The organism is Gordonia aichiensis, from assembly GCF_039946255.1.
Taxonomy (GTDB): Bacteria; Actinomycetota; Actinomycetes; order Mycobacteriales; family Mycobacteriaceae; genus Gordonia; species Gordonia aichiensis_A.
The window spans coordinates 2,204-59,874 of record NZ_JBCDWL010000024.1 but is presented as its reverse complement, the minus strand read 5'-3'; the positions used below and the strand labels follow the sequence as shown (position 1 = coordinate 59,874).

Annotated in this window: 50 protein-coding genes (1 of these 50 cut by a window edge); 31 read left to right on the top strand and 19 right to left on the bottom strand. The window is 69.6% G+C overall.

What is annotated here, in order from left to right; genetic code table 11:
• The 5 genes from AAFO60_RS19565 to AAFO60_RS19545 form a co-directional block, all read left to right on the top strand.
• On the top strand, positions 1–420 hold the 3' portion of the coding sequence (locus AAFO60_RS19565; protein WP_347957921.1) for a 2-keto-4-pentenoate hydratase. 396 nt of this gene lie to the left of the window's left edge; 420 of the gene's 816 nt are visible here — the last part of the coding sequence; its start codon lies off the left edge, out of view; it ends in the stop codon at positions 418–420.
• A complete protein-coding gene (locus AAFO60_RS19560; protein ID WP_347957920.1) occupies positions 417–863 on the top strand; it encodes a RidA family protein in 447 nt (148 codons plus the stop codon). The genes AAFO60_RS19565 and AAFO60_RS19560 overlap by 4 nt, the downstream gene beginning before the upstream one ends.
• 30 nt (positions 864–893) lie before the next feature.
• Positions 894–1,415 (top strand): 3-hydroxyanthranilate 3,4-dioxygenase, encoded by a 522-nt coding sequence (locus AAFO60_RS19555; RefSeq protein WP_347957919.1) that lies wholly within the window; start codon positions 894–896, stop codon positions 1,413–1,415.
• 1 nt (position 1,416) lies between these two features.
• Positions 1,417–2,409, top strand: coding sequence for an amidohydrolase family protein (locus AAFO60_RS19550; protein ID WP_347957918.1), 993 nt, complete (start codon positions 1,417–1,419; stop codon positions 2,407–2,409).
• Between the two features lie 157 nt (positions 2,410–2,566).
• A complete protein-coding gene (locus tag AAFO60_RS19545; protein WP_347957917.1) occupies positions 2,567–3,637 on the top strand; it encodes an MFS transporter in 1,071 nt (356 codons plus the stop codon).
• 73 nt (positions 3,638–3,710) lie between these two features.
• Here the strand turns inward: AAFO60_RS19545 and AAFO60_RS19540 are convergent, their stop codons facing one another.
• On the bottom strand, positions 3,711–4,355 hold the full coding sequence (locus AAFO60_RS19540) for a PadR family transcriptional regulator (protein ID WP_347957916.1): 645 nt from the start codon (positions 4,353–4,355) through the stop codon (positions 3,711–3,713).
• A 149-nt stretch (positions 4,356–4,504) separates the two neighbouring features.
• Positions 4,505–5,308 carry an IclR family transcriptional regulator gene (locus tag AAFO60_RS19535; RefSeq protein ID WP_347957915.1) on the bottom strand — a complete coding sequence of 268 codons (804 nt, stop codon included), beginning with the start codon at positions 5,306–5,308 and terminating at the stop codon, positions 4,505–4,507.
• Between the two features lie 81 nt (positions 5,309–5,389).
• Here AAFO60_RS19535 and AAFO60_RS19530 point away from each other — a divergent pair, with 81 nt between their 5' ends.
• Genes AAFO60_RS19530 through dmpG form a run of 3 tightly spaced genes read left to right on the top strand, consistent with a single transcriptional unit; the run spans position 5,390 to position 8,185 of the window.
• Complete coding sequence (locus tag AAFO60_RS19530; protein WP_347957914.1) at positions 5,390–6,205, top strand: 2-keto-4-pentenoate hydratase; 816 nt, start codon at positions 5,390–5,392, stop codon at positions 6,203–6,205.
• Positions 6,198–7,160 (top strand): acetaldehyde dehydrogenase (acetylating), encoded by a 963-nt coding sequence (locus AAFO60_RS19525; RefSeq protein ID WP_347957913.1) that lies wholly within the window; start codon positions 6,198–6,200, stop codon positions 7,158–7,160. The genes AAFO60_RS19530 and AAFO60_RS19525 overlap by 8 nt, the downstream gene beginning before the upstream one ends.
• Positions 7,157–8,185, top strand: coding sequence for a 4-hydroxy-2-oxovalerate aldolase (gene dmpG / locus AAFO60_RS19520; RefSeq protein WP_347957912.1), 1,029 nt, complete (start codon positions 7,157–7,159; stop codon positions 8,183–8,185). The genes AAFO60_RS19525 and dmpG overlap by 4 nt, the downstream gene beginning before the upstream one ends.
• An 89-nt stretch (positions 8,186–8,274) precedes the next feature.
• Here the strand turns inward: dmpG and coaE are convergent, their stop codons facing one another.
• The 3 genes from coaE to AAFO60_RS19505 all read right to left on the bottom strand — a co-directional run bounded on the left by coaE (position 8,275) and on the right by AAFO60_RS19505 (position 11,836).
• Positions 8,275–9,210 carry a dephospho-CoA kinase gene (gene coaE, locus AAFO60_RS19515; protein WP_347957911.1) on the bottom strand — a complete coding sequence of 312 codons (936 nt, stop codon included), beginning with the start codon at positions 9,208–9,210 and terminating at the stop codon, positions 8,275–8,277.
• Between the two features lie 332 nt (positions 9,211–9,542).
• Positions 9,543–10,091, bottom strand: a complete 549-nt coding sequence (locus AAFO60_RS19510; RefSeq protein WP_347957910.1) for a hypothetical protein — start codon at positions 10,089–10,091, stop codon at positions 9,543–9,545.
• A complete protein-coding gene (locus AAFO60_RS19505; RefSeq protein ID WP_424327115.1) occupies positions 10,088–11,836 on the bottom strand; it encodes a DEAD/DEAH box helicase in 1,749 nt (582 codons plus the stop codon). Before AAFO60_RS19505 ends, AAFO60_RS19510 begins: the two co-directional genes overlap by 4 nt.
• A 143-nt stretch (positions 11,837–11,979) precedes the next feature.
• Between AAFO60_RS19505 and AAFO60_RS19500 the strand changes: the two genes are divergently transcribed.
• Positions 11,980–12,759, top strand: coding sequence for a TetR/AcrR family transcriptional regulator (locus AAFO60_RS19500; protein WP_347957908.1), 780 nt, complete (start codon positions 11,980–11,982; stop codon positions 12,757–12,759).
• A gap of 36 nt (positions 12,760–12,795) precedes the next feature.
• On the opposite strand, the gene AAFO60_RS19495 is transcribed toward AAFO60_RS19500, so the two are convergent.
• The 7 genes from AAFO60_RS19495 to AAFO60_RS19465 all read right to left on the bottom strand — a co-directional run bounded on the left by AAFO60_RS19495 (position 12,796) and on the right by AAFO60_RS19465 (position 20,883).
• Entirely contained in the window at positions 12,796–13,320 is a 525-nt protein-coding gene (locus AAFO60_RS19495) for a DUF402 domain-containing protein (RefSeq protein WP_347957907.1), read from the bottom strand.
• A 295-nt stretch (positions 13,321–13,615) separates the two neighbouring features.
• Positions 13,616–14,863, bottom strand: coding sequence for a PucR family transcriptional regulator (locus AAFO60_RS19490; RefSeq protein ID WP_347957906.1), 1,248 nt, complete (start codon positions 14,861–14,863; stop codon positions 13,616–13,618).
• Positions 14,860–16,302, bottom strand: coding sequence for a phytoene desaturase family protein (locus tag AAFO60_RS19485; RefSeq protein WP_347957905.1), 1,443 nt, complete (start codon positions 16,300–16,302; stop codon positions 14,860–14,862). Before AAFO60_RS19485 ends, AAFO60_RS19490 begins: the two co-directional genes overlap by 4 nt.
• A complete protein-coding gene (locus tag AAFO60_RS19480; protein ID WP_347957904.1) occupies positions 16,299–18,158 on the bottom strand; it encodes a DUF3556 domain-containing protein in 1,860 nt (619 codons plus the stop codon). The genes AAFO60_RS19485 and AAFO60_RS19480 overlap by 4 nt, the downstream gene beginning before the upstream one ends.
• A 131-nt stretch (positions 18,159–18,289) precedes the next feature.
• Positions 18,290–19,744, bottom strand: a complete 1,455-nt coding sequence (locus AAFO60_RS19475; RefSeq protein ID WP_347957903.1) for a class I adenylate-forming enzyme family protein — start codon at positions 19,742–19,744, stop codon at positions 18,290–18,292.
• A gap of 124 nt (positions 19,745–19,868) precedes the next feature.
• Positions 19,869–20,339 (bottom strand): Rieske (2Fe-2S) protein, encoded by a 471-nt coding sequence (locus AAFO60_RS19470; RefSeq protein WP_347957902.1) that lies wholly within the window; start codon positions 20,337–20,339, stop codon positions 19,869–19,871.
• A 100-nt stretch (positions 20,340–20,439) separates the two neighbouring features.
• Complete coding sequence (locus tag AAFO60_RS19465; protein ID WP_347957901.1) at positions 20,440–20,883, bottom strand: VOC family protein; 444 nt, start codon at positions 20,881–20,883, stop codon at positions 20,440–20,442.
• Between the two features lie 188 nt (positions 20,884–21,071).
• Between AAFO60_RS19465 and uvrB the strand changes: the two genes are divergently transcribed.
• Positions 21,072–23,225 (top strand): excinuclease ABC subunit UvrB, encoded by a 2,154-nt coding sequence (gene uvrB / locus AAFO60_RS19460; RefSeq protein ID WP_347957900.1) that lies wholly within the window; start codon positions 21,072–21,074, stop codon positions 23,223–23,225.
• A 78-nt stretch (positions 23,226–23,303) separates the two neighbouring features.
• On the top strand, positions 23,304–23,747 hold the full coding sequence (locus tag AAFO60_RS19455; protein ID WP_347957899.1) for a universal stress protein: 444 nt from the start codon (positions 23,304–23,306) through the stop codon (positions 23,745–23,747).
• A gap of 602 nt (positions 23,748–24,349) precedes the next feature.
• On the opposite strand, the gene AAFO60_RS19450 is transcribed toward AAFO60_RS19455, so the two are convergent.
• The 3 genes from AAFO60_RS19450 to AAFO60_RS19440 all read right to left on the bottom strand — a co-directional run bounded on the left by AAFO60_RS19450 (position 24,350) and on the right by AAFO60_RS19440 (position 28,350).
• Positions 24,350–26,701, bottom strand: coding sequence for a HelD family protein (locus tag AAFO60_RS19450; RefSeq protein WP_347957898.1), 2,352 nt, complete (start codon positions 26,699–26,701; stop codon positions 24,350–24,352).
• A gap of 67 nt (positions 26,702–26,768) precedes the next feature.
• Positions 26,769–27,521 carry a DoxX family protein gene (locus tag AAFO60_RS19445; protein ID WP_347957897.1) on the bottom strand — a complete coding sequence of 251 codons (753 nt, stop codon included), beginning with the start codon at positions 27,519–27,521 and terminating at the stop codon, positions 26,769–26,771.
• Positions 27,522–27,651: 130 nt separating this feature from the next.
• Positions 27,652–28,350 (bottom strand): MBL fold metallo-hydrolase, encoded by a 699-nt coding sequence (locus AAFO60_RS19440; protein ID WP_347957896.1) that lies wholly within the window; start codon positions 28,348–28,350, stop codon positions 27,652–27,654.
• Between the two features lie 103 nt (positions 28,351–28,453).
• On the opposite strand from AAFO60_RS19440, the gene uvrA reads away from it, so the two are divergent.
• The 3 genes from uvrA (at position 28,454) to AAFO60_RS19425 (ending at position 32,084) form a co-directional block, all read left to right on the top strand.
• Positions 28,454–31,312 (top strand): excinuclease ABC subunit UvrA, encoded by a 2,859-nt coding sequence (uvrA, locus tag AAFO60_RS19435; RefSeq protein ID WP_347957895.1) that lies wholly within the window; start codon positions 28,454–28,456, stop codon positions 31,310–31,312.
• 230 nt (positions 31,313–31,542) lie between these two features.
• On the top strand, positions 31,543–31,815 hold the full coding sequence (locus tag AAFO60_RS19430) for a type II toxin-antitoxin system Phd/YefM family antitoxin (RefSeq protein ID WP_347957894.1): 273 nt from the start codon (positions 31,543–31,545) through the stop codon (positions 31,813–31,815).
• A gap of 68 nt (positions 31,816–31,883) precedes the next feature.
• Positions 31,884–32,084 (top strand): type II toxin-antitoxin system RelE family toxin, encoded by a 201-nt coding sequence (locus AAFO60_RS19425; RefSeq protein ID WP_432211729.1) that lies wholly within the window; start codon positions 31,884–31,886, stop codon positions 32,082–32,084.
• Positions 32,085–32,133: 49 nt separating this feature from the next.
• On the opposite strand, the gene AAFO60_RS19420 is transcribed toward AAFO60_RS19425, so the two are convergent.
• Positions 32,134–32,460 (bottom strand): hypothetical protein, encoded by a 327-nt coding sequence (locus tag AAFO60_RS19420; protein ID WP_347957892.1) that lies wholly within the window; start codon positions 32,458–32,460, stop codon positions 32,134–32,136.
• A 51-nt stretch (positions 32,461–32,511) separates the two neighbouring features.
• Positions 32,512–32,910 carry a DUF1844 domain-containing protein gene (locus tag AAFO60_RS19415; RefSeq protein ID WP_347957891.1) on the bottom strand — a complete coding sequence of 133 codons (399 nt, stop codon included), beginning with the start codon at positions 32,908–32,910 and terminating at the stop codon, positions 32,512–32,514.
• A gap of 227 nt (positions 32,911–33,137) precedes the next feature.
• Between AAFO60_RS19415 and infC the strand changes: the two genes are divergently transcribed.
• From infC to AAFO60_RS19385, 6 genes are all read left to right on the top strand, one after another.
• Positions 33,138–33,710 (top strand): translation initiation factor IF-3, encoded by a 573-nt coding sequence (gene infC, locus AAFO60_RS19410; protein WP_347957934.1) that lies wholly within the window; start codon positions 33,138–33,140, stop codon positions 33,708–33,710.
• 101 nt (positions 33,711–33,811) lie between these two features.
• Positions 33,812–34,006, top strand: coding sequence for a 50S ribosomal protein L35 (gene rpmI / locus AAFO60_RS19405; protein ID WP_347957890.1), 195 nt, complete (start codon positions 33,812–33,814; stop codon positions 34,004–34,006).
• Positions 34,007–34,043: 37 nt separating this feature from the next.
• On the top strand, positions 34,044–34,424 hold the full coding sequence (gene rplT, locus AAFO60_RS19400; protein ID WP_347957889.1) for a 50S ribosomal protein L20: 381 nt from the start codon (positions 34,044–34,046) through the stop codon (positions 34,422–34,424).
• A 17-nt stretch (positions 34,425–34,441) separates the two neighbouring features.
• Positions 34,442–35,257: a TrmH family RNA methyltransferase gene (locus AAFO60_RS19395; protein ID WP_347957888.1), complete on the top strand. Its 816-nt coding sequence runs from the start codon at positions 34,442–34,444 to the stop codon at positions 35,255–35,257.
• Between the two features lie 25 nt (positions 35,258–35,282).
• Positions 35,283–35,633, top strand: coding sequence for a gamma-glutamylcyclotransferase family protein (locus AAFO60_RS19390; protein ID WP_347957887.1), 351 nt, complete (start codon positions 35,283–35,285; stop codon positions 35,631–35,633).
• A 78-nt stretch (positions 35,634–35,711) separates the two neighbouring features.
• Complete coding sequence (locus AAFO60_RS19385) at positions 35,712–36,563, top strand: ABC transporter ATP-binding protein (RefSeq protein WP_347957886.1); 852 nt, start codon at positions 35,712–35,714, stop codon at positions 36,561–36,563.
• Positions 36,564–36,621: 58 nt separating this feature from the next.
• Here the strand turns inward: AAFO60_RS19385 and AAFO60_RS19380 are convergent, their stop codons facing one another.
• Together AAFO60_RS19380 and AAFO60_RS19375 are read right to left on the bottom strand one after the other, a co-directional pair.
• Positions 36,622–38,922, bottom strand: coding sequence for a protein kinase domain-containing protein (locus AAFO60_RS19380; protein WP_347957885.1), 2,301 nt, complete (start codon positions 38,920–38,922; stop codon positions 36,622–36,624).
• Positions 38,923–38,998: 76 nt separating this feature from the next.
• Positions 38,999–41,353, bottom strand: a complete 2,355-nt coding sequence (locus tag AAFO60_RS19375; protein ID WP_347957884.1) for a protein kinase domain-containing protein — start codon at positions 41,351–41,353, stop codon at positions 38,999–39,001.
• Between the two features lie 235 nt (positions 41,354–41,588).
• Between AAFO60_RS19375 and pheS the strand changes: the two genes are divergently transcribed.
• The 11 genes from pheS to AAFO60_RS19320 all read left to right on the top strand — a co-directional run bounded on the left by pheS (position 41,589) and on the right by AAFO60_RS19320 (position 57,187).
• On the top strand, positions 41,589–42,665 hold the full coding sequence (pheS, locus tag AAFO60_RS19370; protein WP_424309959.1) for a phenylalanine--tRNA ligase subunit alpha: 1,077 nt from the start codon (positions 41,589–41,591) through the stop codon (positions 42,663–42,665).
• Between the two features lie 129 nt (positions 42,666–42,794).
• Positions 42,795–45,272 carry a phenylalanine--tRNA ligase subunit beta gene (gene pheT, locus AAFO60_RS19365; RefSeq protein WP_347957882.1) on the top strand — a complete coding sequence of 826 codons (2,478 nt, stop codon included), beginning with the start codon at positions 42,795–42,797 and terminating at the stop codon, positions 45,270–45,272.
• Positions 45,269–46,420 carry a metallophosphoesterase gene (locus tag AAFO60_RS19360; RefSeq protein WP_347957881.1) on the top strand — a complete coding sequence of 384 codons (1,152 nt, stop codon included), beginning with the start codon at positions 45,269–45,271 and terminating at the stop codon, positions 46,418–46,420. Before pheT ends, AAFO60_RS19360 begins: the two co-directional genes overlap by 4 nt.
• A gap of 75 nt (positions 46,421–46,495) precedes the next feature.
• Positions 46,496–47,533 carry an N-acetyl-gamma-glutamyl-phosphate reductase gene (argC, locus tag AAFO60_RS19355; RefSeq protein ID WP_347957880.1) on the top strand — a complete coding sequence of 346 codons (1,038 nt, stop codon included), beginning with the start codon at positions 46,496–46,498 and terminating at the stop codon, positions 47,531–47,533.
• Positions 47,534–47,693: 160 nt separating this feature from the next.
• Entirely contained in the window at positions 47,694–48,899 is a 1,206-nt protein-coding gene (gene argJ, locus AAFO60_RS19350; protein ID WP_424309978.1) for a bifunctional glutamate N-acetyltransferase/amino-acid acetyltransferase ArgJ, read from the top strand.
• Positions 48,896–49,819, top strand: coding sequence for an acetylglutamate kinase (gene argB / locus AAFO60_RS19345; RefSeq protein WP_347957878.1), 924 nt, complete (start codon positions 48,896–48,898; stop codon positions 49,817–49,819). Before argJ ends, argB begins: the two co-directional genes overlap by 4 nt.
• On the top strand, positions 49,816–51,006 hold the full coding sequence (locus AAFO60_RS19340) for an acetylornithine transaminase (RefSeq protein WP_347957877.1): 1,191 nt from the start codon (positions 49,816–49,818) through the stop codon (positions 51,004–51,006). The genes argB and AAFO60_RS19340 overlap by 4 nt, the downstream gene beginning before the upstream one ends.
• Before the next feature lie 3 nt (positions 51,007–51,009).
• Entirely contained in the window at positions 51,010–51,960 is a 951-nt protein-coding gene (argF, locus tag AAFO60_RS19335) for an ornithine carbamoyltransferase (protein ID WP_347957876.1), read from the top strand.
• Positions 51,957–52,469: an arginine repressor gene (locus tag AAFO60_RS19330; protein WP_347957875.1), complete on the top strand. Its 513-nt coding sequence runs from the start codon at positions 51,957–51,959 to the stop codon at positions 52,467–52,469. The genes argF and AAFO60_RS19330 overlap by 4 nt, the downstream gene beginning before the upstream one ends.
• Before the next feature lie 105 nt (positions 52,470–52,574).
• The gene (argH, locus tag AAFO60_RS19325) at positions 52,575–54,032 is read left to right on the top strand and encodes an argininosuccinate lyase (protein ID WP_347957874.1); all 1,458 of its coding nucleotides are present in this window, start codon (positions 52,575–52,577) and stop codon (positions 54,030–54,032) included.
• A 161-nt stretch (positions 54,033–54,193) separates the two neighbouring features.
• Positions 54,194–57,187: an AMP-binding protein gene (locus AAFO60_RS19320; RefSeq protein ID WP_347957873.1), complete on the top strand. Its 2,994-nt coding sequence runs from the start codon at positions 54,194–54,196 to the stop codon at positions 57,185–57,187.
• Positions 57,188–57,671 lie beyond the last annotated feature (484 nt).

Here is a 57,671-nt window from a genome sequence, read left to right as displayed (position 1 = left end):
GACGAGGACATCGTCGACGCGGTCTCGGCGATCGCGCCGGCCGTGGAGATCATCGACTCGCGCTATCTCGACTTCAAGTTCACCTACGCCGACGTCGTCGCCGACAACACCTCGGCCGCCGGCTACGCGATCGGCGCGTGGTCGCCGATGCGCGATGCGCCCGACGCCGCCGTCACCATGCGGGTCGGCGACGAGGAGGTGACCGGCACCACCGCCGCGATCCTCGGCGATCCGAAGGAGGCGCTGTCGGCGCTGCTCGACATGTGCCGCCGCCGACGCATCCCGCTCAAGGCCGGATACGTCGTGCTGGCCGGCGCGGCGACCGCCGCGCTGCCACTGACCGAGACGACCGTCGTCTGTGACGTCGACGGCCTGGGAACCGTGCGCTTCACCGGCGTGCGAGGAGGAGAAGAATCGTGACCACCACCGGTACCGGCGGCTCGGCCGCCACGGGTTCGACCGTCATCGAGGGCAAGGCCAAGCCTCGCGGCCGATTCCCGCACGTCAAGGTCGTCGGCGACCTGATCTTCGTCTCCGGAACCAGCTCGCGTCGCCCGGACAACAGCTTCGCCGGGGTCGAGGTGGACGAGATGGGGACCACCGACCTCGACATCGAGGCGCAGACCCGCGCGGTCATCGAGAACATCCGCGACATCCTCGCCGAAGTCGGCGCCGGACTCGAGGACGTCTGCCAGGTGACCTCGTACCTGGTGTCGATGAACGACTTCGGCCGCTACAACAAGGTCTACGCCGAGTACTTCGACGAATCGGGCCCCACGCGCACCACCGTCGCGGTGCACCAGCTCCCGCATCCGCACCTGCTCATCGAGATCCAGGCGATCGCGCACCGCCGGCAGGCCTGACCCCCGACCCTTCCATTCCAGGAGCTTCCCATGACGACACTTCCCCCGGTCATCGACTTCCAAGGCTGGATCCGTGAGCACCGGCACCTGCTGAAGCCGCCGGTCAACAACCAGATGATGGCGCTCGGCGACGACTTCATCGTGCAGATCGTCGGCGGCCCCAACGAGCGCTACGACTACCACTACGAGCCGTACGAGGAGTGGTTCTACCAGATCACCGGCGACATCCACGTCAACGTGATGACCGACGAGGGGCCGCGGCGCGTCGACATCCGAGAGGGCGAGACCTGGTTGATGCCGGCGAACATCCCGCACTCGCCGCAGCGGCCCGACCCGAACTCGGTCGGTCTGGTCATCGAGCGCGTCCGTCACGAGGGCACGCTGGAGAAGTTCCAGTGGTACTGCCTCGAATGCGATGCGAAGGTTCACGAGGTGGAGCTGCAGGTCCGCGACCTCGTCGAGGACATGCCGCCGGTGTTCGCCGAGTTCCACGCGAACGAGGAGGCCCGTACCTGCAAGAACTGCGGCGCACTGCATCCCGGGAAGGGCTGAGATGAGCGAGATCATCGACGTCCACACCCACTACGTGCCGAAGGGCTGGCCCGATCTGCAGGATGTGGCCGGCCCGGAGGCGCCCTGGCTGCGGGTGGAGTCCGAGCGCGAGGCGATGATGATGACCGGAACCACCGAGTTCCGGCGCATCCAGTCCGACGCCTGGGATCCCGAGGTCCGGCTGGCCGACATGGACTCCGACGGTGTGCGCACCCAGGTGGTGTCGCCGACCCCGGTCTTCTTCAACTACGCCCGCTCGGGTGAGCAGGCGGCCAAGATCGCCGCGGTGTTCAACGATCTGGCGCTCGACATCGTCGAACCGGCCGGGGACCGGATGATCCCGTTCTGCCAGGTCCCGCTCCAGGACCCCGATCTGGCGTGCGCCGAGCTCGACCGCTGCATCGCCAACGGGCATCGGGGCGTGGAGATCGGCAACCACGTGGGCGACCGCGACCTCGACGACGAGGGAGTGATCACCTTCCTGCAGCACTGCGCCGACAAAGACGTGCCCGTCTTCGTGCACCCGTGGGACATGGCCGGCTCGCCCCGCCTGGACCGCTGGATGGCGCGCTGGCTGGTCGGGATGCCCGCCGAATCGCATCTGTCGATCCTCGCGATGATCCTCGGCGGCACCTTCGACCGCGTCGACGAACGCCTCAAGATCGCCTTCGCCCACGGCGGCGGCTCGTTCGCGTTCTGGCTGGGCCGGATGGAGAACGCCTGGCATCGACGCAACGACATCATCGGCACGTCCGAGTACCCGCCGTCGCACTACCTGGGCCGGTTCTACGTCGACTCGGTCGTCTTCGACGAGCGCGCTCTGCGGCTGCTCGTGGACACGATCGGCCGTGAGCGCGTGCTGGTCGGCAGCGACTACCCGTATCCGCTGGGGGAGCGGCCGGTGGGCGAGGTGGTCCGCAAGAGCGAGTTCCTCGACGCGCAGACGCGCGCGCTCATCACGCACGGCAACGCCGAGCGGTATCTCGGGCTCTGACCCCGGGGCGTCGGCCGAGTGAGCCGGCGCCATCAGACGACAACTGAACACCCACGGGGCGCACTGCCGCGTCCGGAATCCCAGATCGGGTTCCGGACGCGGCAGTGCGTCTTTGTCTGAACTGTCGGAACCCGAGGAGTGATATGTCGGTCCGGGCATGATCGTGTCGTTGCTGATGATGGGCATCGCCTCGACGATCATCGGCCTGATCCCGAACTACGCGACGATCGGCGTGTGGGCTCCGATCCTGCTGGTGCTGCTCCGCGTGGTGCAGGGCTTCGGGCTCGGCGGTGAGGGCGCAGGCGCCACGCTGATGTCGATGGAGCACGCACCCGCAGACAAGCGGAACCTGTATGCGGGCTTCCCGCAGATGGGCACGCCCGCCGGGCTCGTGCTGGCGAACATCGTCTTCCTGACGACCAACGCCTTCATGCCGACCGGGGCGTTCGACGCCTGGGGCTGGCGTATCCCGTTCCTGCTCAGCGCCGTTCTCGTCGCCGTCGGACTGGCGATCCGGCTGCACATCGAGGAGTCGCCGTCGTTCAGCCGCGTCGTCAGCCACAGCAAGGTGGAGTCCTTCCCGCTGCGCGAGGCGATGCGTGTGGGCTTCGGCCGGATGGGCCTGACGCTGGGCCTGATGGTCGCCAACTCGGCCGTCGCCTACGTGTTCATGGTCTTCACCCTCTCGTACGGCACCAAACAGCTCGACTACAACCGTTCGTTCCTGATCACCTGTGTGTCGGTGGCCGCGGTGGTCTGGTTCGCGACCATCCCCTTCTGGACGGGGGTGGCCGATCGCAGCGGCCGGCGCAACATGTTCGTCGGCGGATCCGTCGCACTGCTCATCTGGTGCGTGGTCTTCCTCCCGATGCTCAACACCGGCAACGAGCTCGTCGCCGTGATCGCCTTCGTGGTGATGGGCCTGATCATCCCGATCACGCACAGTGTGCAGGGGGCGATCATCGCCGACACCTTCCCGGCCGCGGTCCGCTACTCGGGCACGTCGGCGGTCCTCCAGGTCGGCGCCATCCTCGGCGGCGGACTGGCCCCGATCATCTCGTCCGCGCTGGTCGGCGAGGCGGGCGGATCGGCCGGCGTCACCGTGTACATGGTCGTGATCTGCGCGATCAGCGTGGTCAGCGCCGTCGCCCTGTTCCGGATGGCGCCCGACCAGGACCCGAGCTCGGTGCCGTCCTCGTCGGCGACGCCGGATGTGGTCGCGGGCTAGTCGCCACGGTTTGAAGAGATGGGGACCCGATGCCGGCCGGCATCGGGTCCCTTCGCTTCCGGCGGCGTCCTCCTCAGTCCTCGAGGTCCGGGCCTGCGTCGAGCGGATAGTCGGCCCGACCCGCGTAGATGGCGTCGGCGCGGTCGATCCGGGTCAGCAGATCCTTCGCCAGGTCGATCTGCGCCTGGAAGTACCGCGACGACCACTCAAGGCTCATCACCGTGTACGCCCACGCGCGGTCGAGCTGGGCCGGACCGCTGCGCGCGATGCTCTTGTCGCGGAGCTTCTCCAGGTCCGCGATGTGCGCGTGCACCAACTGCTTGAGGTGTTCGGGGTCGTTGAGATGCCCCATCCAGAGGCGCAGCATCACGCCGTGCTTGAGTACCGGCTGTTCCACCGGCGCGTCGCGGGACCAGTTGCGCACCGCATGGGTGCCTGCTTCGGTGATCCGGTAGACGCGACGACCCCGCTCGCCCGGTTCCGAGACGATCTCCGAGCTGGCGAAGCCGGCCTTCTCGAGTTTCTTCAGTTCCGCGTAGATCTGGCTCACCGACGGACTCCAGTAGAAGTAGCCGATGCTCCAGTCGGCCCACTTCTTCAGGTCGTAGCCGGTGAGCGCCTCACCGTGGGTGAGCATGCCGAGAACCGCCCAGCTGGTCGCGGGCAGCGACGGATACGTCTCCGCCCCGTCATCGGACTCGACTTCATTGACGGACATGTCCGCAACATTAACAACTCGGCCGGACCGGACCCCGGTGTAACGGGGAGTCGGCGGGCTGGGGATTCGGCGGGCTGGGGATTCGGTGGGCGGGATTCGACGGGCCGGGGGATTCGGCCCGGTGCACGGTCAGCGCAGGGCGCGGTGGGTCAGCGCAGCGCCCGGCGGCGATCGAGCGTCGAGGCGATCCCGGTCGCGGCGGCCCGCACCGCGTCGACGTGGGATTCGGGGCGGTACCGCGTCAGGGGACCGGTCACGCTGATCGCTGCGACCACCGAGTTGTCCCCGACGTCGAGGATCGGGGCGGCGACGCAGCCGATGCCGGGTGCGGACTCCTCGTACTCGAACGCGATCCCGGTCTCCCGGATGGCGTCGAGCTGGCGGGCCAGCAGGCCGGGGGCGACGATCGTGCGCGGCGTCAGGCGCGCAAGGGGCCGGCTCAACACCTCGCGCTGCAGGCGCCGGTCGCTGTGAGCGAGCAGCGCCTTGCCGATCCCGGTGCAGTGCAGCGGCATCCGGCCGCCCGTGCGGGAGGGGGCGGTGGCCTGGCGGTGCCCGCCGATCTTCGCGACGTACACGATCTCGTGACCGTCGACGACCCCGAGATGCACGGTCTCGTGGGTGCGGGCGTAGAGATCCTGCAGGAAGGGCATCGCGATCTCCAGCAGGCTGCGCTCCACCGAGGCGAGCATCCCGAGCTCGAACAGGCCCCCGGACAGCCGGTAGCCCACCTCGGTGCGATCCAGCAGGCGCACGCCCACCAGTTCGCCCGCCAGCCGGTGGACGGTGGCCTTGTGCAGTCCGGTCCGGCGCACCAGCTCGGCCAGGGTGAGCTCGTTGTCGTCGACGGTGAAGGCACGCAGGATCGTGACGACCTTGCCGACCACGGTGTCGCGGTCGACGACCGCGCCGGACTCGTCGTGGCGCGCGCGGGGACGGGCTGAACTGGGCACACGGCCAGTCTAAGCGGCACCGTCTCGCTCAGCGAGACGGTGGGCTTCTCACTTCGCACGGCAGCGGTGAGCATGGTCACCATGACCGAAACCACTGAGCGCGACGTCGCCGAGGACCAGGCGGCCCAGCGGCTTCTCACCGCACTGCAGACCCGCCAGGCGTGCACGCCGGTCCGGGACCTCATCGGCCCCACCGACCTGCCCGCCGCCTACCGCATCCAGGAACGGCTCACCGCCGGTCGAGTGGCCGGCGGCGCCCGCATCGTCGGCCGCAAGATCGGCCTCACCTCGGCCGCCGTGCAGGAACAGATGGGCGTCGACCAGCCCGACTTCGGGGTCCTGTTCGACGACATGGCCTTCAGCGGCGACGAGGTGGTCCCGATGGACCGCCTGCTGCAGCCGAAGGCCGAGGCCGAGGTCGGGTTCGTGCTCAAGAAGGATCTCGCCGACGGCCCGCTCGACGTCGAGCAGATCCGCGACGCGATCGACTACGGCGTCGCCGCCCTCGAGGTCTGCGACAGCCGCATCGCCGGCTGGGACATCGCCTTCGCCGACACGGTCGCCGACAACGCGTCCGCCGGCGTCTACGTGCTCGGCACCGACCGCAAGACCCTCGACGAGTTCTCGCCGGTCGAGGTCGGCATGCGGATGCTCATCAACGGCGAGGAGGTCTCGACCGGCGACGGTGCGGCCTGCCTCGGCGACCCGCTCAACGCGGTCGTCTGGCTGGCCAAGGCGGCCCGCGAGTTCGGCGAGCCGCTCCGCGCGGGACAGGTGATCCTGTCCGGCGCCCTCGGTCCCATGCGGCCGATCGAATCCGGTGACGAGGTGACCGTGGAGATCACCGGTCTCGGCACGGTCGTCGCGAAGTTCAGTGAAGGAAACGCACATGAGTAATAAGACGAAGGTCGCCATCATCGGTTCCGGCAACATCGGCACCGACCTGATGATCAAGGTGTTGCGCACCGCCAAGCACCTCGAGATGGGTGCGATGGTCGGCATCGACCCCGAGTCCGACGGCCTGGCCCGCGCCGAGCGTCTCGGCGTCCCGACCACCGCCGAGGGTGTCGAAGGGCTGGTGAAGATGCCGAACTTCGACGAGATCGAGATCATCTTCGACGCCACCTCGGCCAAGGCCCACGAGTACAACGCGTCGATCCTGCAGCCCCTCGGCAAGCGGCTGATCGACCTCACCCCGGCCGCCATCGGCCCGTACGTCGTCCCGGCGGTCAACATCGACGACCACCTCGACGCCGAGAACGTCAACATGGTCACCTGCGGCGGACAGGCGACCATCCCGATCGTCGCCGCCGTCTCGCGTGTCGCGCCGGTCGCCTACGCCGAGATCGTCGCCTCCATCGCCTCCAAGTCGGCAGGCCCCGGCACCCGCGCCAACATCGACGAGTTCACCGAGACCACCTCGGCGGCGATCGAGCAGGTCGGCGGCGCCCGCAACGGCAAGGCCATCATCATCCTGAACCCGGCCGAGCCGCCGCTGATCATGCGCGACACCGTGTACGCGCTGGTCGACGCCCCCGACCTGGACACCCAGGAACAGATCCGCAACTCGGTCGAGAAGATGGTCGCCGACGTCTCCGCCTACGTGCCCGGCTACCGCCTCAAGCAGAAGGTGCAGATCAACGAGATCGCCGAAGGCTCCCCGGTCAACACCCTGATGAAGCAGGACCCGGAGTCGGCCCCGACCCACCAGGTGTCGGTGTTCCTCGAAGTGGAGGGCGCCGCCCACTACCTGCCGGCCTACGCCGGAAACCTCGACATCATGACCTCCGCCGGGCTGCAGTACGCCGAGCGGATCGCCGCAGTGAAGGCCGACCAAGGAGCGAACGCATGACCGGCACCCCCATCTTCGTCCAGGACGTCACCCTGCGTGACGGCATGCACGCCCTCCGCCACCAGATCAGCACCGACGACGTCAAGCGGATCGTCTCCGCCCTCGACGACGCCGGCGTCGACGCCATCGAGGTCGCACACGGCGACGGTCTGGCCGGCGGCTCGGTCAACTACGGCCCGGGCTCCAACACCGACTGGGAGTGGATCGAAGCCGCCGCGAGCGTTCTGAAGAACGCCCGCCTCACCACGCTGCTGCTGCCCGGCGTCGGCACCGTCGAAGAGCTCAAGCACGCCTGGGACCTGGGCGTCCGCTCGGTCCGCATCGCCACGCACTGCACCGAGGCCGATGTCTCGGCGCAGCACATCGCGGCGGCCCGCGAGATCGGCATGGACGTCTCGGGCTTCCTGATGCTCTCGCACATGTCGACCCCGGAGAAGCTGGCCCAGCAGGCCAAGCTGATGGAGAGCTACGGCGCGCACTGCGTCTACATCACCGACTCGGGCGGCCGCCTGACCATGAACGACGTCGTCGCCCGCGTCAAGGCCTACCGCGAGGTGCTGGATCCGCAGACCCAGATCGGCATCCACGCCCACGAGAACCTGTCGCTGTCGGTGGCGAACTCGGTGGTCGCCGTCGAGAACGGCGTGTACCGCGTCGACGCCTCGCTCGCCGGCCACGGCGCCGGTGCGGGCAACTGCCCGATCGAGCCCTTCGTGGCCGTGGCGAACCTGTCGGGCTTCGAGCACCGCTGCGACCTGAACAAGCTCGAGGACGCCGCCGACGACATCGTCCGCCCGCTGCAGGACCGGCCGGTCCGCGTCGACCGCGAGACCCTGACCCTCGGTTACGCCGGCGTCTACTCGTCGTTCCTGCGTCACGCCGAGACCGCGGCCAAGCGCTACGACCTCGACGTCCGCGACATCCTCACCGTCTGCGGCGAGCGTCGCCTCGTCGGCGGCCAGGAGGACATGATCGTCGACATCGCGCTCACCCTCGTCGCCGAACGGGACGGCGAGGTCGCGTAGCGACGTATCCGCGTAACACAACGGAGCCCGCGTAGTTCAGAACTACGCGGGCTCCGTTGTGTTACGCGGATGGTCGTGTGGAGGAATCGTCAGGCGGGGCGCACGTGCACGCGCACGGCGCGGCCCGGGTCGGCGCTGCCGTGCAACCGCTCGCCGGTGCGGCGCTCGGCGAGCGGGAAGCCGCCCGCCGCGAGCGTGCCCGCGAGGGCGTCGGCCGCGTCGAGGTCGGCGACCCGGACGTCGATGTCGATGACGCCGTCGGCACTCTGACCGGGCACGGAGGTCGGGCCGACGTGGCTGATCGCCGACGCGTTCGCCCCGGCCAGCGCCCACAGGCGGCCGACGAGCCGACGGCCCAGCACCTCCCACTGCGGGTCGTAGTCGCGGACCTGCGTCGGCAGGCTCACGCAGGTCCCGGCGGCCACGTTGTCCCGCAGCGGAATCAGGCGTTCGTTCCACACCCGCAGCGCCTGCGCGGCGAGTTCGTCCGGCGTTCCGGAATTGTCGAGCCAGATGTCGGCGACCTCGCGACGCTGCTCGTCGGTGGCCTGCGCGGCGATCCGGGCGCGGGCGTCGTCGGCGTCCATGCCGCGCAGCCGGACCAGTCGGTCGAGCCGCACGTCGGCGTCGGTGTGCACCACCGCGACCAGGTGATAGAAGGGTGCCATGTGGCCCTCCACCAGCAGCGGAACGTCGTGCAGGATGATCGCGTCGGCCGGGGCGGCGTCGGTGAGCTCCTGCGTGCGCGCGCCGATCAACGGGTGCGTGATGGAGTTGAGCAGCTTGCGGTGCTCGTCGTCGACGAAGGCGCGGGCCGCCAGCGCGGGTCGGTCGAGCGCGCCGTCGGCGCCGACGATCTCCGGCCCGAACGCCTCGGCGAGCTGCGCCAGCCCCGGCGTGCCCGGCTCGACGACCTCGCGGGCGATCTGGTCGGCGTCCACGTGATAGGCGCCGTGCTCGATGAAAGTCCGGGCCACGGTCGACTTGCCCGCCCCGATGCCTCCGGTCAACCCCAGTCTGATCACCGGTCCAGTCTGTCAGACACCGGCCGTGCCGCCGTCGCCCGACCGGGCGCGTCGCAAGGTCCCGATTCGGGGGCGCCCCGCCCGACCACGCCCGCGACCGTTGCCGACAGTGCTTGGATGGAGACATGCGTGAGACGAATTACTTTCCGGCCGTGGCGTGGGTGCTGATCATTCTGATGCTGGCCGCCGGGGTGGTCGTGCTCTGGCCGGGCGCCTCCTGACCGGCCGAGCAGACCGAGGTGCCGAGGGCGGCACGGCCTTCACCCCCGTGATCGGCACGCCACACGGGTGAGGTCGAGGACGGCCGCTGCGGCCGAGCCCGGTGTCGCCGGCTACGCGTCGTAGAACGACTGCGGGTCCAACGCCGTGAGCGGCGTCCAGCGCTCGATGACGTCGCCGTCGTCTGCCGGACCGTCGAGAGCATCGTGGAAGCCGCGCAGAGTCAGCGCCGTGCGCGGATCCTCGTCGACGCGGCGCACCGTCTCGTACAGCAGCGCCAGCACGTGAACGCAGCGAGGGGTGCGTGCCCGGCAGGAGCAGTCGACGACGGCGAGTTCGGGCGACGAGTCGGCGACACGGGAGTGGACGTCGTCGGTCAAGGCGGCCGGACCGGGGGCGGATCCGACGACGTCGGCGACGGCCCGCGCCGACTGCCTGCTCATCGGCGCGAATTCCAGGTAGGCCACCGACGCCTCGCCGCCGCGCACCACGGTGCCGCGGATCAGGCGGCCGTCGACCTGCACGTCGGTCATCGCGTTGCGGGCCAGCGAGCGGGCGCGGGGGAGCAGCGGTTCGGGGCGGGTGACGTCGGTGGGTTCGGCGATGCGCAGGAAGTCGCGCCCCCAGCGGGTGTACCCGAACTCGGCGGTCGGATCGGTCATGCGGTCTCCATTCCCGAGGCGGACTCGGATCGGCTGCGGCGCAGAACCGCGAGCAATCGTTCGTCGGACAGTTCGGTCAGCACCGCGAGGGCGCCGGCGTCGGCGTCGAGGTCGAGCGCCGACTTGCGTGCGTGCATGGCCGCGATGTGCTCTTCGAGCGTCCCGGCGGAGGTCAGGGTGGTCACCGTCACGACGCGGTCCTGCCCGATCCGGTGCACGCGGTCGGTGGCCTGCGACTCCACCGCCGGATTCCACCAGCGGTCGAAATGGATCACGTCGGCCGCGCGGGTCAAGGTGAGCCCGGTGCCCGCCGCCTTCAGGCTCGCGATCAGCACGCCGCTGCCGCGGCCGCCCTGATAGTCGTCGACGATGCGGTCGCGTTCGGCGCGCGAGAGCCCGCCGTGCAGGAAGGGCACCGGTTCGCCGATCGTCGCGGCGAAGTGCGCGGCCAGGAGGTCACCGGTCTGTCGGTACTGGGTGAAGACGACGGTGGGACTGCCCGCGGCGAGATTGGTCTCGACCATGTCGGTGCAGACGTCGAGCTTTCCGGACCGGCCCGACAACGTGCCCGCGCCGCGTCGGGCGCCGGCCAGAGCCGGGTGATTGCAGATCTGCTTGAGGCGAGTGAGTGCGGTGAGGATCGCCCCGCGACGGGCCATGCCGGTGCCGAATCCCTCGGCGTCGGCCGCGTCGAGCACCGCGTCATAGAGGCGGGCCTGTTCCTCGGTGAGGTCGCACTCCACGTCGACGGCGATCTTGGGGCCGAGGCCTGCGGCGACGTCGGCCTTGGTCCGCCGCAGCACGTGCCCGGAGATCGCATCGCGCATGCGTGATCTCGCCTCCGCCGAACCGCTCTGCACCGGAGCGGCGTAGCGCCTGCGGAACAGTGCCCGATTGCCGAACGCGGCGGGTGCGACGAGGTTGAGCAGCGCCCACAACTCGTCGAGATTGTTCTCCACCGGGGTGCCGGTGAGGGCGATCCGGGCGTCGGCGGCCAATGCCCGGGCCGCCCGCGAGACCTGTGTCCGACTGTTCTTCAACGCCTGTGCCTCGTCGAAGACGACGGTGGCCCAAGACTTCTCGGTCAGCGCGGCCGTGTGGCCCCGCAACGTCGGGTAGCCGGTGACGACGACGGAGGTGCCATCGGGAAGCTCGGGGAGCGTGCCGCCGCGGTAGTCGACGGCGGGCAGGTTCGGCGCCCATCGGCCGATCTCTCGCAGCCAGTTCGTCACCAGACCGGTCGGGCAGACGACCAGTGCCGGCCCGCGGTCGGCGTGGACGAGGTGGGCGATGGTCTGCAGGGTCTTGCCCAGGCCCATCTCGTCGGCCAGGACGCCGCCGCCCTCGGCGCAGACCTCATCGAGCCAAGTCACCCCGCGCAGCTGGTAGTCGCGCAGCTCGGCGTGCAGCTCGGCCGCCGCGCGGGCCGTGCGGGCGAAGACGTCGAGGGAGTGAGCGCTCGAGACCACCGCGTCGCCCGCCTCGTTCAGCACCGCGTGCGCTGCGGCCGGCAGCGCGACGGCGGCGGTCGGATCGTCGATCAGCGATCGCCACGCTCGCAGCGACGGGGAGTCGCCGGCCGGGAGTTCGGCGGGCGCGACGATCCGGCAGACCACGTCGGCGGCACGCAGTGACTTGCGGCGTCCGTAGCCGGTCGGCAGCGGAATGCGGAGCGTGGGCGACCCGGCGGGTGCAGGGGCGTCGGGTGCAGGGGCGTCGGGCGCGGGGTGGTCGGCTCGCCACAGCGCGAAGGCGTGGCGGTCGGTCAGATAGGTGGCCTGCAAGGCGGTCGGTGAAGTGGTCAGCGGGTCCTTCGAAGGATGAGTCAACTGATACCGTACGATGTACGGAACTAACACCGTACACGTTACGGAGAGGAGTGTCGAGAATGGTGCAGACGCCCGATGACGTTCGGCGGATTGCCCAGCTGCTCTGGCATGGCGGCGGGGACGACGGTGCGTCGCGGCGCGGTCCGCGTCAGCGCACCAGCGTCGCGGCGGTGGTGCAGGCCGCGATCGCGCTGGCCGACGAGCATGGACTGGCCCAGCTCAGCATGCGAACCCTCGCCGCCCAGGTCGGGCTCAAGCCGATGGGCTTGTACACCTATGTGCCCAACCGGGAGGCGCTGATCGCCTTGATGGTCGACGCCGCGGCCGCCGAGGACGACGACCTCCTCGCCGCCGACGGCTCCGGCCCGGAGCTCGCCGAGGCGCTGCGTTCGATCGCCGATCAGTACCGCGACGAGCTGCTCCGGCATCCGTGGCTGCTCGACGTGCCCGCCTGGCGGCCGATTCCCGGGCCGGGATCGTCACGGCGCTACGAGCAGCAGTTGGCGGTGCTGTCGACGGCCGCCGAGCGGTCGGGGCCGGCCTTCGACGACATCGGCCTCGACGCCGTCATCGCATCGCTGAGAGCCTTCGCCACCGGCAACGCGCGCTCTCGCATCGACCAGGTCGCCACTCGTGCGGACTCGGGGATGACCGACGCGCAGTGGTGGGAGATCGCCGGGCCGCTGCTGGCCGAGGCCATGTCGGCCGACGTGTATCCGGTGTCGATGAGGGTCGGTGCGACGGTCGGCGAGGCCTTCGCTGGACCCGGTAACGCCGACCACGCTTACGAGTACGGGTTGGCCCGGCTGATCGACGGGATCGTCGCCGACCGGCGCTGAGTGCTGGGCGGACTCCTCAGGGCCGCGCACGCCGTCTCACGTGCGGTCCAGCCACCTCATCGGCTCGCCGATCTGCGCGTCGAGCCACTCCTGAACGCCGCCGACGCGGGCCGCGCCCGTCATCGTCGCGGTCGCGATCTGCACGGCGTCCTCGGCGTCGGCGGTGCTGAGCAGACCGGCGGCGTGCGCGGCGAACACCTCGTCGATGTCGATCAGCTCCAGCGGCTCGCCGCGCCGGTCGACGAGGTCGAGATACCAGTCCACCGCGTGCCACCGGCCGTCGCCGTCCGGACCCGAGAACTCACCGATGTCCAAGTACAGCCGCTGCCCCTCGCGGTACCCCTCCACGAAGTGGAAGATGTTGGCGCGCAACCCCAGTGAGGGCAGCAGCCAGCTCTCCAAGTGGGTGAAATGGGCGTGGTCGGCGGTACGTGACATGTACAGGCCGTAGTCGGTGACGCGGTACTCGGCGACTGGCCGGACGAACCCCTTGTTGTCGGTGTTCGTCATCGCCGGGACGTCGAACACCTCCCGCTTGGGCGGGTGCAGATCTGCGGACATGGGGCCAGCTTGTCATGACGGCTCCGTCCGCGGGTGGAGCGACGACGAAGAAGTCGCACTCCAGCGGCTCGGTTCCTTCGCTCACCGATAGATCGGCGATGCTGCACCGCGCACCAGGTCGCGTCGATGAAGCAGTCACCGGTCACCTCGAAGGTGCGGCGAGCAGGACCGAGGCCGCGTCGCGAAGGCGCCTCGGGCGGTGGCGACCACGCGGGCCACATCGTCGCTGTTGCGCAGATCGCCGGTCAACAGGGACACGAGAGAGGCTCCCAGGTGAGGGGTGGGAAGGGACAGGTCAGCGGGCCGGAGCGAGGACCAGCGGTCCCAGGAACTCGCACGCGTTCAGGGCCAGCGCGAGGTCGAGCCGACTGCGTTCGGTGCGCAGCATCGACAACGCCTTGTCAATCCGGTACTTGACGGTGTTGCGATGCATGTTCAACCGCTCGGCGGTCCGCACATGACTGTCGGCGGTGTCGAGGAAGACAGCCAGGGTCTCCCTCAACGGAGCGACCGCGGCGTTGTCCTCGGCGAGACCGCCCAGGATCTCCCGAACCCACGAGCGGGTCGCGGCCACGTCCTGGGCCAGCATGGACGCGATGGCGATGCCGCGGTCGCCGTAGTCGACGACGGGCCCGGTGGGACTGTCCGGGACGGTCGCGACCCGGAACGCGGCCCGCGCCTGCTCGTGCGTGCGGCAGAAGCCGTGGGCGCCCCAACCCGCTGATCCGAGGGCGGCGCGGGCACCGTCGGGCAGCCCTGCCGACCGCAGCGCAGTCGCTGGGTCGGCGTGAGATCCGTGGCCTGCGAACGGGATCCAGACCCACAGGGTGGAGCCGTCCATCGGCGCCAGCAGCGGGGTGCCGTCCGATCCCAGGATCGCCGCGAGCCGACGGGCCTCGCGGTCCAGGTCGGCCAGCTCGGCCCCGGTCTGCTCGTCGAGCCAGATGATCAGCGCCCGATGGTCGCGGTCCAGTCGATAGCCCGTCTCGCGTTCGAAGGTCGCGCGCGCCGTGTCGGGGGCGGCCAGCAGATTGTGCACCGTCGACGACAGGACGGTGCCCTGCGTTCCGATCCACCGGCGGCGTTCGTCCTCGTACGCCGCGAACACCTTCGCGGTGATCCAGTCGATGTACGAGTACAGCACCTCGGAGATGTAGGCGGTCAACTCCACGGTCTCCGCCGCGGTCAGCGCCATCCGGGCGACGATCTCGTAACAGCGCTGCAGGGCCACGTTCTGACCCATGTGATAAGCGCGGACCAGCGCGTTCGACGGGATGTCGCGTTGGGCCAGACGCAGCGCGTACTCGACCGCCGCAGTCGGCGGCTGCAGATGGGCGATCGGTATGTCGTTGGCCAACACGTGCACGATGTTCGCGACATTGCCCTCGACGCTTGCTCCGAGCATCTCGACGAGAGCAGGGTCGCCGTTCAACGAAGAGATGCCGCGTGCCAGCGTCGTCGAGACCTCCGCCGAGAGTTGGAGTTGATCGGCGCCCAGTTCTCGACCGACGGTCGACGCCCGCGAACGAATCAGGTCGGTCATCGGCGCGCGCTCCGTCGGCGGCCGTTCCGGCGACGACGTTGCAACGCCGACTCGGCGGCGTGCATGCCGCACAGGCCGTGTACTCCGGGCCCGGGCGGGGCCGACTGCGAGCACAGGAAGACGCCGTCGACGCCGGTGAAGTACGGGTCGATCGCCGTGCGCGGGCGCAGCAGCATCTGCAGCCCGTCGTTGGCGCCGCCGAGGATGTCGCCTGCGGCGTAGTTGAGGTTGTACTGCGCCATCTGTGGGACCGTCGTCGTCTTGACCCCGACGATCGTGTCGCGGAAGCCGGGGGCGAACCGCTCGATCTGCGCGATCACCGACTCGGTGGCGTCGCCGGTGTACCCGGCCGGGACGTGCGCGTACGACCAGACCGGGTTGATTCCGCCCGCACTGCGGGACGGGTCGGCCACATACTGCTGCCCGACGAGGACGAAGGGCCGCTCCGGCATCGTTCCGCGGTCCCGCAGGTGCTCGGCCCGACGGATCTCCTCGAAGGAACCGCCCACGTGAACGGTCCCCGCGCGGGCACAGTCGGGATCGCGCCAGGGGATGTCCCCGTGGATCGCGAAGTCGACCTTGAACGCCGCCGAGCCGACCCGATAGCGGGCGTACCCGCGGCGGATCCGGGCCGGCATCAGGTCCCCGTACAGCGCGAGCACCTGGGCAGGCGACAGATCCAGGATCACGATGTCGGCGTCGGGGATCTGGCGGCGCGATGTGATCGCGACGCCGGTGTCGATCTTGCCGCCGTGATCGAGCAGGGCCGCGGCGGCGGCCTGCGTGATGGCGCCGGAGCCGCCTTCGGCGACCGGCCAGCCGTAGCGATGACCGCTCGCGGTGATCATCAGACCCAGGGAGGCGGTGAGCGGACGGCCGAAGCTCGTGTACACGTGGGCGGCGATCCCGCCGTACAGCGCCCGGCCGGTGGGGGTGCGGAAGGCCTTGGCCGCCAGGGCGACCGGCAGCAGGGCCCGCGGACCGAAGGCGGCGAGTTCGAGCGGATGGGAGGGCACGTTCGCGATGGGACGCAGCAGGTCCTGACCGAGGGCGTCGAAGTTGCGCGTGAGATCACCGAACATCGCCCGCCACCGACGGCCGTCGGCGCCCAGACCGGCGACGGTCTCTTCGATCGATCGGTACAGCAGGCCGGTCGGGCCGTCGTCGAGCGGGTGGGCGCAGTCGATCTCCGGCCACCGCCACCGCAGACCGTACCGGGCCAGATCCACCTCGGCCCAGAACGGGGAGCCGACGCCCATCGGGTGAAACGCCGAGCACATGTCGTGGATGACTCCGGGTGCCAGCAGCTCGGCGGAGCGGGCGCCACCGCCGACGGTGTCAGCGGCCTCGAGGACCTGCACGTCGACGCCGTTACGGGCCAGATGCAGGCCGGCGGCGAGCCCGTTGGGTCCGCCACCGACCACGACGGCGGTCGTCATCCGAGGCTCCCGAGACGCGATTCGGAATCGGTGGAGGAGATCACGGAACCAGCCTGGTCGACGGTGGTGTAGGCGTCAATGCCCGTGGCCGAACCGCCGAAGTCTCGGCGCCAGGTGACGGTCACCGGAATCGGACCGTTCGGCAGCCAGGGCTGCTCCTCGACCGCGTCCTCGACCCGCCAGCTGCCGCGCTCGACGACGCCCAGCGCTGCATCCATGATCAGGTAGTCCTGCGTGCCGCGGTGGATGGGCTGCGACTCGACCCAGACGACGGTGAACTCGCCGGGGGCGAACTGGCAGCGTCGCTGCAGCGCCTCGATCATCTTCACATCGTGCAGATGACCGTCACCGAAGTTGAAGGCGACCAGGGAGTTGCACGCGAACTCGGCTTCACGGAGGGTGTACGAGTTCAACCGGTCCTCGCCCAGATGGCGCAGCTGCACCGAGAACAGGCCGCGGCCCTGGCTGTGCATCGATCGCCAGGCCATCATCTGGTGCATCACCACGTCGGCGACGTCCTCGGGGAAGGCGGCCATCAGCTGGGTCTTGGTGTTCTGAGAGGCCCGCACCACGTGCTGGTTCAGCTTCTCCTCGGCGCCCGGCGCGAACGCCCACGACGCCGACGCCCAGTTGCCCGCGTACTGCCTCATCGACGGCAGGAACGACACCAGGTCGGGTCGCAGATTGCCCAGGACGGGGAAGAACGCCAGCGCGGCCACGATCAGCGCCGGCAGCCATGGCGATGAGAAGTCGGTGACGGCGAAGCCCTGCTCGGCGGGAAAGCCCCAGAACAGGAAGACCGTGGTGTAGCCGAACAGGATGTTCCACTCCAGCGGCACCGCGAGCGGGAACGTGGAGAAGATGAACAGATGGAAGGCCACCATCAAGATCACGGCCAGCAGGGTCACGGTGCGGTTGGTGGAGAACAGCAGGATCAGCGGGGTGACGATCTCGACGAGCGTGCCCAGGACGTGGCCGATCAGTCCGGCCATCCGAGACGGGCGCATGTCGTCGGGGAACGAACGGTAGTGCATCCGCTTGATCGCCTTCACTCCCAGCCAGGGCGTGTTGGAGAGCATCGGCGGAATGACGTTGGTGAAATGACGACCCATCTTCGACACTCCGGCGCCGACCCAGACGATCACGATCAGCAGCTTCAGCGCGACGATCATGTCGACGAAGGGCAGGAAGGCGAAGAACACGACCGCAGGCAGGTACTGCTCGGAGCGGGCCGCGATGAACGGGACCTTGTCGCGCAGGCCGAGGACCACCATCAACGCGAGATAGGAGTACAGCACCGTCGGATTCACCAGGCCGTGGTTGCCGGCGACCAGTTGGTCGAGAGCAGCGGTGTGCACGGTCGGAAACACCAGCGCGACGACCAGATTGACGAGGATCGCCGTGTACACCGCGACGTCGAACAGGGTCCGAGAATCACCCTTGGTGAAGGGGACCCGACCCGGCCACGGAGGCAGCCGGATGGTCTCCGGACGCAGCCAGAACAGTGCGCCGCCGGTCATCGGCTTGAAGTGCCCCGCCAACGGCCCCCAGGACCCGCCGATGCCGAGGGTCTCCAGCAGGAGCGTCCAGAGCACCAGCTTCTGGTACATCACCGGCTGGTTCCACCACTCCGACACGTGCAGCGGGTTGAGGCCGGAGGTCAGTGCCGCGACGCTCACGCCGGCGCCGATGTACAGGACCAGCACCTTGACCAGGTAGATGACGTGCACCATCTTCTGGGTGCCGAAGCCGTACTCGGCCCAGTGGGCGCCGAGGACGCGCAGTCGTTCCAGGAAGGGCTTGTCCATGAAGGTCGTAGGGTCGACCGGCGGGAAGTCCGGTTGGGTGAGTCCCATGATGAATCTCCAATCGTGCAGGGGAGGCCCGGCTTCGAGAGGCCGATCCGGGCAAGGGAGTACCGTCGCCGCGACCCGAGCGGGTCGTGCGAGGTGGGGGATGAGGGTGTCGTCGGGGTGTCGACCCGGGATCAGCCGGCGACGAACTCCCGTCGTAGTGCAGGTTTGTCGATCTTGCCGACGGGGTTGCGAGGCAACTCGTCCAGGAGGTGGACCGTGCGGGGCAGTTTCACTCGGGCCAGCCGGGTCCGGAGGTGCTCGGTGAGATCGTCGGAGTCGGCGGTCGCCCCGGGATGCCTGACGACGTAGGCGACCGGGACTTCGCCGTACAGGTCGTCGGGGGCGCCGACCACCGCGCATTCGAGGACTGCGGGATGAGTCGCGAGCGCGGCCTCGATCTCTTTGGGATAGATGTTCTCGCCGCCCCGGATGATCATGTCCTTGATCCGATCCACGAGCGTCAGGTAGCCGTCCTCGTCGAGCACACCCACATCACCGGTGTGCAGGCGACCGTCGACGACCGTCGCGGCGGTGGCTTCGGGACGGTTCAGGTACCCGCGCATCACCGATGCACCGCTGATCACCACTTCTCCCGGCCGGCCGGGGGCCAGTTCGTGTCCCTCGGAGTCGACGATGGTGATCTGTTGGCCGGGCAGCGCCGGGCCGACGGTACCCAGCTTGCGGGGCCCGTCCAGCGGATTGCACGCCGATGCGCACGTGCCTTCGGTGAGTCCATATCCCTCGAGGACGGGGAACGGGAACCGCTCCTGCACCAGCGCGAGGAGCTCCCGCGAGATGGGAGCGGCACCGCAGATGGCGGCACGCACCGACGACAGGTCGGCGTCGACCGCCTGCGGCGATGAGACGAGGAGCGCGTAGATCGTCGGAACCGCAGAGAAGTAGGTGGGTCGCAGGGCGGCGACGTCGTCGAAGAACCTGCCGACCGAGAACTTGCCGGTGACACTCACCTGGCCGCCGGCCAGGAAGGGGGCCAGGACGCTGACACAGATCGCGTTGACGTGGAACAGCGGCAGGATCAGCAGCGCATGGTCGGCGGAGGTGAGCTTCAGGACCTGGACCATCGAAGCCGCCATGAAGTGCAGGTTCGCGTGGGTCAGCTGCACTCCCTTGGGTCGCCCCGTGGATCCGGAGGTGTAGATCAGGAGCGCGACGTCGTCGGCCGCCGGCGGGGTCGGCGGAGCCCATGAAGGGCTCGCATGCTCGGCCAGGTCGGCGACGTCCACGACGAGGCGCCCGGCGATCGGGCGGTCGGAGACGACGACGCGGACCCCCGCGTCGTCGAGTTGATAGGCCGCCTCCTCGTCGGTGAATGCCGGATTCACCGGGGTCGCGATTGCACCGAGCCGCCAGGCCGAGGCGATCACCAGGATGAGTTCGGCGCGGTTCGGCAGCACGGTGGCCACGACGTCCCCGGATCCGACGCCCGCGGCGGCTAACTGCTCTGCGACGCCGTCCACCCGATCGGCGAACTCCGCGTACGAGAACCCACCGCGATCGTCTCGAATGCATCGGGCATCGCCCCGGTCGGCGTTGTCCCATGGGAAGTACGACGGGCTTGAAGTCACTGGGGTCACCTTTCATGAGTGCTGTGATGGACAACACTACGAAGGTGTTCGGCGTGCGGCTACGGTCCGCGGAGCCAGACTTGGCGGCAGCCGTTGTGCCCGGAGCACAACAGCCGCTCGACCGTCAGGCGCGCACGATGTTGGGGCCGTCGACCCGGACCGCGACCTCGGTCAGCGGCCGGTCGGCGGGGCCGTTGGCGACGCTTCCGTCGAGGTGGAACTTGCTCCCGTGACACGGGCAGTCGATGGTGCCCTTGCGGACCGCGGTCAGGGCGCAGCCGGCGTGCGTGCACTTGGCCGTGAACGCTTCGAAATGACCGGCCGTCGGCTGAGTGATCACCACTTCGCCGGCGATCGCTCCGCCGCCGACCGGGATGTCCGACGCCGCGGCCAAGGTCCCCGCCGGGGCGCCGGAGGGCGGGGTGAGCGTCGCCTGCTGCGGCTCGGTGCCGCACGCGGTCAACGTCGCGCCGAGGGCGGTGGCACCGATCACCGCGCCGGCCCCGGCCACGAATCCGCGGCGCGAGACGGGACGAGGCGGTGTCGGCGAGTCGTCGGCGGCGGAGTGCTCGGAGGTCGGGCTGGACGAGGTCATCGGCGGGTCCTCATTCCTTGATCGGATTCGGTGTCGGCGTGCGTCCCCATGATGGCGCAACTCGCCGGGAATCTGCTGAGAGCCGCGCCGCGGCGGAACCTCAGACGCCGCGCACGGTCCCGTCGGGGTCCACCTGGAAGGCCGGATTGAAGACGAAGTCCCACCGGAATCCGTCCGGGTCGGCGACACAGGCGCTGGTACCGCCCCAGGACTGGGCCGTAGGGGGATTGATCGACGTCGCTCCCGCGGCCACCGCGACGTCGTACATCCGTTGAACGGTCGCAGCGTCGGCGACATTGTGACCCAGCGACATCGGGGGCGCCAGGGAGCCGTGTCCCACGGCGCCGTACTCGCTCGGCATCGACGCGACGTTCCACAGCGCGAGCATCAAGCCCGGACCCGCCTGCACGAAGGTGATCTCGCCGGGAACCGCGTGGATGAGACCGAACCCCAGGCCGGTGCAGTAGAAGTCGGTGGACGCGGCGACGTCCCGGACTCCGAGGGTGATCGCCGTGATCGGTGGGGGAGGTGTGGGCTCGGGCATCGATCGTCCGTCCGTCAGGGGTCGGCCCGTCGGACGCGGTGCGCTCGGCCGGGCGGGGCGTTCTGGCGGCCAGTCTAGTGCGGGAGGTTTCGCGGCCGCGGTCGTTTCCGGGGTGGCGACACCGTCCGGGGCGGTCGCGGCGTCGGCGACGGCGGGAGACTGTCGTACCTCGCGTCTACCCTGGGGGCATGGCATTTCCAGCGGAGAAACCGGTCGTCGCGCACTCGGAGTTCCGGCCGATCGGCGAGATCGAACGCACCGATGCGAAATTCGAGGTCGTCAGCGAGTACGAGCCCGCGGGTGACCAGCCGACCGCCATCGCCGACCTCGAGCGGCGGCTGAACCGAGGCGAGCGCGACATCGTCCTGCTCGGTGCCACGGGCACCGGCAAGTCCGCGACCACAGCGTGGCTGATCGAACGGATGCAACGGCCCACCCTCGTGATGGCGCCGAATAAGACGCTGGCCGCCCAGCTCGCGAACGAGCTTCGAGAGATGTTGCCGCACAACGCCGTCGAGTACTTCGTCTCGTACTACGACTACTACCAGCCGGAAGCGTACATCGCGCAGACCGACACCTACATCGAGAAGGACAGCTCGATCAACGACGACGTCGAGCGGCTGCGTCACTCGGCGACATCGAGCCTGCTGTCGCGGCGCGACGTCGTGGTGGTCGCGTCGGTCTCGTGCATCTACGGCCTGGGAACTCCGCAGTCGTACCTCGATCGATCGGTGGAGTTGTCGATCGGTGACACCATCGACCGTGACGCGCTGCTGCGGTTGCTGGTGGACGTCCAGTACACGCGCAACGACATGTCGTTCACGCGCGGCAGCTTCCGGGTCCGCGGCGACACCGTCGAGATCATCCCGTCCTACGAGGAGCTCGCGGTCCGGATCGAGTTCTTCGGCGACGAGGTCGACGCCCTCTACTACCTGCATCCCCTCACCGGTGATGTGGTGCGCAAGGTCGATTCGCTGCGGATCTTCCCCGCCACGCACTACGTCGCCGGGCCGGAACGGATGGCGAAGGCGATGGAGGGGATCGAGACCGAACTCGAAGAACGCCTCGCCGACCTGGAGGCCAAGGGCAAACTGCTCGAAGCGCAGCGCCTTCGGATGCGCACCTCGTACGACCTGGAGATGATGAGGCAGGTCGGCTTCTGCTCGGGCATCGAGAACTACTCGCGGCACATCGACGGCCGAGGCCCGGGAACCGCGCCCGCCACGCTGCTCGACTACTTCCCCGACGACTTCCTGCTCGTCATCGACGAGTCGCACGTGACCGTCCCCCAGATCGGCGCCATGTACGAGGGCGACATGTCGCGCAAGCGGAACCTCGTCGAGTACGGCTTCCGGCTGCCGTCGGCCGTCGACAACCGGCCGCTGACCTGGGATGAGTTCGTCGACCGCGTCGGGCAGACCGTGTACCTGTCCGCGACCCCCGGCGCGTACGAGCTCGGTCAGTCCGACGGAGAGTTCGTCGAACAGGTGATTCGACCGACCGGCCTGCTCGACCCGAAGATCGTCGTCAAGCCCACCAAGGGACAGATCGACGACCTGGTCCACGAGATCCGCGACCGCACCGAACGCGACGAACGCGTGCTCGTCACCACGCTCACCAAGAAGATGTCGGAGGACCTCACCGACTATCTGCTCGAGCTCGGGATCCGGGTGCGCTATCTGCATTCGGAGGTCGACACGCTCCGGCGCGTCGAATTGCTGCGGCAACTGCGCACCGGCGAGTACGACGTCCTGGTCGGCATCAACCTGCTGCGCGAGGGCCTCGACCTGCCGGAGGTGTCGCTCGTCGCGATCCTCGATGCCGACAAGGAGGGCTTCCTCCGCAGCACCACGTCGCTGATCCAGACGATCGGTCGCGCCGCCCGCAACGTGTCCGGCGAAGTGCACATGTACGCCGACCGGATCACCGATTCGATGGCGAATGCCATCGAAGAGACCGACCGCCGACGCGCCAAGCAGATCGCCTACAACACGGAGATGGGCGTCGACCCGCAGCCGCTGCGCAAGAAGATCGCCGACATCCTCGACAAGGTGTACGCCGAAGCGGAGGACGCCGTCGAGGTCGGCGGTTCGGGCCGGAATGCGAGCCGGGGGCGTCGAGCGCAGGGAGAAGTGTCCAAGGTCGCATCGTCCGGGGTGTTCGAGAACCGCGACACATCGGGGATGCCACGCGCCGAATTGGCCGATCTCGTACAACAACTCACTGATCAGATGATGAATGCGGCGCGCGACCTGCAGTTCGAGCTGGCGGGCAGACTGCGCGATGAGATCGCGGATTTGAAGAAGGAACTGCGCGGAATGGACGCTGCGGGTATCAAGTAACGCAGACCTGCACGGTCGTCGGGGTATGTTCATGTCGAGAAGGGCATACCCACTTCACATCTGGAGGGAAACACAAGCATGAGCGGTTACACCACGGTTGTGGTCGGCACGGACGGATCCGAGTCGTCGATGAAGGCCGTTGAGCGTGCCGGTGCCATCGCGAAGGACGCCACCGTCGTCATCGCCTGCGCCTACTTCCCGAATGACGGCCGCAGCGCCAGCGCCGCGTCGGACTCACTGGGCGACGAGGCCTACCAGGTGATGGGATCCTCGCCCACCGAAGAGATCCTCCGCACCGCCAAGGAGCGCGCGATCGCCGCCGGAGCGACCAAGGTGGTGCAGCGTGCGGTGCAGGGGGCACCCGTCGACGCGCTGCTGCAGTTGGTCGTCGACGTGCAGGCCGACCTGCTGGTCGTCGGCAACAAGGGCCTCAACTCCATCGCCGGCCGCCTGCTCGGCTCGGTGCCCGCGGACGTCGCCCGCAAGGCCGCCTGCGACGTGCTGATCGTTCACACCACGTAGGAGGGTTGCGCCGCGCTTCTTCAGGATGGTCGAGTAGCCCGCGAACGGAGTGAGCGAGTGTATCGAGACCCGGGTGTCTCGATACGCGGCCTCGCTGTGCTGGGTCGCTACTCGACCGGCCCGTGGGGTCTTGTGCTTGGCTTCGGGCGAGCTTCTTCAGGGTGGTCGAGTAGCCCGCGAACGGAGTGAGCGAGTGTATCGAGACTCGGGGGTCTCGATACGTGGCCTCGCTTCGCTCGGTCGCTACTCGACCAGCCTGTGGGGTCTGGTGCTTGGCTTCGGGCGAGTTTCCTCAGGGTGGTCGAGTAGCCCGCGAACGGAGTGAGCGAGTGTATCGAGACTCGGGGGTCTCGATACGCGGCCTCGCTTCGCTCGGTCGCTACTCGACCAGCCTGTGGGGTCTGGTGCTTGGCTTCGGGTGAGCTTCTTCAGGGTGGTCGAGTAGCCCGCGAACGGAGTGAGCGAGTGTATCGAGACTCGGGGGTCTCGATACGTGGCCTCGCTTCGCTCGGTCGCTACTCGACCAGCCTGGGGAGTCCTCGCTTCGCTTGGTCGCTACTCGACCGGCCTGGGGGGCGAGGGTATCGAGACCCGGGGGACCGTCAGCGGCCTGTCGGAAGATCTTTCAGATCCTCCGGCAGGCCGTTCTCGTGGACGACCACGACGCGTTGCGTCGCTCGCGTCAAGGCGACGTACAGGTCCGACAGTCCGCGCGGCGACTCGTCGATGAGATCGCGCGGTTCCAGCACGATCACGTTGTCGAACTCGAGTCCCTTCGACGCGGTGATCGCATGCACCGACAGGCCCGGGGCCACATCGGCCGCCGCGGCGCGGGCGTCGGCCGCATGGGCGTCGGCGACGATGATCGTCGTGAGCCCCTCCCATCCGGACTCCACTGCCAGCCGGGCGGCGACGACGGCACCCCCGCCCGTCGGTGCGTGGACCGCATACGGCTCGATGCCGTTGCTGCGCAACGATGTCGGCGGACGCTGATCGGGGCTGATGCGGGGCAGCAGGCGGTTGGCGTATCGAGTGATCTCGGACGGGGTGCGGTAGTTGACCGTCAGCTCCGCCAGCTGCCATCGCTTCGCGACGTACGGGGTGAAGACCTCCGACCACGAGGTGCTGCCCGCGGCGTCCCCGGTCTGCGCGGTGTCGCCGATGACCGTCATCCAACGGTTCGGAATCCGCCGCATGACCATTCGCCAGGCCATCGACGACAGTTCCTGCGCCTCGTCGACGATCACGTGCCCGAACGTCCAGGTCCGATCCGTGTACGCCCGCTCGGCAGTGGTGCGGTAGTGCGTGTGCTCCTGCCGCTGGGCGAGCTGCTCGGCGTCGATGAGGTCGTAGGCCATCAGGATCTCGGGGTCCAGGTCGTCCTCCAGGTCCTGCGGAGCCGACCCGGTCAGGATGTCGAGGGCGTCCTGGGCCTCCGACAACTGCTGGCGCCAGCGGGCGCGCTCGGCACGATCGGCCTCGTCGGTCCGATAGCCGAGCAACTCGGCCAGTTCGTCGAGCAGGGGGACGTCGCCCGGGGACAGATCGGCGTCGGCGGGCAGTGCAGCGCCGACCCGATGCAGTTCGGCTCGTTCGTCGTCCGTCCAACCCCGGGTCGAACGCCGCAGATAGGCGGGGTCCGCGTACAGGTCGCGCAGCAGGCCCTGCGGGGTCAGCTGCGGCCAGTACGCGGTGACGGCCGCGACGACGGCGTCGTCCAGTTCCAGCTCATGCCGGATGTCCTCCAGGTCGGCGCGCGTCAGCAGCTGCGAGCCGTCGAGCTGACTGGATCCGATCCGCCGGGCGTGCTGGGCGGCGAGCTCGTCGAGCGCGACGCGCACGAAGGTGCGCTGCGCCAGATTGTGGGCCTTGCGCGTCGATCGCGCTGCGGCTCGTGCCGCCTTGATCACGTCGTTGGAGATGTGGAGTTCGTAGCCGTCGAACCGGATCCGGACGTCGTTGCCGGGCAGCGACTGCCGTCCCCGCACCGCCGCGCGCAGCACGGCGAGCATCCGCTGATCGCCCTTGAGCGAGGCCGCGGCGCGCGTGTCGACGCCGGCGGCGTGGATGTCGGGGAACAGGTCGCCGATCGTCGACAGCAGCACCCCGGTCTCGCCGAGCGAGGGGAGCACCTGGCCGATGTACCGGAGGAAGTCGTCGTTGGGGCCGATGATCAGCACGCCGCTGCGCGAGAGGATCTCCCGGTGCGTGTACAGCAGGTATGCCGCGCGGTGCAGGGCGACGGCCGTCTTCCCGGTGCCGGGTCCGCCCTGCACGACCAGCACGCCGCGGTGGGTCGACCTGATGATCTGGTCCTGCTCACGCTGGATGGTCTCGACGATGTCGGTCATCTCGCCGGTGCGTGCCGCGTTGAGCGCGTCCACCAGCGCCGACTCGTTGACGACGTTCGTCTCCGCGCGGTCGCCGTCGATCCGGCCCGACTGCAGATACTCGTCGGACACGCTGCGGACCATGCGCGAGCGGGTGCGGATGTGCCTGCGGCGGTCGACACCCTCCGGTGCGGTCGGGGTCGCCAGGTAGAAGGGGCGGGCGAGCGGAGCTCGCCAGTCCAGCAGCAGCGTGGTGTCGTGATCGTCGTCGTCGAGGATGCCGATGCGGCCGATCCGTCGGATTCGTTCGGCGGGGTCGACGCCATCTGCATCCGTGGCGAGATCTGCATCCGCAGCGAGGTCGAGCCGCCCGAAGTACAGATTGTGTTCGGCCGCATCGAACTTCGCGAGGTCCTCGTTGTACATGCGCTCGTACGACTCGCGCTCCGAGAGCGCCTGCGGGGTGCCCGCCGACTCGCGCAGCGTCTCACCGAGGCGGCGTCGCGTGGTGGCGCGCATCCGGTCCAGCCGCGCGTACACGGCGTCGAGGTGGGCTTGCTCCGGTGCGATTCGTGCATCGGGAGCGGGCGCGGCGGTCGAAGAATGGGGGTCTGACGCTGTCACAGTCGTTCCATGTTACCGACGAAACCGGGCGTTGCGCCGCATCGTGAGCGGCGCAACGCCCGTCGGATCAATACGTCAGCTGCTTGCGCCAGCGCCGAGCCTGGGCGACCGACTCCTCGCCCGCCTTGACTGCGAGATCGCGGGCCTCCGCGGCGACCGCCGGAGCGCGGTCGGCGATGTCGGCGGCCGTCTCCTGCACGTGCTGGCGGACGTTCTCGACGACGCCGGGAGCGGCTTCGACGGCCTCGCTCGCACGCGCTCGCGCGGCGTCGGCCAGGTCGGCGGCGCGGCTCTTGAGTTCGGCGGTGGGGATCCGGTCGACGATCTCGTGCATGCGCTGTGCGTCACCCCGATGCTTGGCGACCGCTGCGACGACCGATTCCTCGGCGTCGACGAGATGCTCGGCGCGGTCGAGCTTGCGTCGAGCACGCCAGCCCAGCGAGGGCTTGCCCTCGGTGTCGGCCGAGGAGATCAGCACGCCGCCGAACAGGCCGAGGTTCTTGACGAACGACGACTGCTTCATCGTGCGCAGCGCCGGATCGCTCTCGTTCCAGAAGTCGCTCGCGAAGAACGTGGTCGGGACCAGCGTGCCGGCGAGCACCGCCGACGCGACCCGCGGGGCCTTGCCGGCGGCCAGCGCCAGGCCGGCGCCGATCTGCACGGCTCCCGCCACCTGGATGGCGGTCTGCGAGGTCGCCGGAAGCGGCGTGGCCGAGGCTCCAGCGCCGGCCGACGGGCCGCCGGGCGAACGGACGGCTTCGGCGCCCGATGCGACGAATGCGGCGCCGAGCATGGGTCGTGCGATCTTGCGTAACAGCATGGTGCAGTGCCTTCCAGTGGGGGATCAGATGGATGTGGTGGTCTGTCGTGCAGCGGGCCGAGGCCCCCTTCTCGCAGACGGTACCGAACGGTCTAATCGGGCGTCTGGGGTCCGGGACATCGATGCGGCCTCACCAGCCGCGCGCCCGCCATTCCGACAGCTTCGGCCGTTCGTCGCCCAGCGTGGTGTCGACCCCGTGCCCCGGGTACACGGCGGTGTCGTCGCCGAACCGGTCGAAGACCTTGGCGATGACGCCGTCGAGGAGGATCTCGAAGTCGCCGGGCTGCCATGTCTTGCCGACGCCGCCGGGGAACAGGGAGTCGCCGGAGAACAGGTGTACTCGGCCGGACTTCTCGCGCAGCGCGAGCATCACCGAACCCTCGGTGTGACCGCGGATCCCGATGACGTCGAGCACGAGGTCGCCGACGGTGACCGTGTCGCCGTCGACGAGCGTGCGGTCCGGATCCAGGGGGAGCTCTTCGGCGTCGGCCGCGCCGACCGCCGTCGGCACCTGCAGGACGCGATGCACCTCCTCGAGGCCCTGCCAGTGGTCGAAGTGGCCGTGGGTCGTGAGGATCTGCTCGACCGACCCCGGCAGCTGGTCGATCAGCGAGAGGATCGTTTCGGGGTCGTTGGCCGCGTCGATCAGCAGGCCGGCGCCGGTCGCGGTGTCGGTCACCACGTACACGTTGTTGTCCATCGGTCCGACCGACATCTTGACGATGGTCGCGTTGTCGAGGACCCGCCGCTGCGCGTGCGCGCCGTGATGGTCGGGATCGGGGGAGACGTTGCCGGTGTAGTCGTCGGTCAGCTCAACCTGGATGCTCATGCCCCCAGGGTAGCCAGATGCACGCGACGCCCAGCCGGAATTGTCGGTGGGTCCGCGTACTGTGGCAGCGGATAATTCTGCGAGGAGAACGTGAGGAACTTCTGTGGTTGATCGCCTGATCGTCCGGGGCGCGCGTGAGCACAATCTGCGCGGCATCGATGTCGACTTGCCGCGGGATTCGCTGATCGTCTTCACCGGGCTGTCCGGCTCGGGCAAATCCTCGCTGGCCTTCGACACGATCTTCGCCGAGGGTCAACGCCGGTACGTCGAGTCGCTGTCGGCGTACGCGCGCCAGTTCCTGGGGCAGATGGACAAGCCCGACGTCGACTTCATCGAAGGCCTCTCGCCCGCGGTGTCGATCGACCAGAAGTCCACCAACCGCAACCCGCGCTCCACCGTCGGCACCATCACGGAGGTGTACGACTACCTGCGTCTGCTGTACGCCCGCGCGGGCACCGCCCACTGCCCGGTGTGCGGCGCCAAGATCGAACGGCAGACGCCGCAGCAGATCGTCGACCAGGTCCTGGCGATGGACGAAGGCGTCCGCTTCCAGGTGCTCGCGCCCGTGGTCCGCAGTCGCAAGGGCGAGTTCGTCGACCTGTTCGCCGAACTGCAGGTGCAGGGTTTCGCTCGCGCGATGGTCGACGGCCAGGTGCACCAGCTCGCCGAGCCGCCGAAGCTGAAGAAGCAGGAGAAGCACGACATCGACGTCGTCGTCGACCGTCTCGTGGTGAAACCGTCGGCGCGGCAACGACTCACCGACTCGGTCGAGACGGCGCTGCGGTTGGCCGACGGGATCGTCGTCCTGGACTTCGTCGACGTCGACGAGGCCGACCCGGACCGGCAGCGGCGATTCTCCGAGAAGATGGCCTGCCCGAACGCGCACCCGATAGCCATCGACGATCTCGAGCCGCGGTCGTTCTCGTTCAACTCGCCGTTCGGGGCGTGCCCCGAGTGCGACGGCCTGGGCGTCCGCAAGGAGGTCGACGAGTCGCTGGTGGTGCCCGATCCCGAACTGACCCTGCGCGAGGGCGCGATCGCGCCGTGGTCGACCGGCCACAACGCCGACTACTTCCTGCGGCTCATCGAGGGTCTCGGCGACCAGATGGGCTTCGATCTGGACACCGCGTGGGAGTCGCTGCCGAAGAACGCCCGCAAGGCGCTGCTGACCGGCTCCGACCATCAGGTGCATGTCCGCTTCCGCAACCGTTACGGCCGGACCCGCTCGTACTACACCGAGTTCGAGGGCGTGATGGCGTTCCTGACGCGCCGCGCCGACACCACCGAGTCCGAGCAGATGAAGGACCGGTACGAGGGGTACATGCGTGATGTCCCCTGCCCGGCGTGCCACGGTGCGCGACTGCGCCCGGAGATCTTGTCGGTGACCCTCGACCACCCGATCCACGGTGCCAAGTCGATCGCCGACGTCACCTCGCTGTCGGTGGCCGAGTGCGCCGAGTACCTGGACGGTCTGGTCCTCGGCGAGCGAGAGGCGGCGATCGCGGGTCGCGTCCTCAAGGAGGTGCAGGCGCGCATCACCTTCCTGCTCGACGTCGGCCTGGAGTACCTGTCGCTGTCGCGGGCGGCGGGCTCGCTGTCCGGTGGTGAGGCCCAGCGCATCCGGCTGGCGACGCAGATCGGTGCCGGGCTGGCGGGGGTCCTGTACGTCCTCGACGAGCCGTCGATCGGCCTGCATCAGCGGGACAACCGCCGGCTCATCGACACCCTGGTCCGACTGCGCGACCTGGGGAACACGCTGATCGTCGTCGAACACGACGAGGACACCATCCGGGCCGCCGACTGGATCGTCGACATCGGGCCGCGCGCGGGGGAGCACGGCGGCCGCGTCGTGCACAGCGGCAGCTATCAGGGGCTGCTCGACAACCCGGAATCGATCACCGGCGCCTACCTGTCCGGTCGTGAGGTGCTGCCGGTCCCCGAGATTCGCCGACCGGTCGACAAGAAGCGTCAAGTGACCGTCGTCGGTGCCACCGAGAACAACCTCAAGGGCATCGACGTGTCGTTCCCCCTCGGCGTCCTGACCGCGGTCACCGGCGTCTCCGGGTCGGGTAAGTCGACCCTCGTCAACGACATTCTGGCGACGGTGCTGGCGAACAAGCTCAACGGCGCGCGACAGGTGCCCGGCCACCACAAGCGGATCAAGGGACTCGAACACCTCGACAAGCTGGTCCAGGTCGACCAGTCGCCGATCGGTCGCACCCCGCGCTCGAACCCGGCCACCTACACCGGCGTCTTCGACAAGATCCGCACCCTGTTCGCGGCCACCACCGAGGCCAAGGTGCGGGGTTACCAGCCCGGCCGCTTCTCCTTCAACGTCAAGGGCGGGCGCTGTGAGGCCTGCACGGGCGAGGGCACCATCAAGATCGAGATGAACTTCCTGCCCGACGTGTACGTGCCGTGCGAGGTGTGCCACGGGGCCCGTTACAACCGCGAGACGCTCGAGGTGCATTACAAGGGCAAGACGATCGCCGAGGTGCTCGACATGCCTATCGACGAGGCCGCCGAGTTCTTCGAGCCGGTCACCTCGATTCACCGGTACCTCAAGACGCTCGTCGACGTCGGTCTCGGCTACGTCCGACTCGGACAGCCGGCGCCGACCCTGTCGGGCGGTGAGGCGCAGCGCGTGAAGCTGGCGGCCGAACTGCAGAAGCGCTCCACCGGACGCACCGTCTACATCCTCGACGAGCCCACGACCGGTCTGCACTTCGAGGACATCCGCAAGCTGCTGCTGGTGATCAACGGACTCGTCGACAAGGGCAACACGGTCATCGTCATCGAGCACAACCTCGACGTCATCAAGACCGCCGACTGGATCATCGACATGGGACCCGAAGGTGGCAGCGGGGGTGGAACCGTGATCGCGCAGGGCACCCCGGAGCAGGTCGCGGCGGTCGCCGACAGCCACACCGGCGGCTTCTTGAAGGAGCTGCTGCCGCAGTAGGGGAAGCGGGGGCGGTGAACGTCGGGGGAGCACTCCGGCGGCGTCGTCCATCCGAGATGCTGTCGCCCTGCTCACCGCAGACGGACTCGTTCTTCGCTGAACCGCCGGTCGCTGCACCGCAATCGGACGGCACGCCCCGACCTCGACGAAGCGACGGTCGGCAGTGAAAGAGGTGGAAAAAGACCTAAATCTAGACTAGATTGTGCCCATTTTGCGGGTAGAATTTACGCATGACGACAGTACCGCTCGGAGAAGCCAAGGCTCGCCTGTCGGCACTCGTCGACAGTGCTGAACAGACACACGACCGGATCACCATCACCAAACACGGCAAGCCTGCCGCCGTCCTCATCTCCGTCGACGACCTCGAAGAGCTCACCGAGACGATTCACTGGTTGTCCCGTCCTGGCGTTCGGGAGACCATCGCGGCCGGCGACCGCGAGTACGCGGCCGGCAACACCACGTCGTTGGCCGACCTCCGGGCCGAGCTGGGGCTTGCCGAGTGACAGACGGCCCCTACCGGGTCGAGTTCGCCTCAGCGGCTAAACGTGCGCTCACCCGACTGTCCGGGCGCATGGTCCATGCCGTTGTCGAGTTCATCGCCGGCCCGCTCGCAGAGAACCCGCACCGCCTCAGCAAACCGCTCCGCGACGAGCTCGACGGTCTCCGCAGCGCCCGACGCGGGTACTACCGCGTGCTCCTTCGGATCGACGAGCCTCAACACACCATCGTCGTCCTCGACATCGGACACCGCTCACATATCTACCGCACATGACCGAACTGAAACAGGTGGCGAACCGATCACCCGGCTGAAGTTCAACCGCCTACAGCCCCATCGACTTCCGGATCTCGGCCAGCTTGTTCTTCGCCGCCTCGTCGCGTTTGGCCATCGCCTCGTCGACGGCCGCGGCCTCCGGCGAGGACTCGGCGAGCTCCTCGCTGCCGATCGCGGTGGCCGTCCGCTTCTCGATCTTCTCGCGCACATGGTCGAAGGTCGGGACACCGCGTTCGGTGTACCCGGTCACGTCCTCGAACGACGGTGCCCGCACCGACGGGGCGGCTTCGGGTGCGGGCACGATCTCGGCGTCGAAGGTCTCGTCGGGGTCAGACGAGAAACCAGGGGCGCCGGACGGGAAGCCAGGAGTGGTCATGGCTCCACGGTAACGCGGTCGGGGCGCGGTGTGTTCGGTCCCCGACCGGTTTCAGGCCTTGACCGGGCCGGTGAACTGCTCGCCCGGCCCCTGACCCGGTTCGTCGGGATATGCGGAGGCCTCGCGGAAGGCCAACTGGAGTGCGCGAAGGCCGTCCTGCAGCGGCTTGCGGTGCATCCCCAGATCTCCGAGCGAGGCGACGACCAGGCCGGCGAGTGCGCTGATCAGCGCCCGGGCCTCGGGCAGATCGATGGTGTCGGGGTCGGCGCCCTCGGCGAGGCCGAGCTTCTCTGCGGCCGAGCTCATGAGCATGACCGCCGACCGGGTGATGACCTCGATCGCGGGAATGTCGACGAGATCGCGGACGTTGTCCTCAGCAGCCGGTCCGGGCGCGACGTGCGCGTTGTCGTCCGACGGGGACTGATCGGGGGAATAGGAGTTAGGGCTCACGCCTGATAGAGTGTCACAGTATGACCGCCTCGGCTCACGCCGGGGTAGCAAGAGGATTCTTCGAGTCCCACCGTGCGGCGCCGTCTCTGACGAGCAGTTTCACGGTTCCGGTCACACCGTCGCCAGTCGATGAACCAGAGGATTCTGGGTCTCGGCGGGCGCAATGGTGTTCTCGGCCTCGAAACCTCCTCTCGCTTGCCAGTCCATGGTCGGCCACATGAGAAAACATTGATCGAGGAGGCCACATCAGCACTGATACCCGCATCAACGAGCGCATCCGCGTCCCCGAGGTCCGTCTGGTCGGACCCGGCGGCGAGCAGGTGGGCATTGTGCGTGTTGAAGATGCGCTTCGCCTGGCTTACGAAGCCGACTTGGACCTGGTAGAGGTCGCGCCCGACGCGCGCCCGCCGGTGTGCAAGATCATGGACTACGGCAAGTTCAAGTACGAGGCAGCGCAGAAGCAGCGCGAGTCCCGCCGTAATCAGCAGATGACCGTCGTCAAGGAGCAGAAGCTCCGCCCGAAGATCGACGACCACGACTACGAGACCAAGAAGGGTCACGTCGTCCGGTTCCTCGAAGCGGGATCGAAGGTGAAGGTCACGATCATGTTCCGCGGCCGCGAGCAGTCCCGCCCCGAGCTGGGCTTCCGCTTGCTGCAGCGCCTGGGCAACGACGTCGCCGAGTACGGCTTCATCGAGACCTCGGCCAAGCAGGACGGTCGCAACATGACGATGGTCCTCGCCCCGCACAAGGGTGCGAAGACCCGCGCCAAGGCGCAGCAGCCGCAGCAGGACTCCTGACCGCCGGCGCAGTCGAACCAACACACGACAAGTAGTAGTGGGCCTGGACCCGACCGAAGCGATTCGGCCGGGACTCAGGTTCGCCCGAATGAAGGAAACCCATGCCGAAGAGCAAGACCCACAAGGGCACCGCGAAGCGTTTCAAGGTGACCGGTAGCGGCAAGATCGTCCGCGAGAAGGCCGGCAAGCGCCACCTCCTGGAGCACAAGTCCTCGCGCGTCACCCGTCGCCTCAGTGGCACGACCGTGGTGAGCGACAACGACGCTCCGCGCATCAAGCGCCTGCTGAACCGCTGATTTTTCCGCTTTAAGACTTTTAGAAGGACACTGACTAATGGCACGTGTGAAAAGGGCTGTCAACGCCCAGAAGAAGCGCCGCTCCATCCTGGAGGCGTCGAAGGGCTACCGCGGACAGCGCTCGCGCCTCTACCGCAAGGCCAAGGAGCAGCAGCTCCACTCGATGACCTACGCCTACCGCGACCGCAAGGCGCGCAAGGGCGACTTCCGCAAGCTGTGGATCACCCGCATCAATGCGGCCGCGCGTGCGAACGACATGACCTACAACCGGCTGATCCAGGGCCTCAAGCTCGCCGGCGTCGAGGTCGACCGCAAGGTGCTCGCCGACATCGCCGTCACCGACCCCGCGGCCTTCACCGGCCTGGTCGAGGTCGCTCGCGCCGCACTGCCGGCCGACGTCAACGCGCCTGTCGCCTGATCTGATTCAGATCGCACGTGACGCGTAACCGACCCGCGACGGATGTTCTCACCGAACGTTCGTCGCGGGTCGTCTCGTTGGCGAAGCTGCATCGGGCCTCGGTCCGACGCACCGAACGCCGATTCCTGGCGGAGGGTTTCAACTCCGTCGACGCCGCCCTCACCACCGGTCGGGCTCGGCAGCTGCTGGTTCGCGAAGACGACGCCGCCCGCCACGACGACCTCGTCGACAGGGCCCTGGCCGCGGGGATCGACGTCCACCGGCTCGATCGGCGCGCGGCGGCCAAGCTCGCCGAGACCTCGACGACGCCGGGTGTGTTCGCGGTCTGCGAACTGCTGACCGTTCCGCTGGCCGAGGTGCTCGCCGCCGGGCCCCGACTGCTCGTGATCGCCGTCGAACCCCGCGAGCCGGGCAACCTGGGGACCTTGACTCGTTGTGCCGACGCGATGGGCGCCGACGCGGTGATCCTGCTGGGCGACTCCGTGGACCCGCACAACGGAAAGAGCGTGCGGGCCAGCGCAGGCAGCGTCTTCCACGTGCCGATCGTGCGCGACGCCGACGTCGCCGGGGGACTGGCGGCGGTCGCGGCGACCGGCATCGACACCCTGGCCACCACGATGACCGGCGAACTCAGCCTCGACGAGGCCGACTCGGTGCTCGAACGTCCGCACGCCTGGCTGTTCGGCAACGAGGCGCACGGCCTGCCCGACGACGTGCTCGCGCAGGCCGCCCACCGAGTGCGGATTCCGCTGCGCGGGCGCGCCGAGAGCCTCAATCTCGCGGCGGCGAGCGCCGTCTGCCTGTACGCCAGTGCGCGCGTGCAGAACTCCTGAACCGCCTGCGCAGTAAGATCTCGCCGTGCACATTCTGTTCAGCTACGGCACCCTGATGGACCCCGCGGTGCAGGAGGGCGTCTTCGGGCGGCCGATGCCCACCGCGCCCGACTCGCTGCCCGGCTTCCGGGTCGAGACGGTCCGCATCACCGACCCCGAGGTCGTGGCGCTGAGCGGACTCGGCGTGCATCTGCTGCTCCGTGCGGGCCGGCCCGAGGAGCGCGTCGCCGGCGCCCGCCTGGAACTCGACGACGCCGGCCTCGCCGCAGCCGACGACTACGAGGTCGACGACTATCGACGCGTCGAGGTGACCTTGACGTCCGGGTGCCGTGCCTGGGTGTACCTCGCGGCCGATGAAGCCCCGGCCGTCGGGTAGATAGGGCAGCATTACTTAAGTTAGGTAACGCTACTATCGTCTGGTGGGAATGATTGAGTCCGACCGAAGGGTACGCGCGTGACGGCTTCTACGCAGACAGAGGAACTGACCGAGAACGGGGCGGGGGCGACGGCCGCCCGACTCCGGGCCGAGGCGCTGACCGTCGGCTACGACGGCACGACCATCATCGATGGACTCGAGGTGGCGATCCCGACCGGTCGGGTCACGACCATCGTCGGACCCAACGGGTGCGGGAAGTCGACCCTGCTGCGAACCCTGTCGAGGCTGCTCAAGCCGAGCGCAGGCAAGATCCTGCTCGACGGCGCCGACATCGACGGACTCCGACCGAAGCAGGTCGCCCGCACCCTCGGGCTGCTGCCCCAGAACCCGGTCGCGCCCGACGGATTGACCGTCGTCGACCTGGTCTCGCGCGGTCGGCACCCGCATCAGTCGTGGTACCGGCAGTGGTCGCGGGACGACGAGGCGGCGGTCGCCGAGGCGATGGCGCTGACGTCGACGACCGACCTGGCCGACCGCGCCGTCGACTCCCTGTCGGGCGGGCAGCGCCAACGCGTGTGGATCGCGATGACCCTCGCCCAGCAGACCGATCTGATCCTGCTCGACGAGCCGACGACCTATCTCGACCTGGCGCATGCCGTCGACGTTCTGGATCTGGTCGACGAACTCCGCACCGATTACGGCAAGACCGTGGTGATGGTGCTGCACGATCTGAATCTGGCCGCCCGCTACAGTGATTCGCTCATCGTGATGCGCGACGGCGCCATCCTGGCGACCGGATCGCCGACCGAGGTCCTCACCCCCGAACTGCTCGGGCGGGCCTTCGGGCTGAAGTCGTCGATCATGACCGACCCGGTCGGCGGCACCCCGATGGTGGTGCCGATCGGCCGACGCGGTGCCCGCGTGCATTGATGCACCCGGGCCGGTGCCGCGGGAGCGATGCCGCAGCAGGGGATCCGGGAGCCGCCTCTCACGCGGCGGGCAGGGTGACCTCGACGGGCGTGGTCACCTGCTCGTCGGTACGCCCCGGGTCGGCCAGTTGGCCCGACTTGTTGAGGCCCCAGCAGTAGCGACGATCCACGGTCACCGCACAGGTCACGCTGTAGGAGGTGACGACCTGGCGGACGTCGGTGACGCCCCGGACCGGTTGCGGGGTGAACCGCTGGTCCGTACCGCCGTCGCCGACCTGCCCGAAGCGATTGTTGCCCCAGCACTGTGCCTGGGCGTCGGCGACCGCGCAGAAGGTCCCGATATCGACCGAGACGTCGCTCGCGCCGGTGAGCCCGTCGACCTTCAGCGGCGTGTTCTTCGTCTTGTCCGCGTCGCGCGCGAGCTGCTGCTTGAGGTTGCTGCCCCAGCAGTACACCGAGCCGTCGGCGACGGCGCAGGTGTTCCAGAACGGGGTGTCGGCGAGATTGCCGCCGCCGATCGACACCGCGGTCACCGCCTTGAGCGAGGTGACCCTGGTGGGCGTCTTGACATCGTCGAGGGTCCCGGTGCCCAGCTGTCCCGACCAGTTCCGGCCCCAGCAGTACAGCTCGGCTGCCGCGATGGCGCAGACCGAGCCGGCGCGCGACGACACGGCGGTCACGTCGGTGAGACCCGGCACCCGGGTCGGCGTCTTCAGGCTGTCGGTGCCACCGTTGCCGAGCTGGCCGCCCGAATAGAAGCCCCAGCAGTACAGGGCGCCGTCGGAGACCGCACACGTCGACGAGTGCGAAGTCGCGACGGCGGTCACCTTGCCCAGGCCCGGCACCCGGAACGGACTGGTCTTCTCCTGCAGGGTCCCGGCGTCGCCGGTCTGCCAGAACAGATTGTCGCCCCAGCAGTACAGGTCTTCGGCGGCCACCGCGCACGTCGTCGCGCGCGATCGCGAGGTCGACGCGGAGTCGTAGGAGCCCATCGCCACCGCCGTCACCGATTCGAGTCCGGGGACCTTGGCCGGGAGCGATCGCGCCGTCATGGAACCGTCGCCGAGCTGGCCGTGGCTGTTGTCGCCCCAGCAGTACAGCGAGCCCGCGTCGATCATGCACTCGCTGCCCGCCGCGCCCGCGATCTGCGCGGTCGCGAAGGGTGGGACATTCGCCGCACTGTCGTCGCCGGGCCACCACAGCGGGATGGTGCCCGCGACGGCGAGCACCACGACCAACACGATCGCGCCCGCGATCCACGGTCCCCGACGCCTCCGCTTCGGTGGCGTCTGCGGCGGTGCACCCACGGCCCCGTACGGCGCCGACCACTGCGGTCCGGCGGGCAGTCCGGCAGACGGCGGTCCGGCCGGCGACGGGTACGGCGTCGTCGACTGGGGGAACGCGGGCGCCGGCTGCTGCGGGTGCGGCGCAGGCATCGGGTACGGGCGCGCGGCCGGCGCGGGGAACGGCTGCGGCCCGGAGTGGTCGCGGACCTCGGCGGGCATGACGGGCGCGACCATCGTGTGCCTGCCTGCCGCGGTGTGCGCCAGCGCGTCGACGAGTGCGGCGGCGAAGCTGCGGCAGTCGGGGAAGCGCGAGGACGGATTCTTGGCCATCGCACGCAGCAGGACCGGCGTCAGCGGATCGAGGTCCGGCCGAACAGAGCCCAGCGCCGGAGCGGGCTGCTGGACGTGCGCCATCATCAGCGCGGCGGAGGTCGGTGCCGAGAACGGAGGTCGGCCGGTCAAGACCTCGAATGCGGTGCAGGCCAACGAGTACTGGTCGGCCGCCGACCCGGCGTCGGCGCCGCCGATCACCTCGGGCGCGGTGTACGCGACCGAGCCGATCAGCGAATCGGCGGCGGTCAGGTGCGGCGAGTCGGCCAGTTTCGCGATCCCGAAGTCGAGCAGGACGGCGCGGCGCAGCGACCCGTCCGACTCCCGGGTGACCACGATGTTGGCCGGTTTGATGTCCCGATGGACCACCGACCGCGAGTGGGCGTAGTCGAGAGCGTCGGCGACCTGCGTGATCGCGGTGACCGCGTCGGCCGGCGTGAGCTGTGCCACCGACAGATTCGGCCCGTCGACGTAGGTCATCGTGAACCACGGTTCGCCCGCGTCGATCCCGTAATTGTGGATCGTGATGATGCTCGGGTGATCCAGCGCCGCCATCGTGCGGGCCTCGTTGTCGAACCGCTGCTGGAAATCGGAGTTGGCGACGCTGCCGACCGAGATTACCTTCATCGCCTCGCGACGGTGCAGTTGCTCGTTCTGGACGATGTACACCTCACCCATCCCGCCGGAGCCGAGAATCTCCACCACTCGATAGCCCGCAATGATGGTTCCGGGGGATTTGGACACTCGGTTCCTCTCGTCGGTCAGCGAAGGTCGGGGCAGATCTTACGGCTCCGCCGGGCCGCGTGGACGGCGGCCCGGTTCAGAAGGCGACCTGCAGCGGCCGCGTCTGCTTCTCGGAGGCGGCGTCGGCATTGCCGATCTGACCGGCGAAGGCCGCGCCCCAGCAGTACACGGCGGAGCTCGCGGTCTCGCCGGAGTCGGCGGCGGCTGCGGGCAGGCCGCCGATGGCGCAGGTGCTGCTCGAGCCGGTCGAGACCGCCGTGACATCGGAGACGCCGGTCACCTTCACCGGGGCGGGCACGTCGCTGGTCGAGCCGTTGCCGACCTGACCGTAGGTGTTGTTGCCCCAGCACGACAGCTCCGATCCGGAGATCGTGCAGACGGTGCCGACGTTGATCGAGACGGCCGTGGCGTCACGGACGCCCGGGACCTCGACCGGCACGGTGCGACGACTGCTTCGATCGCCGACCTGGGCGCCCCAGCAGTAGGCCTTGCCCGCGCTGACGGCGCAGGTGCTGACGTAGATCACGCCATCGCTGTTGTAACTGGTGCCGAGCGAGACGGAGGTGACGCCGGTGACGCCCGGCACCTTGACGGGCGTGTTCCGGGCGGTGGTGGTGCCGTCGCCGAGCTGTCCCGAGTAGTTCTGTCCCCAGCAGTAGAGGTCGCCCTCGCCGGTGACCGCGCAGACCGTGCCGCCGGCCGCCTTCACCGTCCGGATGTCCGACAGGCCCGGCACCTTGGCGGGAGGGGCGGTACGGGCGGTGTTGCCCGTCCCGAGCTGGCCGTCCTCGCCCGAACCCCAGCAGTACACCTCGCGGTCTTCGCTGATCGCGCAGGCCGTGCCGTAGCTGGTCGCGATACCCGTCATCGGCGGGAGTCCGGGAATCTTCGACGGCGCGTACCGCCGCGTCGTCGCCCCGTCGCCGGTCTGGCTGTAGGTGTTGGAGCCCCAGCAGTAGGCGTCGCCCTCGGCGACCGCGCAGGCGGTGGTCGGATACGTCTTGTCTCTGCTCCGGTAGGTGCCGACCGAGACGGCGCTGACGTTCGTCAGCCCGGGAACTCGGATCGGGGTGCGACGGCTGGTCGTCGTCCCGTCGCCGAGCTGGCCGGTGCTGTTGTCGCCCCAGCAGTACAGCTCCCCGTTCTGGACGGCGCAACTGGTTCCCGAATTGGTGACCACCTGCATGTCCGGGTGGGTCGGTCCGGGAACGGTTTCACTCGACGGCCACCACAGCGGAGCGGTGCCTGCGACGGCCAGCAGCGCGACGACCGCCACCGTCAACGAGATCCAGAGCCCCTTGCGGCTCTTCTTCGGCGGCGCGGCGCCAGCCATCGCACCCCATCCGGGCGGCGGCATCCCGAACGGCGGCATCCCGGGGCCGGGCGGCGGATACGGTCCGATCCCGGGCGGCGGCGGGGCTCCGGGCCGACCGCCGTTCACCGGGTACCCGAAGTCCGCTGGATGAGGGGGCCCGCCGTAGGGCGCGGCCGCGTACGGTGCGCCCGCGTAGGGCGCGGCCGGCGGGGCCATCGCAGGACCGGAGGCGGGGCCGGGCATCGGGTTCGGCACGGGCGGGTCCGCGGCGATCGCGGTCGCGGTGCCCGCCTGCGTCTGGGTCAGCGCGCGGCCGAGTTCGGCCGCGAACGCCCGGCAGTCGGGGAATCGCGCTGCGGGATCCTTGGCCATCGCCCGCTGCAGGACCGGGTCGAGCGCGGCCAGGTCCGGTCGGAGCTGTGCCAGCGCCGGGGGCGGCTGCTGCACGTGCGCCATCATCACCGCCGCGGTGGTGTCGGCGTCGAACGGAGCCGTGCCCGTCAGTAGCCGGTAGGTCGTGCAGGCCAGTGAGTACTGATCCGACCGCGGCGATGCGGGCCGACCGCCGATGATCTCCGGGGCCGTGTATGCGGCGGTGCCCACGACCGAACCGGCAGAGGTCAGCGCGGGGGAGTCGGCGAGTTTGGCGATGCCGAAGTCGAGCACCACGGCACGATCCACGCCGCCCCGATCGGTACGGGTGACCACGATGTTGGCGGGCTTGATGTCGCGGTGCACGATCGAGCGCGAATGCGCGTAATCGAGTGCGTCCGCCACCTGACCGATCACGACGACCACGTCGGCGGGGCTCAGCCGTGTCGAGGCGAGATCGGGGCCGGGCACGTGGCTCATCGTGAACCAGGGGAGTCCCGCGGCGACACCGAAGCTGTGCACGGTGATGATGCTCGGATGATCCAGCGATGCCGCGGTCCGGGCCTCGTTGGCGAACCGCTGCTGAAAATCGGTGTCGGCGGCGCCTGCCACCGAGATCACCTTCATGGCTTCGCGTCGGTGCAACTGCTCGTTCTCGACGAGGTACACCTCGCCCATTCCGCCGGAGCCGAGTGTCTCGACGACTCGGTACCCGGCGATGCGGCTTCCCGGTGCAGCAGCCATGATTCCCCCTGTCGGCCGCGTCTGTGCTGTCGGCCGTGTCGGCGCCCGGTACGCCCGATACCGGGGTCATTGTCCCGATGACGGTAGCGCAGATGTCCGACACGCCGGCAGGGCGTCCGTCGAATGAACGAGTGACGATCGGGTGCGAACCTCGGCGCGGCGCCGCTCGGCGGCGGGCTGGCAGGAAGCTCACCCGCGGTTTCGACTAATCTTGTCGGCAGTTCTTCCCGTTCCGATGCGCATAGGAGATGCGAGCCCGGTGGCTGACGACCCTGCTGTCAATGAATTCCCGACCAGCGCCGAATTGGATGCCGCCGTAGCCGATGCGGTCAAGGCCTTCGACGACGCCGCCGATCTCGAGGCGCTGGCCAAGGCCAAGGCGGCGTTCTTCGGGGATCGGTCGCCCATCGCGCTGGCCCGCCGTGCGCTCGGGAGCCTGCCGAAGGATCAGCGGTCTGGCGCGGGCAAGCTCGTCAACGAGGTGCGGGGCAGGGTGCAGGCGGCGCTGGACGCCCGCACCGAGGTGCTCACCGCCGAGCGCGACGCCGCAGTGCTGGTCGCGGAATCGATCGACGTGACGGTCCCGTCGGCCCGGCGCGCACGCGGTGCCCGCCATCCGATCACCGTCATCGGCGAGCAGGTCGCCGACGTCTTCGTCGGGATGGGCTGGGAGATCGCCGAGGGACCCGAGGTCGAGACCGAGCACCACAACTTCGACGCGCTGAACTTCCTGCCCGATCACCCCGCGCGGTCGATGCAGGACACCTTCTACATCGCGCCCGAGGGCTCGCGCCAGGTGCTGCGCACCCACACCTCTCCGGTGCAGGTGCGCACGATGCTCGACCGCGAGGTGCCTATCTACGTCGCCTGCCCCGGCCGAGTGTTCCGGACCGACGAGCTCGACGCCACCCACACCCCGGTGTTCCACCAGATCGAGGGTCTGGCCGTCGACAAGGGACTCACCCTCGCGAATCTGCGCGGCACGCTCGAGGTGCTCGCGAAGGCGCTGTTCGGCCCCGACACGACCACCCGCATGCGGGCGAGTTACTTCCCCTTCACCGAGCCCTCGGCCGAGGTGGACGTGTGGTTCCCGGGCAAGAAGGGCGGCGCGGGCTGGGTCGAGTGGGGCGGCTGCGGCATGGTGAACCCCAACGTCCTGCGGTCCAGCGGGATCGACCCGGACGTCTACACCGGCTTTGCGTTCGGCATGGGCCTGGAACGCACGCTGCAGTTCCGCAACGACCTGCCCGACATGCGCGACATGGTCGAAGGCGATGTCCGCTTCTCCCTGCCCTTCGGTCCCGCACTCTGATCGAGTCGGCGACCCGGCCCGTGCGGCGGGCCGATCGAACCGGCGGCGGCAGCCGCCCAGAAACTTCCGGCGACGGTGACCAGACAAGGATCCGACGGCGGCGAATACACGAAAGTAGTTGGTGAACAAGTGCGTCTCCCACAGTCCTGGCTGACCGAGGTCCTGCGCGCAGGCACCCCGGACTGGACCGCGTCGACCGAGGAGATCGACGCGGGCTTCGTCCGCGTCGGTTTCGAGATCGAGGACGTCGAACCCTTTCCGGAGATCACCGGGCCCCTGGTGATCGGTCGCGTCGCGGCCATCGAAGAGCTCACCGAGTTCAAGAAGCCGATCCGCTTCTGCCAGGTCGACGTCGGCGAGGACGCGCCGCGCGACATCGTGTGCGGTGCGCGGAACTTCGCCGTCGGCGACCTCGTCGTCGTCGCACTGCCCGGCTCGGTGCTGCCCGGCGACTTCGCGATCGCCACCCGCAAGACCTACGGCAAGACCTCCGACGGCATGATCTGCTCGGTCACCGAGCTGGGGATCGGCAACGACCACTCGGGCATCCTCGTCCTGCCCGCGGGGACCGCCGCACCCGGCGCCCCGGCGCGCGAGGTCCTCAGTCTGGTCGACACCGCGATCGAGGTCAACGTGACGCCCGACCGCGGGTACGCCTTCTCGATGCGCGGGCTCGGACGCGAGCTGGCGAGCGCCTTCGAGGTCCCGTTCGTCGACTTCGGCCTGGCCGGGCAGCCGCTCGCGGCGCAGACCCCGCGTGATCGGTGGCCGGTGGCCCTCGACGAGGACGGGCGGGCCACCCGCTACACGGCCCGTCTCATCACCGGCGTCGACGCGACCGCGGCGTCGCCGTGGTGGATGGCCAAGCGGCTGATGGTCGCGGGCATTCGCCCGATCTCGGCGATCGTCGACATCACCAACTACGTGATGATCGAACTCGGCCAGCCCCTGCACGCCTTCGACGCGGACAAGATCACCGGCACCGTGCGGGTCCGCGCGGCGCGGACCGGCGAGACGCTGGAGACCCTCGACGGCGTGACCCGCACGCTCGATCCCGAGGACGTCGTGATCGCCGACGATTCGGGCCCGATCGCGCTCGCCGGGGTGATGGGCGGCGCGGCGACAGAGGTCACCGACGACACCACGACGATCCTGCTCGAATCGGCGAACTTCGATCAGGTCCGCGTCTTCCGGACCGGGAAGCGGCACAAGCTCTCCTCGGAGGCGGCCAAGCGCTTCGAGCGCATGGTCGATCCGGCGATCACCGCGGTGGCCTCCGACCGGGCGGCCGCGCTCATCGCGGAGATCGCGGGCGGCCGGGTCGCCGGCGAGTTGGCCGACGTCCGCGCCGAGGTCGCGCCCGCGCCGGTCATCGAGATCGATCCGGGGCTGCCCGACGCCATCGCCGGAATCGGTTACCCGGTCGGCACCACCGCGGCGCGTCTGCGGGAGGTCGGCTGCACCGTCGAGGGCTCGGCGCCGCTGCAGGTGACCCCGCCGTCCTGGCGACCGGATCTGCGCGAACGCGCCGACCTGGTGGAGGAGGTGCTGCGCCTGGAAGGGCTCGAGGGCATCCCGGCCGTCGTGCCCCGCGCCCCCGGCGGCACCGGTCTGACCGCGCCGCAGCGCCGCCGCCGCGCCATCGGCGTGGGACTGGCGACCGACGGTTTCGTCGAGGTGCTGCCGTACCCGTTCCTGCCGACCGACGTCTTCGACGCCTGGGGTCTGCCCGCCGACGACCCGCGCCGCAATGCGGTCACCGTGCTCAATCCGCTCGAGGCGCACCGGCCGGCGCTGAACACCACGCTGCTGCCGGGACTGATGGAGATGGCGGCGCGCAACATCTCCCGCGGCCGTCGCGATCTGGCGCTGTACACGATCGGGCAGGTCGTCCTCGGCGGCTCGCAGGGGCCGACGGTGCCCGCGCTCGACGTCACCCGCCGCCCGACCGCCGACGAGCAGGCCGCGCTCGACGCCTCGCTGCCCGCACAGCCGCTGCACGTCGCAGTGCTGCTCACCGGCCTGCGCGAGCCGGCCGGTCCGCTCGGCGCCGGTCGTGCCGCCGACGCCTACGACGCCTTCGAAGCGGCCCGGCAGATCGGTCGAGCCGCCGACGTCGAGGTGAGCCTCGTCGCGGCGGATCACCTGCCGTGGCATCCGGGTCGCTGCGCGCGGGTGGAGGTCGACGGCGTGGTCGTCGGACATGCGGGCGAACTGCATCCGGCGGTGCTCGAGCGGATGGGCCTGCCCGCCCGCCTCTGCGCGGTCGAGATCGACGTCGACGCGCTGCCGCTGCGTCAGAACCTGCCGTCGCCGAAGGTCTCGCCCTTCCCGGCCGTGCTGCAGGACGTGAACGTGGTGGTCGCCGAGACGGTGTCCGCGCAGGCCGTGCAGGACGCGCTGGTCGCGGGCGCGGGCGACCTGCTGGAGTCGATCTCGTTGTTCGACGTCTTCGTCGGCGATCAGGTCGGTGCGGGCAACAAGTCGCTGACCTTCGCGCTCACCTTCCGCGCCGCCGACCGAACGCTCACCGAGGACGACGGCTCCGCGGCCAAGATGGCGGCCGTCGCGCACGCGGGTGACGTGGTCGGCGCTCGATTGCGTTGATCCGACTCCTCGTCACCGCCGTCGTCGGCGTCCTTGTCGTGACCTGGCTGTACCGCCGTCTGGTCCGTCTGCCGGGGGTGCGCGGCCGATGGGCGGTCGCCGCGCTCGCGGCGCTGGTCGCTCTCACCGCGTGTGCGGTGGGGGCGTTCCAGGTCGGTGGCGCGCTCGACCCGGCGTGGGCTCGGCCGATCGGCGTCATCGGCTTCACCTGGGGTGCGGTCGTCTACTACCTGTTTCTCGGAACGGTGGCGATCGCACTGGTGAGGCTGGCGCTGCGCCTCATCGCACGACTGCGGGGCCGCGACGGCGGACCGCACTTCGGTGCGCGTCCCACCGCGATCGCGACCGCCGCCGTCGTCGTCGCGGCCGTGGGCGCGGTCGGTTACGGACTGGTCGAGGCGTCCTCGCCGCGCATCGTCGCCGAGCGCGTGAGCATCGCCGATCTGCCCGCCCCGTTCGACGGGCTGCGCGTGGCGCTGGTGACCGACGTGCACGCCGGTCCGGCCCGTGGCGCCGACTTCGTGCGCAAGGTCGTCGAGCAGGTGAACGCGCAGCGCCCGGACGTGGTGCTGCTCGGCGGCGACCTGACCGACGGCACGGTCGCGCACGTGGGACCGGATCTGCTTCCGCTGCGGGACCTGCGGGCACCGCTGGGCGTCTTCGCCGTCAGCGGCAATCACGAGTACTACGTCGACGACGGCGGTTCGTGGCTCGACCACTGGGAGACGCTGGGCGTGCGGACGCTGCGCAACGAGCGCGTCGAACTGCGCCGTGACGGCGCGGTGATCGATCTGGCCGGGGTCTACGACAAGACCGCGCCCGACCCGTACCGGCCCGATTACGCCGCGGCGCTGGCCGGGCGAGACGACGGCCGCCCGGTGATCCTGCTCGCTCATCAGCCCAGCCAAGCGGTCCCCGCCGCGCGGTACGGGGTGGATCTGCAACTGTCCGGGCACACCCATGACGGGCAGATGTGGCCCAACACGTACCTGGTCGCGCTGTCGGAGCCGGTGACCGCCGGGTGGGGGCGGGTCGACGGGACCGACGTCTACGTGACCCGGGGAGCCGGGGCGTGGGGGCCGCCGGTGCGCGTGCTGGCGCCACCGGAGATCACCGTCCTCACCCTTCGGGGGTCGGCTCGGGCCTGAGGGGTGCGGGGACGTCCGCACCGCTCGCCGCATAACCACGTGCATTAATTTTCGCTGTGATGCATAATCATCTGTATGACTATCAAGGTGGCGGTAGCCGGTGCGAGCGGCTACGCGGGCGGCGAGATCCTGCGACTCCTGTGCGGGCATCCGCGACTGCTCTCCGGTGAACTGACGATCGGGTCGCTGACCGCCGGCGCCAGCGCGGGCACCCGGCTCGGCGAGCACCACCGCCACCTGTTCCCGCTGGCCGACCGAGTGCTCGAGGCGACCACGCCCGAGGTCCTCGCCGGGCACGACGTCGTCTTCCTCGGTCTGCCGCACGGGCAGTCGGCGGCCATCGCCGACGCGCTGCCGCCCAGCACCCTGATCGTCGACTGCGGCGCCGACTTCCGGCTCGAGGACGCCGGTGAATGGACGACGTACTACGGTGGCGATCACGCGGGCACCTGGCCGTACGGCATGCCGGAGTTGCCCGGCAACCGGGACAAGCTCGCGGGTGCCACCCGGATCGCGGTGCCCGGCTGCTATCCGACCGTCTCGATTCTGACCCTGCTGCCCGCGCTCGCCGCCGGCCTGGTCGAGCCGACCGTCACCATCGTGGCGATGTCGGGAGCCTCCGGTGCCGGACGTTCGCCCAAGGTCAGCCTGCTCGCGGCCGAGGTCCTCGGCTCGGTGCGGGCCTACGGCGTCGGCGGCGTGCACCGGCACACCCCGGAGATCACGCAGGCCCTGTCGTCGGCGGCCCAGCTGCCGGTCGCGGTGTCGTTCACCCCCGTTCTGGTGCCCACCACCCGCGGCATCCTGGCGACGTGCACCGCGCGCACCACGGCGTCGATCGACGACTTCCGGGCGGTGTACGAGAAGGCCTATGCCGATGAGGCCTTCGTGCACCTGCTCCCGCAGGGCGAGTTCCCCGAGACCGGTTCGGTGGTCGGCACCAACCTGGTCTCGATCGGCCTGTCGGTCGACGAGCGGTCCGGGACCTTCGTGGCCGTCGGCGCGGTCGACAACCTGACCAAGGGCACCGGCGGGGCCGCCGTCCAGTCGATGAACCTCGCCCTCGGCTGGGGCGAGGGCGAGGGGCTGGCGACCGTGGGTCTGGCTCCGTGAACCTCGCCCGGACCACGGCCCGCCTCACCGCCCGCCGCACCGCCGCTCACCGCATGACCGCCGACGCGCCGCCGACCCACGGCCCCGCGAACCATCTCCCCGCGAAGGACAGACTGTGACCGACTGCGATCCCACCCCCGCTCCGGGCGACGAACTCGACCTGTTGGTCGGCTCGCGCATGACCCGTCGGCAGGGCGTCACCGCGCCGCTCGGCTTCCGCGCCGCGGGCATCGCCGCCGGGATCAAGGCCAGCGGCAACCCCGACCTGGCGCTCGTGCTCAACGAGGGGCCCGATCTGGCGGCATCGGCCGTCTTCACCCGCAACCAGGTCAAGGCGGCGCCGGTCCTGTGGACCCAGCAGGTGATCTCAAGCCGGTCGTTGCGCGCAGTGATCCTGAACTCCGGCGGCGCGAACGCGTGCACCGGCCCGGCGGGCTTCCAGGACACCCATGCGACCGCTGAGGCCGTCGCCTCGGCCCTGTCGAACTGGGGGACCGAGACCGGAGCCGTCGAGGTCGCCGTCTGCTCGACCGGCCTCATCGGCGAGCGGCTGCCGATGGACAAGGTGCTGGCGGGCGTCACCGAGATCGTTCACGAGATGGCGGGCGGCATCGAGGGCGGCACCGATGCCGCGCACGCGATCATGACCACCGACACCATCCCCAAGCAGGTCGCCCTGCACCACACCGGCGGCTGGAACGTCGGCGGCATGGCCAAGGGGGCGGGCATGCTCGCGCCGTCGCTCGCGACGATGCTGGTCGTGCTCACCACCGACGCCAAGGTCAGCGCCGAGGCGGTCGATCTGGCCCTGCGCCGGGCCACCGCCCGCACCTTCGATCGCCTCGACGTCGACGGCTCCATCTCCACCAACGACACGGTCCTGCTGCTGTCCTCGGGTGCGAGCCAGATCGAGGTCTCGCAGGCCGAGCTCGACGCCGCCGTCTTCGCCGTCTGCGACGACCTCGCCGGCCAGCTGCAGAACGACGCCGAAGGCGTCACCAAGCGCATCGCGATCACCATCACCGGCGCGGTCACCGAGGACGACGCACTCGTCGTCGCCCGGACCGTCGCCCGCGACTCCCTGGTCAAGACCGCGCTATTCGGCTCCGACCCGAACTGGGGCCGCGTGCTGGCCGCCATCGGCGCCTCCCCGGTCACCATCGACCCGGATCGGATCACGGTGTCCTTCAACGGATCTCCCATCTGTGAGAACGGAACCGGCGTGCCCGGCGCCCGCGAAGTGGATCTGTCGGGCGACCGCATCGAAGTGGTCGCCGACCTCGGGCTCGGCGACGCGCACGCCACCATCCGCACCACCGACCTGTCGCACGCCTACGTGGAAGAGAACTCGGCCTACTCGTCATGACGGACAACACCATCAGCCAAGAAGGCACCGCACTGGACCCGCTGCAGAAGGCCGGGGTCATCGCCGAATCGCTGCCGGCGCTCCAGGCGCTGCACGGCAAACGCGTCGTGATCAAGTACGGCGGCAACGCCATGGTCGACGACGAGCTCAAGAAGGCCTTCGCCGCCGACATGGCGCTGCTGCGCGCCTGCGGCATCCACCCGGTCGTCGTGCACGGCGGCGGCCCGCAGATCTCGGCGATGCTCGGCCGACTCGGCCTGGAAGGGGAGTTCCGCGGCGGCTTCCGCGTCACCACCCCCGAGGTGATGGACGTGGTCCGCATGGTGCTGTTCGGCCAGGTCGGCCGCGAGCTCGTCGGTCTGATCAACGCCCACGGTCCGTACGCGGTCGGCATCACCGGCGAAGACGCCCACCTCCTGACGGCCACCCGCCGCACCGTGCTCGTCGACGGGGAGCCCACCGACATCGGCCTGGTCGGCGACATCTCCACCGTCAACACCTCGGCCATCGACGACCTCATCGCCGCCGGTCGGATCCCGGTGGTCTCGACCATCGCGCCCGACGCCGCGGGCCAGGTCCACAACATCAACGCCGACACCGCCGCGGGCGCCATCGCCGGCGCGCTCGGCGCCGAGCACCTGGTGATGCTCACCGACGTCGAGGGCCTGTACACCGACTGGCCCGACCGGTCGTCGCTCACCTCGAGCATCACCGCCGACGAGGTCGAGGCGCTGCTGCCGCGCCTGGACGCCGGCATGGTGCCCAAGATGGAGGCCTGCATGCGCGCCGTGCGGGACGGCATCGGCGCCGCTCACGTCATCGACGGCCGCCGACCGCATTCGGTGCTCGCGGCCCTGCTCACCGCGTCGAGGGCCGGAACCACGGTCGTCGCCGCCGAATCCGAGGGAGATCGGTCATGACTGCACCCCTGCAGCAGCGGTGGTCCGCTGCGCTGATGAACAACTACGGCACCCCGCCGATCGCACTGGTGCGCGGCCAGGGGGCGGTCGTCTACGACGCGGACGGCCGCGAGTACCTCGACCTGCTCGGCGGCATCGCCGTCAACGCGCTCGGGCACGCCAACCCGGTGATCGTCGAAGCCGTGACCAAGCAGCTCCAGACGCTCGGGCACGTGTCGAACCTGTATATCTCGACGCCGGTCGTCGAACTCGCCGAGCGGCTCGCCGCCGCTTTCGACGCCGACAGCCGCGTGTTCCTGTGCAACTCGGGCACCGAGGCCAACGAGGCGGCGTTCAAGCTCGCCCGGCGCACCGGCCGACCGCAGATCATCGCCGCCGAGGGCGGCTTCCACGGGCGCACCATGGGAGCGTTGGCGATGACCGGACAGCCGGGCAAGCGCGAACCCTTCGAGCCGATGCCCGCCGGCGTCGACTACGTCCCCTACGGCGACGTCGCCGCGCTGGAGGCCGCGGTCTCCGACCAGACCGCGGCGGTCATCCTCGAACCGATCCAGGGGGAGAAGGGGGTCGTCGTCCCGCCGCCGGACTACCTCGCCGAGGCCCGGCGGATCACCGCCGCCAACGGCGCCCTCCTCATGCTCGACGAGGTGCAGACGGGCATCGGCCGCACCGGCTGGATGTTCGCCCACCAGCGGGCGGGCATCGTCCCGGACGTCATCACCCTCGCGAAGGGACTCGGCGGCGGGATGCCGATCGGCGCCTGCCTCGCCACGGGCCGCGCCGCGAGCCTGTTCGGGCCCGGTCAGCACGGCACCACCTTCGGCGGGAATCCGGCGTGCGCCGCCGCCGCTCTCGCCGTCCTCCAGTACATCGACGACCACGATCTGCTCGCCCACGTCGACCGCGTCGGCAAAGCCCTCGCCGACGGGATCGAAGACCTCGGGCACCCGCAGGTCGCCGGCGTGCGCGGCGAGGGGCTGCTGCTCGGCGTCGTCTTGAACTCCGAGATCGCCGGGGCGGCCGAGCAGGCCGCGCGAGCCGCCGGATACCTGATCAACGCGCCCGCCGCCGACGTCCTGCGGCTGGCGCCACCGCTCATCCTGACCGACGAGCAGGCCGCTGCGTTCGTGGCCGACCTGCCCGCGATCCTCGACGCCGCGACCGCGACCCAGCCCGGAAAGGCCTGAACCATGACCGACTCCACCACCCGGCCGGCCGGCGTGCGGCACTTCCTGCGCGACGACGACTTGACTCCGGCCGAGCAGGCCGAGGTGCTCGACCTCGCCGCGCAGATGAAGCGCGACCGCTTCGGTTTCCGACCGCTCGAGGGCCCGCGTGCCGTCGGCGTGATCTTCGACAAGAACTCGACCCGGACCCGCTTCTCGTTCGAGGTCGGCATCAGTCAGCTCGGCGGGCATGCGGTGGTCGTCGACGGCGCGAACACCCAGATGGGCCGGGACGAGTCGTTCGCCGACACCGGGCGCGTGCTGTCGCGGTTCGTCGACGCGATCGTCTGGCGCACGTTCGGGCAGAACCGGTTGGAGGCGATCGCCGAGTACGCGACGGTGCCGGTCGTCAACGCGCTGTCCGACACCTTCCATCCCTGCCAGGTGCTCGCCGACCTGCAGACCATCATCGAACGCAAGGGCACGGCCGCGGGCCTGACCATGACCTACTTCGGCGACGCGGCCAACAACATGGCGCACTCGCTGATGCTGGGCGGGGTCACGGCGGGCATGCACGTGCGGATCAGCGGACCGTCGGCCTTCCAGCCCGAACCGGCGGTCGTGGCCGACGCCCGGCGGCGCGCACAGGAGACCGGCGGCAGCGTGGAGCTCATCTCCGATCCCGTCGCCGCCGCGACCGGCACCGACGTCCTGGTGACCGACACCTGGGTGTCGATGGGGCAGGAACAGGACGGCCTCGATCGCATCGGCCCGTTCCGCCCGTACCAGATCAACGGTGAGCTGCTCGGGTACGCGAACCCGGGCGCGATCGTTCTGCACTGCCTGCCCGCCCACCGCGGCGAGGAGATCACCGACGAGGTGATCGACGGTCCGGCGAGCGTCGTCTTCGACGAGGCCGAGAACCGCCTGCACGCGCAGAAGGCGCTGCTGGCGTGGCTGCTGGACCGACGGTGAGCACTCCGGGTTCCGACCGCGCCGAATCGGCGCGGCTGGCGGCCACCCGCGCCGGCCGGCACTCGCGGATCGTGGAGATTCTGGCGGCCGAGCAGATCCGCAGCCAGGGCGAACTGCAGCAGCGCCTGGCCGAGGTCGGTGTCGAGGCCACGCAGGCGACCATCTCGCGCGACCTGGAAGAGCTCGGCGCGGTGAAGCTGCGGGCCGCCGACGGCGGCGTCGGCGTGTACGTGGTGCCGGAGGACGGCAGCCCGGTCCGGGGCGTCTCCGGCGGCACCGACCGCGTCTCCCGCCTGGTCTCCGACCTGTTGGTGTCGACCGATTCGTCGGGCGACATGGCGGTCCTGCGGACCCCGCCGGGGGCCGCAGGATATCTGGCCAGCGCGCTCGACCGGGCGCGACTGCCGGGCGTCGTCGGCACCATCGCCGGCGACGACACCGTCTTCGTGCTGGCCCGCAGGCCGCTGTCCGGCGCCGATCTCGCAGCGCGCATCGAGGGTCTGGTCTGACCCGACCACCCGGCCCGGACCGTGCCCGGGGCCGGGCACAATGGCGGCCGGGCACAATGATCGATACCGAACCATCCCGAACCACCACGAGGAGCACCTGCCACCATGGCGACCGCCGACAACAACTCCGCCCTACGCAGTGACGACCAGCACGAGGGCACCAACGAGGGTGCGCTCTGGGGCGGACGGTTCGCCGACGGTCCCGCGGCCGCGATGGCCGCATTGAGCAAGTCCACCCACTTCGACTGGGCGCTGGCACCGTACGACATCGAGGCCTCGAAGGCGCACGCCCGAGTGCTGAGCAAGGCGGGCCTGCTGACCGAGTCCGACGCCGAGTCGATGCAGGCCGGTCTCGACCGGCTGGCCGCCGACGTCGCCGACGGCACCTTCGGGCCCGCAGAGTCCGACGAGGACGTCCACGGCGCGCTCGAACGCGGTCTGATCGAACGGGTCGGGCCGGAGCTGGGCGGCCGACTGCGCGCGGGCCGCTCACGCAACGACCAGGTGGCGACGCTGTTCCGCATGTGGCTGCGCGCGGCGATGCGCCGAGTCGGCTCCGGCGTCCTCGAACTGGCGGCCGCGCTGGTCGATCAGGCGGCGGCCAACCCCGGCGTCGTGATGCCCGGAAAGACGCACCTGCAGGCCGCGCAGCCGGTCCTGCTCGGCCACACCCTCCTGGCCCACGCGCAGCCCCTGCTGCGCGATGTGGCCCGGCTGGTCGACGCCGACCGGCGCGTGGCGGTCTCGCCGTACGGCTCCGGTGCCCTGGCCGGCTCCTCGCTCGGTCTCGACCCGGCCGCGATCGCCGCCGACCTCGGCTTCGACCGTGCCGCCGACAACTCCATCGACGCCACGTCCTCGCGCGATTTCGCAGCTGAGGCGGCCTTCGTCTTCGCGATGATCGCCGTCGACATGTCGCGCCTGGGCGAAGACGTGATCCTGTGGAGCACACCGGAGTTCGGCTACGTCACCCTGGCGGACGCCTGGTCGACGGGCAGCTCCATCATGCCGCAGAAGAAGAACCCCGACGTCGCCGAACTCGCGCGCGGCAAGGCGGGGCGACTGATCGGCAACCTGACCGGTCTGCTCGCGACCCTGAAGGCCCAGCCGCTGGCGTACAACCGGGATCTGCAGGAGGACAAGGAACCGGTCTTCGACTCGGTCGCGCAGCTCGAGATGCTGCTGCCTGCGATGACGGGCCTGGTCGGCACCCTCGTCTTCCATCCCGAGCGGATGGCCGAGTTGGCGCCCGCCGGCTTCACCCTCGCCACCGACATCGCCGAATGGCTGGTGCGGGAAGGGGTTCCGTTCCGCGTGGCGCACGAGGTGGCCGGCGCCTGCGTGCGCGAGGCGGAGAGTCGCGGCGTCGGCCTGGCCGACCTCGACGACGCGACGATGGCCGCCATCAACCCGGCGCTGACGCCGCAGGTGCGCGAGGTGCTCACCGTCACCGGGTCCATCGAATCGCGCAATGCGCTCGGCGGGACGGCGTCGCCCCAGGTGGCCCGACAGATCGAGGTGGCGACCGCGACGATCGCCGAACTGCGCGCCGCGCTGGCGTAGGACGACGCCGGCCCCGCGCAGGGGCCGGTCGCCGACGAGACCCGAATAACAGTCGGTGGCGGCGGTGAGAGGGAGCGCTGCTAGTAAACTCAGCGTGCTCGCACCGGCCGCACCGGCCGCGTGAGGTCGAGCAGCAGCGAGGGCGAGGGGAGTTTTCCGCGGTGAAGGGTCTGCCAGACGTGGGAGGTGCGGTCGGACGGATTGTCGCGACCGCTCAGAACGGGCTCGAAGTGATCCGGATGGGCGGCCTGGACACGGGCACCGAACCCACGCCGTACAAGGTGGTCGAGACCGAGAAGATGTTCCGGCTGCGCCGGTACTTCCCCGACGATCCCGGCGACGGCTACGCCCACATCATCCTGATTCCGCCGATGATGGTCTCGGCCAACGTCTACGACGTCACCCAGGAGAACGGTGCGGTGTCGGTGCTGTACCGGCACAAGGTGATCCCGTGGGTCGTCGACTTCGGTTCGCCCGACCACGAGGAGGGCGGCATGGAACGCACCCTCACCGACCACGTGGTGGCGATCAGCCGGGTCATCGACCTGGTGCGGCGGGTGACCGGCCGCGACGTGCATCTCGGCGGCTACTCCCAGGGCGGCATGTTCGCGTATCAGACCGCCGCCTACCGTCGGTCGGCCGGACTGGCCAGCGTCGTCACCTTCGGCAGCCCGGTCGACGTGCTCGCCGCGCTTCCGCTCGGCCTGCCCGCACAGGTGGCGGTCCCCGGGGCGGAGTTCGTCGCCGACAACGTCTTCAATCGACTGTGGATTCCGAGTTGGTTGGCGCGCACCGGCTTTCAGCTCGCCGACCCGGTCAAGACCGCGCGCAGCCGCATCGACTTCCTCCGCAAGCTCCACGATCGCGACGCGCTGCTGCCCCGTGAGGATCAGCGACGCTTCATCGAGCAGGAGGGCTGGGTCGCGTGGTCGGGCCCGGCGGTGGCCGAGCTGCTGCGACAGTTCGTCGTCCACAACCGGATGATGTCGGGCGGCTTCGTCATCGACGGCGACGTCGTGTCGATGACCGAGATCACCTGCCCGGTCCTCGCCTTCGTCGGCGAGACCGACGACATCGGTCAGCCGCTGGCGGTCCGCGGAATCCTGCGGGCCGCACCGGCCGCGGAGGTCTACGAGACCGCCGCGCCCGTCGGACACTTCGGCCTCGTCGTCGGCTCGAACGCCGGCCGCCTCACCTGGCCGACCGTCGGCGAGTGGATCCAGTGGCGTGAGGGCAACGGCGACAAGCCCGAGGCGGTGACGCCGATGCAGCCGATGAGCCGCGACTCGGGCGGCAGCGGCATCAGTTGGAGCAATCGGCTCACCTACGGTGTCGGTCAGGTGGCCGGCGCCGGGACGGCGGTGTCCAAGGAGCTTCTCGAGGCCGTCAACTCGTTGCAGCGGACCACCCTGGCCGTGGCGACCGAATCGGTGCGCACCGTGCCCCGCCTGTTCCGGTTGGGGCAGATCCAGCCGTCCACCCGGGTCTCGCTCGGCAAGCTGATGAGCGAGAACGCCAAGCGCACGCCGCACGACGAGGTCTTCCTCTTCCAGGACCGCGTGCTGACCCATTCGCAGGTCAACACGCGTATCAACAACGTCGTCGCGGGCCTCATCGAATGCGGTGTCCGGCCGGGCGTGCACGTCGGCCTCATGATGGACCCCCGGCCCTCGGCGCTGGTCACGGTGGCCGCACTGTCGCGGCTGGGGGCGGTCGCCGTCCTGCTGTCGTCCAGCGACGACCTCCCCGAGATGCTCAAGCTGGCCGAGACCAGGGTCATCGTGGCCGACCCGGACCACCTCGACCGGGCCGCGGCGGCCTGCGATCGGGTGCTGGTCCTCGGCGGTGGCGGCAGCGAGGCGCGCGCCATCGAGCAGGCCGATGGTGAGCACATCGTCGACATGGAGCAGATCGATCCCGACCGGGTCCGGCTGCCCGTCTGGTACCGCCCCGATCCGGGGTTGGCGGGCGATCTCGCCTTCATCCTGTTCACCGAGACGCAGGGCCGGCTCAACCGGTGGTCGGTGACCAACCATCGGTTCGCCATGTCCGCCTTCGGTGCGGCCGCGGCGGCCGGCCTGTCGAACCGGGACACCGTCTACTGCCTGCCGCCGCTGCACCACGCGTCGGGGCTGCTCACCACCCTCGGCGCGACCGCCGCGGGCCGCTCCCGGATCGCGCTCTCCACCGGGGTCGACCCCGAGCGGTTCGCTCGCGAGGTGCGACGGTACGGCGTCACCGTCGTCTCCTACACCTGGAACATGCTCTCCGACATCCTCGACGCACCCGACTTCGATCCCGCCAAACTGGGCACCGTCCGGCTGTTCATGGGTTCCGGACTCACCTCGGGTCAGTGGACCCGGCTGCGCCGGGAACTGCCTGCGGCGCGCGTGCTCGAGTTCTTCGCGACTGCGGACGGTTCGGCGATCCTGGCGAACGTCGACGACGGCAAGATCGGTTCGATGGGGCGGGCGCTTCCGGAGACCAACCCCGTGCGCATCGCCGCCTACGACCCGGTCGCCGAACGGATGGAGGTCGACAAGGACTCCGGGTTCGTCCGCGAGGCCGGGCCGCGCGAGGTCGGCATGCTCGTCGCGCACGCCGGTCAGCGATTCGAGACGGCCGGTCTGGTGCTGCGCGACGTCTTCCGCCCGCACGATCGATGGGAGGTCGGCGGCAGCCTGTTCCGCGCCGACGCCGACGGCGATCTCTGGTACATGGGCTCGGCGCAGTCGGTGATCCGCAGCGCCGCCGGACCGATCTATCCCGTCCCCGCCCAGCAGGCCCTGTCGATGATCTCCGGCGTCAAGCTCGCCGCCGTCTACGCGGCGGGGGAGCCGGGCACGCAGGTCGCCGTCGCCGTCGTCACGCTGGAGTCGGGCGTCTCGTCGCTGACCCCGACCCAGATCCGCGTCGGCCTGGGCGAGCTCCCCGCCGATCAACGCCCCCACCTGGTCTGGATCGCCGACTCGATTCCGCTGTCGGAGTCGTTCCGGCCGCTGATCGGCAAGTTCGTCGAACGCGGCATCCCGAAGCCGGGCGCTAAGGTCTGGTACCGGGACGCCGAAGGCCGCTACCGCCGCTACACCGCGTCGGCCGCCGCCGGCATCGACTGGACCGCCGGCCCCGACGAGACCCAGGAAGTCGCCGAGTAGCTCCGCGCGGTGCCTCGATACGCGGCCTCGCTTGGAAGGCTTGCGCGTCCGTGGCCGCCAGGCTGGTCGAGTAGCCCGCGAACGTAGTGAGCGAGCGTATCGAGACTTGGCTCGCGTTATGCGGCCTCGCCTGGAAGGGCTCGCGCGTCGGCGCCGGCGTCTGCGGTGCGCTGGCGTTACCCAGGGTGGTCGAGTAGCCCGCGAACGTAGTGAGCGAGCGTATCGAGACCTTGTGGTGTCTGCGGGGGTCTCGATGCGCGTTCTGCGCTTCGCTTCGGTCGCTTACTCGACCAGCCTATTTTTTGGGGGTCTCGATGCGCGGCCTTGCTTGGAAGGGCTTGGCTGCGCTCCGCTTTCCCAGGGTGGTCGAGTAGCCCGCGAACGTAGTGAGCGAGCGTATCGAGACCTTGTGGTGTCTGCGGGGGTCTCGATGCGCGTTCTGCGCTTCGCTTCGGTCGCTTACTCGACCAGCCTATTTTTTGGG

Excerpts from the sequence above, each read along its gene's own strand:
- AAFO60_RS19555 (WP_347957919.1), top strand. The coding sequence starts at position 894 with ATGACGACACTTCCCCCGGTCATCGACTTCCAAGGCTGGATCCGTGAG.
- AAFO60_RS19550 (WP_347957918.1), top strand. The coding sequence starts at position 1,417 with ATGAGCGAGATCATCGACGTCCACACCCACTACGTGCCGAAGGGCTGG.
- AAFO60_RS19545 (WP_347957917.1), top strand. The coding sequence starts at position 2,567 with ATGATCGTGTCGTTGCTGATGATGGGCATCGCCTCGACGATCATCGGC.
- AAFO60_RS19540 (WP_347957916.1), bottom strand. The coding sequence starts at position 4,355 with ATGTCCGTCAATGAAGTCGAGTCCGATGACGGGGCGGAGACGTATCCG.
- AAFO60_RS19530 (WP_347957914.1), top strand. The coding sequence starts at position 5,390 with ATGACCGAAACCACTGAGCGCGACGTCGCCGAGGACCAGGCGGCCCAG.
- AAFO60_RS19525 (WP_347957913.1), top strand. The coding sequence starts at position 6,198 with ATGAGTAATAAGACGAAGGTCGCCATCATCGGTTCCGGCAACATCGGC.
- dmpG (WP_347957912.1), top strand. The coding sequence starts at position 7,157 with ATGACCGGCACCCCCATCTTCGTCCAGGACGTCACCCTGCGTGACGGC.
- AAFO60_RS19510 (WP_347957910.1), bottom strand. The coding sequence starts at position 10,091 with ATGACCGATCCGACCGCCGAGTTCGGGTACACCCGCTGGGGGCGCGAC.
- AAFO60_RS19500 (WP_347957908.1), top strand. The coding sequence starts at position 11,980 with ATGGTGCAGACGCCCGATGACGTTCGGCGGATTGCCCAGCTGCTCTGG.
- AAFO60_RS19495 (WP_347957907.1), bottom strand. The coding sequence starts at position 13,320 with ATGTCCGCAGATCTGCACCCGCCCAAGCGGGAGGTGTTCGACGTCCCG.
- AAFO60_RS19490 (WP_347957906.1), bottom strand. The coding sequence starts at position 14,863 with ATGACCGACCTGATTCGTTCGCGGGCGTCGACCGTCGGTCGAGAACTG.
- AAFO60_RS19485 (WP_347957905.1), bottom strand. The coding sequence starts at position 16,302 with ATGACGACCGCCGTCGTGGTCGGTGGCGGACCCAACGGGCTCGCCGCC.
- AAFO60_RS19480 (WP_347957904.1), bottom strand. The coding sequence starts at position 18,158 with ATGGGACTCACCCAACCGGACTTCCCGCCGGTCGACCCTACGACCTTC.
- AAFO60_RS19470 (WP_347957902.1), bottom strand. The coding sequence starts at position 20,339 with ATGACCTCGTCCAGCCCGACCTCCGAGCACTCCGCCGCCGACGACTCG.
- AAFO60_RS19465 (WP_347957901.1), bottom strand. The coding sequence starts at position 20,883 with ATGCCCGAGCCCACACCTCCCCCACCGATCACGGCGATCACCCTCGGA.
- uvrB (WP_347957900.1), top strand. The coding sequence starts at position 21,072 with ATGGCATTTCCAGCGGAGAAACCGGTCGTCGCGCACTCGGAGTTCCGG.
- AAFO60_RS19455 (WP_347957899.1), top strand. The coding sequence starts at position 23,304 with ATGAGCGGTTACACCACGGTTGTGGTCGGCACGGACGGATCCGAGTCG.
- AAFO60_RS19445 (WP_347957897.1), bottom strand. The coding sequence starts at position 27,521 with ATGCTGTTACGCAAGATCGCACGACCCATGCTCGGCGCCGCATTCGTC.
- AAFO60_RS19440 (WP_347957896.1), bottom strand. The coding sequence starts at position 28,350 with ATGAGCATCCAGGTTGAGCTGACCGACGACTACACCGGCAACGTCTCC.
- AAFO60_RS19430 (WP_347957894.1), top strand. The coding sequence starts at position 31,543 with ATGACGACAGTACCGCTCGGAGAAGCCAAGGCTCGCCTGTCGGCACTC.
- AAFO60_RS19425 (WP_432211729.1), top strand. The coding sequence starts at position 31,884 with ATGGTCCATGCCGTTGTCGAGTTCATCGCCGGCCCGCTCGCAGAGAAC.
- AAFO60_RS19420 (WP_347957892.1), bottom strand. The coding sequence starts at position 32,460 with ATGACCACTCCTGGCTTCCCGTCCGGCGCCCCTGGTTTCTCGTCTGAC.
- rpmI (WP_347957890.1), top strand. The coding sequence starts at position 33,812 with ATGCCGAAGAGCAAGACCCACAAGGGCACCGCGAAGCGTTTCAAGGTG.
- rplT (WP_347957889.1), top strand. The coding sequence starts at position 34,044 with ATGGCACGTGTGAAAAGGGCTGTCAACGCCCAGAAGAAGCGCCGCTCC.
- AAFO60_RS19375 (WP_347957884.1), bottom strand. The coding sequence starts at position 41,353 with ATGGCTGCTGCACCGGGAAGCCGCATCGCCGGGTACCGAGTCGTCGAG.
- pheS (WP_424309959.1), top strand. The coding sequence starts at position 41,589 with ATGCGCATAGGAGATGCGAGCCCGGTGGCTGACGACCCTGCTGTCAAT.
- argC (WP_347957880.1), top strand. The coding sequence starts at position 46,496 with ATGACTATCAAGGTGGCGGTAGCCGGTGCGAGCGGCTACGCGGGCGGC.
- argB (WP_347957878.1), top strand. The coding sequence starts at position 48,896 with ATGACGGACAACACCATCAGCCAAGAAGGCACCGCACTGGACCCGCTG.
- AAFO60_RS19340 (WP_347957877.1), top strand. The coding sequence starts at position 49,816 with ATGACTGCACCCCTGCAGCAGCGGTGGTCCGCTGCGCTGATGAACAAC.
- argF (WP_347957876.1), top strand. The coding sequence starts at position 51,010 with ATGACCGACTCCACCACCCGGCCGGCCGGCGTGCGGCACTTCCTGCGC.
- argH (WP_347957874.1), top strand. The coding sequence starts at position 52,575 with ATGGCGACCGCCGACAACAACTCCGCCCTACGCAGTGACGACCAGCAC.